Annotated in this window: 44 protein-coding genes and 1 riboswitch; of the genes, 34 read left to right on the plus strand and 10 right to left on the minus strand. The window is 59.1% G+C overall.

Annotated features, from left to right (window positions below):
* The first annotated feature begins 440 nt into the window (after window positions 1-440).
* The gene (locus AB5202_RS06690; protein WP_368144023.1) at window positions 441-812 is read left to right on the plus strand and encodes an exonuclease domain-containing protein; all 372 of its coding nucleotides are present in this window, start codon (window positions 441-443) and stop codon (window positions 810-812) included.
* Window positions 809-1174, plus strand: a complete 366-nt coding sequence (locus AB5202_RS06695; RefSeq protein ID WP_195232275.1) for a 3'-5' exonuclease family protein — start codon at window positions 809-811, stop codon at window positions 1172-1174. The genes AB5202_RS06690 and AB5202_RS06695 overlap by 4 nt, the downstream gene beginning before the upstream one ends.
* Window positions 1175-1399: 225 nt before the next feature.
* On the opposite strand, the gene AB5202_RS06700 is transcribed toward AB5202_RS06695, so the two are convergent.
* The 4 genes from AB5202_RS06700 to AB5202_RS06715 are packed head-to-tail and all read right to left on the minus strand — an operon-like array spanning window position 1400 to window position 8419.
* Window positions 1400-4312, minus strand: coding sequence for a type I restriction endonuclease subunit R (locus tag AB5202_RS06700; RefSeq protein WP_368135032.1), 2913 nt, complete (start codon window positions 4310-4312; stop codon window positions 1400-1402).
* Window positions 4305-5438, minus strand: coding sequence for a restriction endonuclease subunit S (locus AB5202_RS06705; protein WP_271748016.1), 1134 nt, complete (start codon window positions 5436-5438; stop codon window positions 4305-4307). The genes AB5202_RS06700 and AB5202_RS06705 overlap by 8 nt, the downstream gene beginning before the upstream one ends.
* 1 nt (window position 5439) lies before the next feature.
* Entirely contained in the window at window positions 5440-6930 is a 1491-nt protein-coding gene (locus tag AB5202_RS06710; protein ID WP_195232266.1) for a type I restriction-modification system subunit M, read from the minus strand.
* Window positions 6920-8419, minus strand: a complete 1500-nt coding sequence (locus tag AB5202_RS06715) for a type I restriction-modification system subunit M (RefSeq protein WP_195232264.1) — start codon at window positions 8417-8419, stop codon at window positions 6920-6922. Before AB5202_RS06715 ends, AB5202_RS06710 begins: the two co-directional genes overlap by 11 nt.
* Before the next feature lie 130 nt (window positions 8420-8549).
* On the opposite strand from AB5202_RS06715, the gene AB5202_RS06720 reads away from it, so the two are divergent.
* Window positions 8550-9110: a restriction endonuclease subunit S gene (locus AB5202_RS06720; protein WP_368144021.1), complete on the plus strand. Its 561-nt coding sequence runs from the start codon at window positions 8550-8552 to the stop codon at window positions 9108-9110.
* Here AB5202_RS06720 and xerA read toward each other — a convergent pair.
* A complete protein-coding gene (xerA, locus tag AB5202_RS06725) occupies window positions 9079-10062 on the minus strand; it encodes a site-specific tyrosine recombinase/integron integrase (protein WP_368144019.1) in 984 nt (327 codons plus the stop codon). The genes AB5202_RS06720 and xerA overlap by 32 nt on opposite strands.
* Before the next feature lie 526 nt (window positions 10063-10588).
* On the minus strand, window positions 10589-11017 hold the full coding sequence (locus AB5202_RS06730) for a hypothetical protein (protein WP_368135030.1): 429 nt from the start codon (window positions 11015-11017) through the stop codon (window positions 10589-10591).
* 8 nt (window positions 11018-11025) lie between these two features.
* Window positions 11026-11116, minus strand: a riboswitch (SAM riboswitch).
* Between the two features lie 269 nt (window positions 11117-11385).
* On the opposite strand from AB5202_RS06730, the gene AB5202_RS06735 reads away from it, so the two are divergent.
* Window positions 11386-12708 carry an ATP-binding protein gene (locus AB5202_RS06735; protein ID WP_195232246.1) on the plus strand — a complete coding sequence of 441 codons (1323 nt, stop codon included), beginning with the start codon at window positions 11386-11388 and terminating at the stop codon, window positions 12706-12708.
* Window positions 12709-12745: 37 nt separating this feature from the next.
* On the opposite strand, the gene AB5202_RS06740 is transcribed toward AB5202_RS06735, so the two are convergent.
* Both AB5202_RS06740 and AB5202_RS06745 read right to left on the minus strand, forming a co-directional pair.
* Complete coding sequence (locus AB5202_RS06740) at window positions 12746-13732, minus strand: hypothetical protein (protein ID WP_195232244.1); 987 nt, start codon at window positions 13730-13732, stop codon at window positions 12746-12748.
* 123 nt (window positions 13733-13855) lie between these two features.
* The gene (locus AB5202_RS06745; RefSeq protein ID WP_035137462.1) at window positions 13856-14509 is read right to left on the minus strand and encodes a helix-turn-helix transcriptional regulator; all 654 of its coding nucleotides are present in this window, start codon (window positions 14507-14509) and stop codon (window positions 13856-13858) included.
* A gap of 277 nt (window positions 14510-14786) precedes the next feature.
* On the opposite strand from AB5202_RS06745, the gene dpaL reads away from it, so the two are divergent.
* The 5 genes from dpaL to hydA all read left to right on the plus strand — a co-directional run bounded on the left by dpaL (window position 14787) and on the right by hydA (window position 21006).
* The gene (gene dpaL / locus AB5202_RS06750; RefSeq protein ID WP_215694723.1) at window positions 14787-16001 is read left to right on the plus strand and encodes a diaminopropionate ammonia-lyase; all 1215 of its coding nucleotides are present in this window, start codon (window positions 14787-14789) and stop codon (window positions 15999-16001) included.
* A gap of 74 nt (window positions 16002-16075) precedes the next feature.
* Window positions 16076-17461, plus strand: a complete 1386-nt coding sequence (locus AB5202_RS06755; protein ID WP_055252228.1) for a YgeY family selenium metabolism-linked hydrolase — start codon at window positions 16076-16078, stop codon at window positions 17459-17461.
* 201 nt (window positions 17462-17662) lie between these two features.
* Window positions 17663-18865 carry a knotted carbamoyltransferase YgeW gene (ygeW, locus tag AB5202_RS06760; protein WP_055287465.1) on the plus strand — a complete coding sequence of 401 codons (1203 nt, stop codon included), beginning with the start codon at window positions 17663-17665 and terminating at the stop codon, window positions 18863-18865.
* Window positions 18866-19014: 149 nt separating this feature from the next.
* Window positions 19015-19629 (plus strand): nucleotidyltransferase family protein, encoded by a 615-nt coding sequence (locus tag AB5202_RS06765; RefSeq protein ID WP_368144017.1) that lies wholly within the window; start codon window positions 19015-19017, stop codon window positions 19627-19629.
* 9 nt (window positions 19630-19638) lie between these two features.
* On the plus strand, window positions 19639-21006 hold the full coding sequence (hydA, locus tag AB5202_RS06770; protein ID WP_368144015.1) for a dihydropyrimidinase: 1368 nt from the start codon (window positions 19639-19641) through the stop codon (window positions 21004-21006).
* Between the two features lie 109 nt (window positions 21007-21115).
* On the opposite strand, the gene yqeC is transcribed toward hydA, so the two are convergent.
* Window positions 21116-21850 carry a selenium cofactor biosynthesis protein YqeC gene (yqeC, locus tag AB5202_RS06775; RefSeq protein ID WP_368144013.1) on the minus strand — a complete coding sequence of 245 codons (735 nt, stop codon included), beginning with the start codon at window positions 21848-21850 and terminating at the stop codon, window positions 21116-21118.
* A 102-nt stretch (window positions 21851-21952) separates the two neighbouring features.
* On the opposite strand from yqeC, the gene yqeB reads away from it, so the two are divergent.
* The 23 genes from yqeB to AB5202_RS06890 all read left to right on the plus strand — a co-directional run bounded on the left by yqeB (window position 21953) and on the right by AB5202_RS06890 (window position 36653).
* Window positions 21953-22747, plus strand: coding sequence for a selenium-dependent molybdenum cofactor biosynthesis protein YqeB (yqeB, locus tag AB5202_RS06780; protein ID WP_368144011.1), 795 nt, complete (start codon window positions 21953-21955; stop codon window positions 22745-22747).
* A 9-nt stretch (window positions 22748-22756) separates the two neighbouring features.
* Entirely contained in the window at window positions 22757-23800 is a 1044-nt protein-coding gene (locus AB5202_RS06785; RefSeq protein ID WP_368144009.1) for an XdhC family protein, read from the plus strand.
* Window positions 23801-24111: 311 nt separating this feature from the next.
* On the plus strand, window positions 24112-24669 hold the full coding sequence (gene rplE, locus AB5202_RS06790; RefSeq protein ID WP_006235260.1) for a 50S ribosomal protein L5: 558 nt from the start codon (window positions 24112-24114) through the stop codon (window positions 24667-24669).
* A 79-nt stretch (window positions 24670-24748) separates the two neighbouring features.
* The gene (locus AB5202_RS06795; RefSeq protein ID WP_022094280.1) at window positions 24749-24934 is read left to right on the plus strand and encodes a type Z 30S ribosomal protein S14; all 186 of its coding nucleotides are present in this window, start codon (window positions 24749-24751) and stop codon (window positions 24932-24934) included.
* Between the two features lie 119 nt (window positions 24935-25053).
* Window positions 25054-25452, plus strand: coding sequence for a 30S ribosomal protein S8 (gene rpsH / locus AB5202_RS06800; RefSeq protein WP_006235262.1), 399 nt, complete (start codon window positions 25054-25056; stop codon window positions 25450-25452).
* Window positions 25453-25485: 33 nt separating this feature from the next.
* Complete coding sequence (rplF, locus tag AB5202_RS06805; protein WP_006235263.1) at window positions 25486-26022, plus strand: 50S ribosomal protein L6; 537 nt, start codon at window positions 25486-25488, stop codon at window positions 26020-26022.
* Between the two features lie 75 nt (window positions 26023-26097).
* A complete protein-coding gene (gene rplR, locus AB5202_RS06810) occupies window positions 26098-26466 on the plus strand; it encodes a 50S ribosomal protein L18 (protein WP_006235264.1) in 369 nt (122 codons plus the stop codon).
* A gap of 14 nt (window positions 26467-26480) precedes the next feature.
* Window positions 26481-27005: a 30S ribosomal protein S5 gene (gene rpsE / locus AB5202_RS06815; protein ID WP_022094279.1), complete on the plus strand. Its 525-nt coding sequence runs from the start codon at window positions 26481-26483 to the stop codon at window positions 27003-27005.
* Between the two features lie 2 nt (window positions 27006-27007).
* Window positions 27008-27190 (plus strand): 50S ribosomal protein L30, encoded by a 183-nt coding sequence (gene rpmD, locus AB5202_RS06820; protein ID WP_006235266.1) that lies wholly within the window; start codon window positions 27008-27010, stop codon window positions 27188-27190.
* Window positions 27191-27193: 3 nt separating this feature from the next.
* Complete coding sequence (gene rplO / locus AB5202_RS06825; RefSeq protein ID WP_006235267.1) at window positions 27194-27643, plus strand: 50S ribosomal protein L15; 450 nt, start codon at window positions 27194-27196, stop codon at window positions 27641-27643.
* Complete coding sequence (secY, locus tag AB5202_RS06830; protein ID WP_035137447.1) at window positions 27637-28923, plus strand: preprotein translocase subunit SecY; 1287 nt, start codon at window positions 27637-27639, stop codon at window positions 28921-28923. The genes rplO and secY overlap by 7 nt, the downstream gene beginning before the upstream one ends.
* Before the next feature lie 18 nt (window positions 28924-28941).
* A complete protein-coding gene (locus tag AB5202_RS06835) occupies window positions 28942-29568 on the plus strand; it encodes an adenylate kinase (protein WP_055252238.1) in 627 nt (208 codons plus the stop codon).
* The gene (gene map, locus AB5202_RS06840; RefSeq protein ID WP_161156850.1) at window positions 29565-30353 is read left to right on the plus strand and encodes a type I methionyl aminopeptidase; all 789 of its coding nucleotides are present in this window, start codon (window positions 29565-29567) and stop codon (window positions 30351-30353) included. Before AB5202_RS06835 ends, map begins: the two co-directional genes overlap by 4 nt.
* A 232-nt stretch (window positions 30354-30585) precedes the next feature.
* Window positions 30586-30804 (plus strand): translation initiation factor IF-1, encoded by a 219-nt coding sequence (infA, locus tag AB5202_RS06845; protein WP_035137443.1) that lies wholly within the window; start codon window positions 30586-30588, stop codon window positions 30802-30804.
* A 150-nt stretch (window positions 30805-30954) separates the two neighbouring features.
* Window positions 30955-31068, plus strand: a complete 114-nt coding sequence (rpmJ, locus tag AB5202_RS06850; RefSeq protein WP_006363204.1) for a 50S ribosomal protein L36 — start codon at window positions 30955-30957, stop codon at window positions 31066-31068.
* 14 nt (window positions 31069-31082) lie between these two features.
* Window positions 31083-31457 carry a 30S ribosomal protein S13 gene (rpsM, locus tag AB5202_RS06855; RefSeq protein ID WP_022094275.1) on the plus strand — a complete coding sequence of 125 codons (375 nt, stop codon included), beginning with the start codon at window positions 31083-31085 and terminating at the stop codon, window positions 31455-31457.
* Between the two features lie 14 nt (window positions 31458-31471).
* Window positions 31472-31876 (plus strand): 30S ribosomal protein S11, encoded by a 405-nt coding sequence (rpsK, locus tag AB5202_RS06860; protein WP_006235274.1) that lies wholly within the window; start codon window positions 31472-31474, stop codon window positions 31874-31876.
* A gap of 19 nt (window positions 31877-31895) precedes the next feature.
* Window positions 31896-32492: a 30S ribosomal protein S4 gene (gene rpsD, locus AB5202_RS06865; RefSeq protein WP_006235275.1), complete on the plus strand. Its 597-nt coding sequence runs from the start codon at window positions 31896-31898 to the stop codon at window positions 32490-32492.
* A gap of 32 nt (window positions 32493-32524) precedes the next feature.
* Window positions 32525-33466: a DNA-directed RNA polymerase subunit alpha gene (locus AB5202_RS06870; RefSeq protein ID WP_368144007.1), complete on the plus strand. Its 942-nt coding sequence runs from the start codon at window positions 32525-32527 to the stop codon at window positions 33464-33466.
* Window positions 33467-33496: 30 nt separating this feature from the next.
* A complete protein-coding gene (gene rplQ / locus AB5202_RS06875) occupies window positions 33497-33964 on the plus strand; it encodes a 50S ribosomal protein L17 (protein WP_055287451.1) in 468 nt (155 codons plus the stop codon).
* 92 nt (window positions 33965-34056) lie between these two features.
* Window positions 34057-34881, plus strand: coding sequence for a tRNA pseudouridine(38-40) synthase TruA (gene truA, locus AB5202_RS06880; protein WP_055287449.1), 825 nt, complete (start codon window positions 34057-34059; stop codon window positions 34879-34881).
* Window positions 34882-35084: 203 nt separating this feature from the next.
* Window positions 35085-36083, plus strand: coding sequence for a glycosyltransferase family 2 protein (locus AB5202_RS06885; protein WP_368144006.1), 999 nt, complete (start codon window positions 35085-35087; stop codon window positions 36081-36083).
* Window positions 36084-36215: 132 nt separating this feature from the next.
* The gene (locus AB5202_RS06890) at window positions 36216-36653 is read left to right on the plus strand and encodes an arginine repressor (RefSeq protein WP_006235280.1); all 438 of its coding nucleotides are present in this window, start codon (window positions 36216-36218) and stop codon (window positions 36651-36653) included.
* A gap of 189 nt (window positions 36654-36842) precedes the next feature.
* Here the strand turns inward: AB5202_RS06890 and AB5202_RS06895 are convergent, their stop codons facing one another.
* Window positions 36843-39047: a transglycosylase domain-containing protein gene (locus tag AB5202_RS06895; RefSeq protein WP_368144004.1), complete on the minus strand. Its 2205-nt coding sequence runs from the start codon at window positions 39045-39047 to the stop codon at window positions 36843-36845.
* A gap of 162 nt (window positions 39048-39209) precedes the next feature.
* On the opposite strand from AB5202_RS06895, the gene AB5202_RS06900 reads away from it, so the two are divergent.
* Together AB5202_RS06900 and tyrS are read left to right on the plus strand one after the other, a co-directional pair.
* Window positions 39210-41168: a U32 family peptidase gene (locus tag AB5202_RS06900; RefSeq protein WP_368144003.1), complete on the plus strand. Its 1959-nt coding sequence runs from the start codon at window positions 39210-39212 to the stop codon at window positions 41166-41168.
* 96 nt (window positions 41169-41264) lie between these two features.
* Complete coding sequence (gene tyrS / locus AB5202_RS06905; RefSeq protein WP_195520862.1) at window positions 41265-42476, plus strand: tyrosine--tRNA ligase; 1212 nt, start codon at window positions 41265-41267, stop codon at window positions 42474-42476.
* Window positions 42477-42582: the final 106 nt, after the last annotated feature.

Raw genomic sequence — 42582 nt, forward strand, 5'->3', positions numbered from 1 at the left:
CATTGTGGCATCCCGAGCCCGCGGAAAGAAGCTGCGCCGCGGGGGAGGCGACCCAAATGGCTTTCTCATATCGTCTTTTTCTGCTTCGTACGCTGCTCGAGTGCCTCGGTAAGTCCGATAAGCGCCGTGAGGAGCGAGACCAAAGCGGTCAGGAGCTTCACGAAATCAGTCAGATCGGTCATGGGCATCACCTCCCATCAGATGGAGGGCGTTGCCCGGCACATGGAACTGCCGTCAACAACTGCAACTCTATCAAAGTACTGCTATAAATACGAATATATGTTCGATAATAACAGTGACGTGATTCTCTCAAAGTGTGGCTTTACGCAAGGATGCCGGAAAGCCATGCTGTGCGATTTCATGTCCGCACGGGCGCCTGTCCTTACGGCAATGTAGCCGCCTATGTAGTAAGCGGCATTTGACGGAGAAAGGCCATAACCGTGTCAGCTGAAAAGACGCCGCGTATCTCGGCTATCGATACGACGAACTTTGCGCGCCAGATTGTGCTGGACTTTGAGTTTGCGCCGGTGCCAAAGCAGCGCCAGCGCCGTGGACTGCGCAATGAGATTATCGAGGTCGACGCCGTCAAGCTCGATAACCGCGGCAACGTTATAGGCGAGTTCTCGCAGTTTGTGCAGACAGAATTTACCGAAGGCGTTGCGTTTCCCGTCCGCGAGCTCACGGGGATATCGGCCGTGGACACCGCGATGGCCGACCCGCTCTATGCGGTGATCAAAAGGCTCAGCGATTGGATCGGTCGCTACTCCGCCCAGGTGGTCGTTGGAGCGGGGCGGATCGTCGACAGCTTTTGACCGAGTGCCAGGCAAAACACATCGACCTTGCCGCATTTCCTACGGACTGGGCCGACCTGCAGGCGTTTTACACCTCGATCATGGACGTGGGCAGCCACGGGTGCGTCTCTTTGAGTGACGCGGCGACGTGGTTTGGTATCGAGTTCGACGAGTCGACGGGCCACGCCCACAGCGCCCTAGCCGATGCGCGCGTGACCGCCAAGCTGCTCAAGCAGATGATGGATGGGGACTACCGCGTGAGTCCGCACGCCCAGGAAGTCCGCCAGCGTTGGGGGATGGGCGAGCGACCCCAGACGCGCCTTTCCAGCAAGTGCCCCGAGCTGAGAGACCTGCTGCTGAGGCTGAAGGCGGAGGGGAGGTAGGCGGGGCAGACAATATTGTCGTTTCGCCTGTGAAGAAGGAACCAATTAACTACAAAGTGTGGATGGCTTCTAGTGAAGACTTAAACACCAGACTAAGAAAAGGTTATCGAGCCATTGGGACTGCAGCATTCGCCCATCGCAAGACGTTACTCGTTCAAATTGGGACGCTCCACATCCTATGAAATGGTTAATGCGGAGCGTCCCTAGAACTCTGTCTTCTGTTACCTAATAGTAGAGTTCGATATACGAATACGCCTTATCAAAAAGAGCCTGGTCTTTGAGCTTATAGCGCATCCACAGAATGGCACGGAGCTGTTTTTTAACCTCTTTCACGCCAGCCGTGGTAGCTTGCCAGCCGTCGAAGCGAGTTATCTTAACGATCTCGTCAATGTCATTGACGATGTTCTCGACGATGATAGGCGTGTCGCCGTTCTTGATGCCGTTAAAGAGCTCAGTGAGAGCAGCCTTTCCCTTGTCCTCCTCTTCCTCGGGCACGACTTCCTTTTCGGCGGCTCGTGCTTCTTTGGCGAGGTCGATGAGCATCTTGAGGAACTCGACGCTGTTGATGAGACCTTGCTCGTGACGTTCCCTCAGGTCCTCCAGGCGCTCGCCGAGCTTCTGGAACTTGCCATTCTTATCGTGCCTGCGGATTCGGGCGACGAGATCTATCTCCAGCTTACGCGTGATCTTCTCGGTATTGCTCTTGTCGTTGATGAAGTGCTCGATCATGTCCTCGTCGAGCTCAAGGATGTCGTCATCGTCTCGGACTCTCTCGACGGTGATGTTCTCGTGCACGAGCTCGATTGTCTTGGGCCCGAGCGCTGCCCAGATGAGCTTCCCGCGATTGTCTACCGGTCTCACGGAATCGTAGACCTGCGAGAGCCAGATGAAATCGGGCTTGTAGGGATTGAGACATGCGTCGGGCGAAAGGGCTTCCCACGCTCTGTTCAAGACCGAGAAGTCGGCCCCAAACTGGTCTTTCACCTTTGTCGTTGGCAGGCATTGTTGAGCTTCGAGAAGGGACTCCCAATCCGCGCTGCGGCGGTCTCTGACCGTTGAGAAGTACTCAAGACAGCAATGCATAAGCCCGGGTAGCTCGGCCTTTACCTCGTCGATGTTGGTTATAACCTTCTGCACCTCGGCCTCGTCGAAGTGCAGAGACTTGGCGACGTTGTCGAAGAGGCCGATATAGTCGACAATGAGACCGAATGTCTTCTTGTCGTTGTAGACGCGGTTGGTTCGACAGATTGCCTGCAACAGCGTGTGGTCGCGCAAGGGCTTGTCAAGGTACTGAGTTTGCAGGATGGGCGCATCGAACCCCGTGAGCAGCTTTGCAGTGACGATGAGAATCTTGAGTGGATCGTCCGGGTCGCGGAAACGGTCAAGGAGCTTTTCTTCGGCATCGCGATCGCGACGATATGCCTTGTACCGGTCCTCCTTGTCGTTGTTCGTGTCCATGACGATGGTGACTGCATCAGCGCCCAAGAGCTTGTCGAGCTCCTCCTTATACAGCAGGCAGCACTCTCGGTCGTAGCAGACTACCTGCGCCTTGAAGCCGTCGGGCTCAACCTTCGATTTGAAGTGTTTGGCAATGTGTTCACACACCTTGTGAATGCGGTCGGGGGCCTTCATGACGGCTTCGATCTTGACGCGCCTGGTGAGTTCCGCCTTGTCCTCTTTGCTGAGGTCTCGGGTCATTTCGTCAAAGGCGGCGTTCACGACCTCTTGGTTGACGTGGAGCTCGACGGGAACGGTTTCAAAATGGAGCGGCAATGTGGCGTGGTCGCGGATGGAGTCGGCGAAGGAATAGCGGCTCATGTAGCCGGACTTGTCCTCTTTGGCACCGAAGGTGTGGAACGTGTTCTTGTCGGTTCGGTTGATGGGCGTGCCGGTCAAGCCGAAGAAGAAGGCGTTTGGCAAGGCGAGTCGCATCTTCTCGCCGAGGTCGCCCTCTTGGGTGCGGTGCGCCTCGTCGACCATGAGGATGATGTTCTCGCGCTCGTTGAGCGTCCCCGCAACCTCGCCGAATTTGAAGATGGTGGTGATGAGGACCTTTCTCATGTCCTGCTTGAAGAAGGACTCAAGCTCCTCCTTGCTGCCGGCGCTTGCGAGGTTGGGGATATCGGATGCGTTGAAGGTCCCTGTGATCTGGGTCTCGAGGTCGATTCGGTCATCCACGATGACGACGGTCGGGTTCTTGAGTTCGGGGACCATGCGCAGCTTCTGGGCGGCGAATACCATGAGCAGTGACTTTCCTGAGCCCTGGAAATGCCAAATGAGGCCACACTTCGGGTATCCTGCGCGGACGCGGTCCACGATGAGGTTCGCGCCCTCGAACTGTTGGTAGCGACAGATCAGCTTGATGCGTCGATGCTTCTTGTCGGTGGCGAAGAGCGTGAAGAACTGGAAGATGTCCATGACGTTCGAGGGGGTGAGCATGGATGCCATGCTTCTCTTGACGTCGGCAAGTGTGCCCTCGCTCTTCTTGTCGCCCTCATGCCAGGGTCCCCACATCTCGGGAGGCATGTTCACCGACCCGTAGCGATAGCATTTTCCTTCGCTGGCGAAGTTGATGGCGCTACAGACGAACATCTGCGGGATGCTCTTCTCATATTTAGCGATGTCGCCAGCGCCGTCGAGCCAGGTTATCGAATCGCGCACCGGCGTCTTGAGCTCGCCGATGACGAGCGGAAATCCATTGACAAGAAGGACGAGGTCGAGGCGCTTGCCGCCCTGTTCCTGGGGGTAGACCCACTGGTTGGTGACGATGTACTCGTTTTTGTCAAGATCGCCGTCCGCCGCCGTGCCAAAGAAGCGGATGGGGACCATGCGGCCGTCTTTGCCGTAGGGGAATGAGTTCTCCTCGATGACGAGCTTTTTGAACCGCTCGTTGGTGGAGACCAGGTTCTGCGGACTTGTGGACTGAATGAGGGCCCTGAGTCGGTAGATGATCTCGTCGGCGCGATCGGGGTCTTCTGCAATCTCCGGGTTAAGCCTGATGAGGGCGTCCTTGACCATGGGCTCGACCATGACGTCGGCATGGCGGCGTGGGAGGTCTTCGGCAGCCACGTATCTCCAGCCAAGGCTGGCAAGCGCCTCGACGCTCATTTGCTCGATGGTGTTGTCCTCGTTAAACATTTCCGAGCCCTAACTCCTGGTTCAAGATTTTCTTCGTCGTGGCGTTTAGCTCATCGAGGGCCTTTTGTACGGCAAATTTCGATTTGTCGACCTGGGCGACGAAGTCGGCGAACTCCTGTTGGAGCTCGAGCGGAGGAACCGGAACCGGCAGCCTTGCCAGCTGAGTTTTAGGGATGTTGACCATGGATTTTGCCGATCCGTGGGCCATGCCTTGAATTAAATCGAGGCCACGGTCACTTCTCATGTACGCAAGTAAATACAGCGCGTTGACATCCTTCGGTTTCATACGAAAGACGAGATCGGGAAACATAAGGCCCCTCACTTCGTTTGGAACATAAACGGTTGTGCCAACTAGCTCAGGCGTATTTTTGCGTGCAAACAAGAGGTCACCCTTTTCGACCTCTTTTATAGACATGAAGTTGTCTTTAGAAATCACTTTGTTTTCGGAGGCGACAAAAGTACCTGAAGATAGCGCGCTCAGCTTAAGGACCCCAAAACCACCAACTCCTCGTGGGCCTTCTCCGCAATTCATACTTTTACCGGTATCAATGGAATCAACGCACTCCGATAGGGGCTTGAAACCCCATTTCTCATCCCCAAACATTTCGACAAATTGTGATTTGACGACGTCATCGCAGGCTGTGAGCAGCTGCCTGTAGTGAGACCTCGTTTCTTGTGCGGTCCAGAGTATGTCGGCAAGATCTTCTTGCTTAGCGATGCTGGGAAGCTCGAATTCAAATTGCGAAAGGCTCTGCCACTTGACTCTTGGCGAGAGGGAGCCTGCCGAATTGGTGACGGCGTGCTCGAATAGGGCGTCGTTCTGGATGATGAACGGGAGCAGCCTCGGAGAGAGGTTGTCCTTGGGGGCGATGACGGTGATGTCTCCAGAGCAGATTCCGTCGAATGGGGCGACGGCCGCTTTGCGCAGGTAGGCCCTGCGACGCCCGAACAGCACCTGCCCCTTTGAGAAAGCCTTAGTGAAGGTGGTCTCGACACCTTCGTCCCAATGGGCGAGTTCGACTTCGCCGGGGTCCAGATGCTCAAGGCCGACCGTCGGCAGTTCTTGGTCTACAGGGACCTTCTGTTTGATTTCGCGGGCCACATCGCCCAGGCAAACGTGGGTCATGTTACTCACCATCGTTTTCATGCAATTTCGCAGCAATAATATCGAGCAGGGACGCGGCCTCTGTGGAGGCGGCTCTCCAGCTTTCTACCGTCTCCTCGATGCTTCTGTCGTCAGCATTTTCATCATTGGAGGGCTTCACGTACAGAGGGATGGAGAGCGAGAAGGCGTTGCCCTCGAGCTCACTAAACGATGCGTGGGATGAGAACCCTTCGATGTCCTCGTCAGATCGGTAGGCATCGACGATTCTCTTGATGTGTTGAGGCTCAAGGTAGCTTTGCGCGTTCTTGCGGGTTACCTCGGCAGAGGCATCTACGAACAGTATTTTCTTGCTTCGATTCGGCGCTTTCTCGCTGCGGCAGATGAGGATGCAGGCCTCCATGGGCGAGTTGAAGAAGAGGTTTGCGCCGAGTCCGATGACCGCCTCAACGAGATCGCTTCTCACGAGCCTTTCGCGCATCTCCGATTCCTCGTTGCGGAAGAGTACGCCATGGGGGAGGAGAATGGAGCACCTGCCTGTGTGTGGGTCCATACTCTTGAGGATGTGCTGTATGAAGGCGTAGTCTGCTCGTCCCTGCGGCGGGGTGCCGAGGAAGTTGCGGCCGTAGGGGTCCGACGCGAACGCCTCGCGGTCCCATTGTTTGATCGAGTAGGGAGGGTTAGCGAGTACCATATCGAAGGTGCGCAGCTTTCCCGCCTCGAGGAAGGCTGGGTGCCGTAGCGTGTCGTCGTTTGCGATTTCGAAGTCCTCGACGCCGTGCAGGAATAGGTTCATGCGTCCGATGGCGGAGGATAGCTGGTTGATCTCCTGTCCGTAGGCGTGAACATTGCGCCATTCCTCTCCGTGCTGTTTGAGGTGGGCAATGGAGGAGATGAGCATGCCGGCGCTGCCGCAGGTGGGGTCGTAGATGGACTCGCCGGGCCTGGGCTGGAGGATTTCGGTCATTAGGTGGACGACCGTGCGATTGGTGTAGAACTCTTGAGCGGTGTGTCCAGAATCGTCCGCAAACTTCTTGATGAGGTACTCGTAGCCCTGGCCGAGCTCGTCCTCGGGGCAATTGGCGATGGAGAGCGTTATAGCGCTGAAGTGCTCGATGAGGTCCTTGAGCAGGCGGTCGGGAAGTCGTTTCTTGTTAGTCCAGGCGGCGTCGCCGAAGATACCACGCAGCTTGGAACCGTTGGCCGTCTCGATGGCGCGGAAGGCGCCCACGATGGCCTTACCGATGTTTTCCGTGGCCTCGCGGACATCGCACCAGTGGGCGCCGTCCGGGATTGCGAAGCTGTGATTCTCGGGAAGGGCGGCGAACTCCGCATCTCCGTCAGAGGCTTCCAATGCCTCGGCGGTCTCCTCGTCGTAAACATCTGAGAGGCGCTTGAAGAATAGCAGCGGGAATATGTACTGCTTGTACGAGCCGGCATCGATGTAGGTGCGCAGCAGAACCGCCGCGTTCCATAGATGGTTGTTCAGCTCTTCCTGGGGGATTCTACTCTCCATCGACATAGCCTCCCTTTGAGAGCAGCTCAAGGAGCTTCTCCTCGGACTTCCTCGTCTGGCGAAGGAGGTCGTAGAAACGTTTCCTGGTTTCCGCCGGCGGCTCGATCTCCTCGCGCCTTCTTTCGACGTAATTGTTCGCCGAGAGCACGTAACCCTCGCGCTCTATATCATCGAGCGTCGCGATGGCGCACTTCTCTACGACGGGTTCGTAGGATTGATAGAGGGAGAGCATCTCCTGAGCGTTCTCCTCCGTGATCATGTTCTGCGCGCGCTGGGCGGTGAAGATCTCGGTACCGTCGATGATGCAGACGCGGCCCCGATGCGCCGGAGGCTTGTCATTCCGGAGGAACAGCACGCAGGCGGAGACGCCGGTGCTGTAGAAGACGCCGCTCGCGAGCGAGATCACTGCCTCGACCTTGTCTGACTTGAGCAACTCCTTGCGGATGGCACCCTCCTTGCCGCCGTGGAACAGTGCGCCCTGGGGCAGCACTACGGCGCAGCGACCGCTCTTCTCGTCCATGGAGCAGACCATATGCTGCACCCATGCGAAGTCCGCCGACTTGTCGGTGGGGACACCCCAGATGTTGCGGCCCCATGGGTCTGAGGAGAACTCTGCGGATCCCCAGTTCTTAAGGGAGAAGGGTGGATTGGCGAGGACGCAGTCGAACGACCTGAGGGTGTTCCCGGCAAGGAAGGCGGGCTCGCGCAGGGTGTCGCCCTGGGCGATGCGGAAGTCCTTCGCGCCGTGGAGATACAGGTTCATTCGCGCTATGGCGGACGTGCTGAGGTTCTTCTCTTGGCCATAGAGCTTTCCGTAAGCTAGCTTGGAGTTGTCCATCTGCCGCACGGCTTCGATGAGCATACCGCCCGTGCCGCAGGCGGGGTCATAGACGGTCTCGCCAGGTTTCGGCTCAAGCAGGGAGACCATCATCTTGACGATTTCGCGCGGGGTGTAGAACTCGCCGGCGTTCTTCTTCTGCATGTCGGCGAACTTCTTGATCAGGTATTCGTAGGCGTCGCCCATCATGTCGGCGCTGTAGTTTCTGTTGCCGAACTTCTTTGCTGAGAAGTGCTCGACGAGGTCCTTCAGGCGCTCGTCGGAGAGCTTGCCTTTGTCTGTCCAGCTCGCATCGTCGAAGCTACTGAAGAGGCCGCTGAGGGTATCGGGGTTGGCTCGTTCGATTCCTACCATGGCGTCTACGATTGCCTTGCCGACGTTTGCGCCGGTGTTGCGCACGTCCTGCCAATGGCAGCCGTCCGGCACCGCGAAGCTGTGGTTTTCGGGCAGGGCGGCGTAGTCTTCGTCTCCGTCCGACATCTCTAGAGCTTCGGTGGTCTCCTCGTCGTAGACGTCGGAGATGCGCTTGAAGAAGAGCAACGGTGTGATGTAGCTCTTGTACTCGTCCTGGTTGATGGGGCCACGCAGGATATCGCAGGCTCCGAGTAAGTGGTTTCCCAGCTCGGATTTACTTATCGGTTCTTCAGTCATTCAGGTACCTATGAGCTCAAAAATACAAATTACAGCCCTTGTGATTATACCGTCATATTTGCCGAGATAAATGAGCTGAGCATCGCCGCCCATTCAGACATCCTGCGTCTGTAAATCACAATTTGTCGAGATGTTCGATAAGCCTGGCATTCCGATAAAACATCTTGAAGACATAGCTGATATTCAGGGCGGGATTACAAAGAACAAAAAACGAGAAGCCATGAAGTTGCAGCTTCCATACCTTCGTGTCGCCAATATTCTCCCCAATGAACTTGACCTAACGGAAGTGAAGACCATTGGACTGACGGAACAGGAGTATGAAGCCGTTAGGCTAATATCCGGCGACTTGTTAATTGTTGAGGGTAATGGCAGCGATACACAAATAGGAAGATCGGCAATTTGGAATGGTCAAATTGATCCTTGCGTCCATCAGAATCACCTAATCCGAGTTCGCCTAAGAGACGAGGCCCTCCCGCTTTATGTTCAAACTTTCTTGTCGTCCTCCGAAGGAAGGAGACAAATCATGGCTAAAGCGGTCAATACCTCAGGTTTACACACCTTAAGTACCAGGAAAATTCGATCAATTGAGATTCCTGTGCCTCCGTTTTCCCTCCAGAGAGAATTCGCTGACTTCGCCACTTCGATCGACAAATCGAAATTTAAGTTAGGTACCTGCGGTGGGATGCTTTGACATTGCGCTGGTCGACCATTGCGTACCTTAATGTGGTGTCTATTTTTTTATGGCCAAGGAGCACCTGGACTTGTTCGATGGGCATTCCTTTGTCGATTGCCTTTGTGGCAAGCGTTCTTCTGAACTTATGAGGGTGGACCCTTCCTAAATCAAGCTCGCGCCCCAGTTTTCTAAGCAGCGCCTCGACGCCGCCAATTTGTAGCCTCTCGTGTGGCGCCTTGCTCGACACGAAGAGTGCTTCCGAGCTGTCCATTCGGGTTGACAGGTAATTCTCGATATGGACTTTAGTCTTTGCGTCAAAATAGACGATGCGGTCCTTATTTCCCTTGCCGTGTACGATGCACTCACGATTGATGGTGTCGACAGAGCTCCTGTCCAACGAGACAAGTTCGCCCACACGCATGCCCGTGGAGCGCAACAGGTCGATCAGGGCAAGGTTTCGGGGCGACCCGCAGTTATCACAAAGAATCTCAACGACTTCATCGCTATACGTTTCCTTAATGGGTTGTGGGGCCTTGACCCTTTTAATGCGTCTAACCGGACTCTTGATGATATGGTCTTCATCTTCGAGCCATGAGTAGAAGCTTGAGATGATTCTTCGGACATTGTCGACGGTGACGCGACTGACGCCGGCTTTTTGCTGATAGTCGGAAAGATAGGACCTAATCTCTTCGGTTCCCAGGTCGCAGGCTGGCGTGTCGAACGATTCAAGCAGTTTATTAATGGTTGCTTCGTAGTAGGCGACAGTCCTATCCGAGCAACCTTCGAGGCGTTTCTCGGACAGAAAAAGATCGAGGAATGATTTGTTGTCACTGTCGCCGCTGTTCTCAGCTAACTGGTTTTCATCGAAAAGGCAGTGCGATAAAACCTTTTTGAGCTGGCGGTTCTGCTGCGTGGTCAGGTAGGGGAGCATGAGGCGGGTAATTTCTCTAGCCGTTTTCGTGAGATCCATGGTGGCGTCCTTCCTTGCGCGGTGGGTGGCGCTATTTCCCTTTGTTTACCCGTGCGTTATGGAAGGGATGCCGGGTGGCACTTCCGCTAGGCAGCGTCAAGGGGACCCGTGAAACCCTGCGCAGGCCTCTGCATCACTCCGGTGCGGCTTTGCCTGCAAAGCGAGATGTTCAGAAGCGTTTTCTTAGCGGGGGATGTCTTTCGGATTCTTTTGATGGGGATGTGGAAACACTGATGAAGTTTACGAATAGCGAGGTTGAGGGGTTCGCCTGTGCCCATCGCCTCTCGTGTGCGGATGGATGGTGCCGGTGGTTGTTTGAGACTGCAGTCGCGCCGACGGGATTGGTTGGGGTCGGTACAAGGCGAGCACGCCCCATGCCGTTATGGTAGATGCATCTTTGTCGATAGAGCGCTCGATTAATCTACGCGGGAGCGCTGAGAAGATCTTCCAGCATCGGGTCTACCCCGGCGGCGACCATGCCCTCGATCAGGTGCTGGGCGTGGAACCGACCAACTGTCCATGCGATTTATGAAAGCGTCTGACAAGCGCGCTCCTTGATATCAAATGCAGCTTTGCTTAGAACGATTGCCTCTGCGATGTCGGCAAATACGTCGTGATCTCCCCATGTCTTACAGGCTTGTATCATGCCCTGGTCGATAGCATCCATAACAAAGGTGCCGGATCCGTCCGCAACGCACACGCCGTCGGCGAAGAGTTTCCAGCTGGACGGCTCACGCGAGTCGTTTCTGGGCAGCTTAATCTGTAGTACGTGCGGGCCGCCAGCAGCACAGAGCTCTTCCTCGAGCACCTGCACCGTAAAGCGCATCTGGTGGGAGAGGCTGCTCTTGACCATGGCCGAGGCATAGCCGCTCGGCTCGTCCAGAAGATGCATTCGTTTTGGCTTGGTTGCCAGGTTGTGGAAGTTGCGCTCACTGCGCACGGAGAAATTGTCCATACGGACTCCTTTCATCGATGTTGGCAGGGCCACCGTGCCTCTTGGCCGGTTGGCGTCGGGATCGTGGAGCCAACTCTCTACCCCGACTCTGGATAAAACGCGCCCGCTCCTTGCGGGCAAGAGAAAGTCTATCAACGTGTACGGACAGAAATCAAGCGCCGCCTGCGAAATGACGTGCAAGCGGCGCTTGATTTCGCCGGCTGCTGTTAGGCTTAAATTCGAAAAAGTGTCGAAATATCCCGTGTAAAAGTACGGAAAAGTGTCGTAATGCACACTTTAGAACTTCGAAAAAGTGTCGAAATGAGCACCTAACAACCGCGGAAAAGTGTATCCTAGTGCTAAAACAGCACGTAATAAGGGATGCACTTATGCTGCAGAGAAAAGCGAAAGCACAGTTTGAATCTTGGCTTGCCTCGTCGCCTAACAAGGCTCTTTTGGTCAAGGGCGCCCGACAGGTAGGAAAGTCATATCTGGTCAACGTCTTTGCAAACGAATCGTTCGAAAATGTCGTGACGTTCGACCTTATCGCCGACGCGTCCGTGCGTGATTCGTTTTTGGCGGCGAAAAGTGCGGATGACCTGCTTATGCGCATGTCTATCGCTGCGACGCAGCCGATGGTTGCGAACAAGACCGTCGTGGTTATCGACGAGGTGCAGCGATGCCCCAACGTGGTGACGTTTATCAAATACCTGGTCCAGCGCGGCGACTTTCGATACATCCTTACCGGATCGCTCCTTGGCGTTGAGCTCGAGGGCATCGATTCCCTGCCGGTGGGGTATGTCGAGCAGGTCCAGATGTACCCGCTCGACTTTGAAGAGTTTTGCTGGGCAAATGGCGTTGGTGCCAGCGTGTTTGACATGCTCAGGGGCTGTCTAAAGGATGAGGAGGAGCTCCCCGGCTACCTGTATGACCGCTTGCTCGATCTGTTCCATCAGTATGTGGTGGTGGGAGGCATGCCCGACGCGGTCAATTCCTTCTTGGCGACGCGCAATGTCGACGAGGTTCGAAACATCCACCGCGATCTTCACGCCCTGTATCGCGATGACATCGCAAAGTACGCTCCGCCCGAGCTACGCTTGGTTATTCGCGATATCTATGATTTGATTCCCAGCGAGGCCGGTTCAAAAAACAAGCGATTCAAGCTGTCGTCGATTAGCGGTGTTAAGCGTTTTTCGCAGGTGACAGACCATTTTCTTTGGCTTTCGGAGGCGGGTGTTGCGCTTCCCGTGTATAACGTGACAGCTCCGGTAGCGCCTCTTTTAATGGGGGAGCAGCGAAATCTGTTTAAGCTGTTTTACTTGGACACCGGAATGCTCATGTCCTCATATTCCAAGAAGGTTGCCCAAGGAGTTTTTGATGGAGAGGCAGAAGGCCCCTTTGGCATGAATATGGGGGCGGCATTCGAGGGCTTTGTCGCGCAAGAGCTCAAGGCCCACGGATTCAGATTGCGCTACTTTACGTCTAAAAAGGTCGGCGAGCTCGATTTTGTTGAGGAGACGCTCGATGGGGAAGTGCTTGCTATCGAGGTCAAATCGGGCAAGAGCTTTAAGTCCCACGCGGCGCTCGATAACGCACTGGCAACGAAGGGCTACGGAATCGATCGCGCCCTGGTACTTGCGGAATGTAATCTTCACCGCGATGGTGACGTGCTGTATCTACCCATCTTTATGACAGGGCTTTTGGAGCCGTAATGTGCCGCCGGCTCTTCCGGCCCTCCCTTAACCCTCGCTACTCGTCGTCCTCGTCGTTGGGGTCGCCCTTGAGGGTGTTGATGTCCAGGTACTGGTTATCGTCCTCTTTTTGCTGGGTCTCCGACTCCGCTTGGGTGGGGCCGCGGAACAGCTGGAATCCCTCAAACGCAATGACGCCGAGCAGGGCAATGACAATGGCGATAAAGGCAACCTTGACTGCCTGCGGAAATTCCGAGAAACGCAGCGCCTTTTCCTTGGCGTAATAATCGGCGAAGCGCTCTTCGCCCGTGCTTTTGGTATACGCCGGTGCGGACGCGGCCTCCGGGTCATATTCCGGTGCAGGCGTGGCAGCGTACGGATCGTTGAGATAATCGCTCGATGCGGTGCCATAATCCTCTGTCTCGATGCGACCGTTGCCAGCATAGTCATCGGAATAATCGGAATATGCCGCACCGCCCTCATAGTCCGCGGCGCCCGTGTTGGCGGCAAAAAGCGGGTTAACTGGAACATCGAGCGCCGGCATGCCGGTAGAGGTCTCATCCAGATCGGCTGCAGCCCAGGAATCGTGGGCAACCTGATGGGCAACGGGCTCATCGAGCCTTGTGACCGGAAGCTTGCGTGCCGCAGGAACAGGTAACTGCTGGGCGTTGTACATAACGGTGCTGTCGGCCGATTTGCCCTGCGTCGCTGCAGCGAGAAATGCCGCCGTCTCGGACGGGTCGCTTGCGGGGCGGGGAGCGGGCGTGGGCGCCGAAGTGGGTGCGGGCGTAGGCGCGGGCGTCGAAACGGGCGACTGCGCAGGAGTCGGCGCAGATGCGGGCTTAGGCGCAAGTGCGGGATTGGGGTTTGACGGGCGAGCCCCGCCGCCCATGAGTTCGTCGGCGGTCCACGGGCGATCATCCATCACGTCGTCAAGGCTTAGCGAAAACAGGTCGTCTTCACCCTCATCGAACATGCGGTGCACATGTCCACCAATTGCCGGAATCAATCCGCGACCGGTGCATGATGCCTTGCTCAACGCCATTCTGTTCCATCCTTTCGAAATACTAATGACATCGATTATATGGAACTTCCCAAGCGGCCCGGTCTTGGATTCGTGCTTTCCAGAACTCGCACCCAAAAGGGGAGGGGCAATCCAGGCGAGTGCCTACTTGTCGCCGGCCGCCGCCTTGGCCTCATTGAGGTAGCTATAGAAGCTGTACTTGGAGATGCCAAAGAACTCGCAGGCGCGCTCGCTCGACTTGGAAATGAGGAAGGCGCCGCGACGGTCGAGGTAGCCAATGGCACGAATGCGCTCGTCTTTGGTCATGAGTGCCGCGGGCTTGCCCACAAACTGCTCGCACTCGTGCAGCAGGTCCTCGAGCAGGTCGCCGATGTTCTTGGTAATGGGCTCGGGCTCGGTATAGCCCGTGCCGCCGGTGCCGGTAAAGGCGTCGAGCGAACGCTCAAAAGCCTTCATAAGCGTAATGTCAAAGTTGATGCCCAAAATGCCGACGGGCTTGCCTTCGTCGTTGCGGATAAAGATGGTCGAGGACTTGAGCAGCTTGCCATCGGTGGTTTTAGTGAGGTACGGCTCGCGGTCGTGTACGTCGGTGCTGCCCTCGTGCATGGACTCAAACACAATATGGCTGGGGCCGTCACCCAGTTTGCGCCCGCTGACGTGGCCGTTTTCGATCACTACGATGGAGTGGTCCACGTCCTCGGTCTCCAGATCGTGGACGACGACTTCGCAGTTGGGGCCAAATTGGAGCGCCAGGCCGTGTGCGAGGCGCTTGTAAAACTCAATCTGTGCGGGGGTCATGGGTGCCTTCCTAAAAATTAGTTTGGGCACACTTTGCCATAAACCACATCTGTTCGCAAACAAATCCATCAACAAGGCAATTCATGACCGTTCGGCGGCGAAAAAGTACCGATTACGGCAACAAACAATTTGTTAGGTTTGCCAATCAAAAAGTGTGATAGAACAGTGCTAACAAACTTTTTGTTTGGCATCCACATAAAAGTTCAGTCGCATGAATGGGAATGGGCTGAAACGCGTATGCGGGAGCCGGCAAGAGAGGACTTAAGGAGTTCACCGTATGGCCGATAAGATCCAGTGGGCGGGCAACACGATGCCCAAGAGCGATGACAAGCACTTGGGAATCATGAGTCTCGACCACGTGAAGAAGGCCCGCGCCTTCCACCAGTCGTTCCCCCAGTACACCGTCACTCCGCTTGCCCGCCTGGACGGCCAGGCTGCGCGCCTGGGTCTGTCCAACCTGTGCGTTAAGGACGAGAGCTATCGCTTTGGCCTCAACGCCTTTAAGGTTCTGGGCGGTTCGTTTGCCATGGCCAACTACATTGCCGACGAGACCGGCAAGGACGTTGCCGAGTGCACCTTCGATTACCTGACTTCCGATCAGCTGGTCAAGGACTTTGGCCAGGCTACCTTCTTTACCGCCACCGACGGCAACCATGGCCGCGGTGTGGCATGGGCTGCCAACAAGCTGGGCCAGAAGGCCGTCGTGCACATGCCCAAGGGTTCCACCAAGCCCCGCTTTGATAACATCGCCGCCGAGGGCGCAACGGTGACCATCGAAGAGGTCAACTACGACGAGTGCGTGCGCATGGCCGCTGCCGAGGCCGACGCCTGCGAGCGCGGCGTCATCGTTCAGGACACCGCCTGGGAGGGCTACGAGAAGATCCCGTCCTGGATCATGGAGGGTTACGGCACCATGGCTTCCGAGGCTGCCGAGCAGCTGCGCGAGATGGCCATCAACCGCCCGACGCACGTGTTTGTCCAGGCTGGCGTGGGTTCGCTCGCCGGCGCCGTGGTGGGCTACTTCACCAACCTGTATCCCGATAACCCGCCCACCTTCGTCGTGGCTGAGTGCGCGCCTGCCGCCTGTCTGTACAAGGGCGCTGCCGCCGGCGACGGCGATCCGCGCATCGTGGACGGCGACATGCCCTCCATCATGGCCGGTCTGTGCTGCGGCGAGCCCAACATTCTGGGCTGGGATATCCTGCGCAACCACGTCACCGCCTTCGTGTCCTGCCCCGACTGGGTCACCGCTCGCGGCATGCGCACCCTGGGCGCTCCCGAGAAGGGCGACCCGCGCGTCATCTCCGGCGAGTCCGGCGCTGTGACCACCGGCCTGGTCGAGACCCTCATGCTCGATCCCGAGTACGCCGAGCTCAAGGAACTCATCGGCCTGGACAAGACGAGCTCCGTGCTCTGCTTCTCCACCGAGGGCGACACCGATCCCGACCAGTATCGCCGCATTGTTTGGGAAGGCGAATATCCCACTTGCTAATCGTTGGGGCGGAGTAAATAGGTATCGCTCCGCCATCTCACAGGTAGATTCCTTCGTTTGAAAGGTTATGAACAATGGCTAAAGAACTCGATTTCGACGCTATCAAGGCTGCTGCTGAGTCCCATCGTGCTGATATGACTCGCTTCCTGCGCGCTATGATCTCCCATCCCTCTGAGTCTTGCGAGGAGGGTGAGGTTGTTGCCTGCATCAAGGCCGAGATGGAGAGCCTTGGTTATGACGAGGTCAAGGTCGACGGCCTGGGCAACGTCATGGGCTTTATGGGCGAGGGCGACAAGATCATCGCCATCGACTCTCACATCGACACCGTCGGCATCGGCAACATCGAGAACTGGGACGCCGATCCCTATGAGGGCTACGAGACCGACGAGATCATCTACGGCCGCGGCGGCTCCGACCAGGAGGGTGGCATGGCTTCCGCTACCTACGCAGCCAAGATGATGAAGGACATGGGCCTCATCCCCGAGGGCTACAAGATCATGGTCGTCGGCACCGTCCAGGAAGAGGACTGCGACGGCATGTGCTGGCAGTACATCTACAACAAGGACGGCATTAAGCCCGAGTTCGTCATTTCCACCGAGCCCACCGACGGCGGCATCTATCGCGGTCACCGCGGCCGCATGGAGATCCGCGTCGACGTTCACGGTACCTCCTGCCACGGCTCCGCTCCCGACCGCGGCGACAACGCCATCTACAAGATGGCCGACATCATCGCCGACGTCCGCGCCCTCAACAACAACGGCTGCGACGAGTCGACCGACATCAAGGGTCTCGTCAAGATGCTCGACCCCAAGTACAATCCCGAGCACTTCGAGGACGCCCGCTTCCTGGGCCGCGGCACCTGCACCGTCAGCCAGATCTTCTACACCAGCCCCAGCCGCTGCGCCGTGGCCGATTCCTGCGCCATCTCCATCGACCGTCGCATGACCGCCGGCGAGACCTGGGAGTCCTGCCTGGACGAGATCCGCAACCTGCCGGCCGCCAAGAAGTACGGCGACGACGTGAAGGTCTCCATGTACATGTACGACCGTCCGTCCTGGACCGGCGAGGTCTACGAGACCGAGGCTTACTTCCCCACGTGGATCAACAAGGAGACCGCTCCGCACGTCAAGGCCCTCGTCGACGCCCACAAGGCCATGTTCGGTGACGAGCGCATCGGCTGCGAGCCCAGCATGGACAAGCGCACCGGTCGCCCGCTGTGCGACAAGTGGACCTTCTCCACGAACTGCGTTTCCATCCAGGGCCGCTACGGCATCCCCTGCGTGGGCTTTGGCCCGGGTGCCGAGTCTCAGGCTCATGCTCCCAACGAGGTCACCTACAAGGACGACTTGGTCACCGCTGCCGCCATGTATGTGGCTGCCCTGAACCTCTACGATCCGAGCCAGGCCGATGGCGACGCCACCGTGTTCCGCGCCGGTCTGACCAACAACAAGATCGACTAGTCCCATTCCTCGATTTTGTTGAGCCGGGGACAGTTTATGCCTCCGGCGCCTCCTGTTGACTTGGGGCCCGCGGTCGTTATCTCCCATGCTTCCTCAACGGTGGCGGGTCCTCGTCATGGTGCTCTGCATGTTCTAGCCACACGCGCATGCCGGAGCACATCTACTCACTGCGATCGTTTCATCTTTAGAAAGGACATTTCCATGGACGCTAAGTTTACCGAGCTCGTCGAGCAGCTGAACGGCCTCGATTTTAAGGGTATGTACGGCAGCGACTTCCTGCACACCTGGGACAAGACCACCGATGAACTCAAGGCTCTCTACATCGTCGCCGACGCACTGCGCGAGCTGCGTGAGAACAACGTTTCGTCCAAGATCTTCGACTCGGGCCTGGCCGTCTCCCTGTTCCGTGACAACTCCACCCGTACGCGCTTCTCCTTCTCTAAGGCCGCCAACCTGCTCGGCCTCGAGCTGCAGGACCTGGACGAGAAGAAGTCCCAGATTGCTCACGGCGAGACCGTCCGCGAGACCGCTACCATGATCTCCTTCATGGCCGATGTCATCGGCATCCGCGACGACATGTACATCGGCAAGGGCGACGCCTACATGGCCGAGGTCTCCGAGTCCGTGCAGCAGGCTTACGAGGACGGCGTTCTGGATCACCGTCCCACGCTCATCTCCCTGCAGTCCGATTCCGACCACCCCACGCAGTCCTCTGCCGACATGCTCTACCTCATCAACGAGTTTGGCGGCCTCGAGAACCTCAAGGGCAAGAAGGTTGCCGTCACCTGGGCCTATTCGCCCTCTTACGGCAAGCCGCTGTCCTGCCCGCAGTCGCTGATCAGCCTGCTGCCCCGCTTTGGCATGGACGTCACCCTGGCCCACCCCGAGGGCTACGACCTCATGCCCGAGGTCGTCGAGCGCGCCAAGGGCTATGCCGCCGAGTCCGGCACCACCTTTAAGCAGGTCAACACCATGGCCGAGGCCTTCGAGGGCGCCGACATCGTGATCCCCAAGAGCTGGGCTCCGTTTGCCGCCATGGAGAAGCGTACCAACCTGTACGCCGAGGGCGACGACGCCGGCATCGCAGCGCTCGAGAAGGAGCTGCTCGCCCAGAACGCCACCCATCAGGACTGGTGCTCCACGACCGAGCTCATGGAGAAGACTGCCAACGGCCAGGACACCATCTTTATGCACCCGCTGCCCGCCGACATCTCCGGTGTCTCCTGCGAGCACGGCGAGGTTAATGCCGACGTCTTCGACATGCACCGCGTGGGCATGTACAAGGAGGCCAGCTACAAGCCGTACGCCATCGCTGCCATGATGTTCCTGCAGAAGGTTGCCGATCCCGCCGCTACCCTCAAGGCCCTCGACGAGCGCAACACCGCCCGTTGGCTCCAGGCCTAAAGCCGGGTTGAGGTAAGCCATGTAAAGGGGGCGCTCTGCCAACCGGCGGGGTGCCCCTTTTTGCATCGCGGGCGTGCGGGATAAGCGCTCTCGATGTGGATGCCCGCGGCGCCAGTTATGGGTACGATGGTTTCAGGGGAGGTATCACCATGAAACTTGGATGCGTCATTATGGCTTCGGGCGAGGGCAAGCGGTTTGGCTCTAACAAGATGCTTGCCGATATCTATGGCGAGCCGCTGATTGCCCGGACCATCGATTCGGTTCCCCGGGGCTTTGACGTCGTGGTTTCGACGCGTTGGCCCGAGGTCGCCCAGATTTGCGAGGACAAGCATTGCCCGTGCGTGCTGCACGATGGCGAGCTGCGCAGCGATAGCGTCCGTGCGGGCCTTTCGTGGGGAGTCGAACGCAACTGGAAAGGTTGCCTCTTTTTGCCGGGCGACCAGCCTCTCGTGAGTTCGGATTCTTTTGAGGCTATGGTTCGTGCATTTGACGAGCGTGGCCGCAGGCATCCGGTGCGTCTTGCGTGCAACGGTGAGCCTTCGAGTCCGGTGCTCTTTCCGGCGGAATTGTTCGATGCGCTCATACGTCTTGAGGGCAAGGACGGCGGCGGTTCGATCCTCAAGGACCGTACCGATGTGGTGCTGGTCGAGGCGCGTGCCTACGAGCTGTGGGACGTCGATACCGCCAAGGGACAGCAACGCATAACGGAGCATATCGCCGCCTGCTCGTATTTTGATCGCGTGGCCAACTGCATCAATCAATAAGGAGCAATTATGATCATCATCAAAAACGGCGCCCTCGTGACGCCCCAGGGGCTTCGCCGCGCTGATCTTGCCATGGATGGCGATAAGATTGTGCGGATTGCCGCGGCGATTGAGCCTGTCGAGGGCGATACCGTCCAGGACGCCACCGACTGTTGGGTGTTCCCCGGCTTTATCGACGGCCACACGCACATGCAGTGCTGGACTGGCATGGATTGGACGGCCGATAGCTTTGAGACCGGTACGCGTGCGGCTGCCTGCGGCGGTACGACGACCATCGTGGACTACGCGACGGCCGATCGCGGCGTGACCATGCCCGATGCCTTGGCCGAGTGGCATCGCCGCGCCGACGGAACCTGCACGGCCAACTACGCCTTTCATATGGCACTCGCCGAGTGGAACGAGCGCAACCGCGCCGATCTTTCGGCCATGCGCGAGGCGGGCGTATCGTCGTTCAAGACCTACTTTGCCTACGATCATCTGCGCCTGGACGACGCCGAGACGCTCGAGGTGCTGGAGGAGCTCAAGCGCCTGGGCGGTATCCTGTGCGTGCATTGCGAGAACGGCACGTTGGTGAATGAACTGCAGAAGCGCGTGTACGAGCAGGGGATTCATGGGCCCGAGGGACATGCGCTCAGCCGCCCGGACGTGTGTGAGGCCGAAGCCGTGAGCCGCCTGCTGTATCTGGCGCACCTGGCCGGCGACGCCCCAGTCAACGTGGTGCACCTTTCGACCAAGTTGGGGCTCGAGGCCATTCGTGCGGCCAAGGCGCGCGGGCAGAAGAATATCTATGTCGAGACCTGCCCTCAGTATCTGATGCTCGACGACACCTGCTATCTGGAGCAGGGCGAGGACGGCTTTGCGGGCGCCAAGTACGTGATGAGCCCGCCGCTGCGCCATGCCGGCGACCGTGCCGCGCTGCGCGAGGCGCTTGTGGCCGGCGAGATCGATACGATTGCGACCGATCATTGCAGCTTTAACCTGCACGGGCAAAAGGACCGCGGGCGCGACGATTTCCGCGCGATTCCCAACGGCGGGCCCGGCGTGGAGCATCGTCCCGTCGCGATTGCCACGAGCTTTGAGGGACAGCTGGGACCCGAGGATCTGTGCCGCTTGATGAGCGAGAACCCGGCGCGCGTGTTTGGCATGTACCCGCGCAAGGGCTGTCTTGCCGAGGGCGCCGATGCCGATGTGTGCGTGTGGGATCCCAAAGCGCGCTGGACAATCAGCGCCGCGACACAGCATCAGGCCGTGGACTACACGCCGCTCGAGGGCTTTGAGGCACATGGCCGCGCCAAGGCCGTGTTTGTGAACGGCGTGCTGGTGGCGCGCGATGGCGAGCCCACCGGAGCCCAACCCGGCCGCTACGTGCCCCGCTAGCAGCAAAGATGCCGTGTCCCCTCCTCAGTTGCGGTGAAATACGGACTGTTTGCGGCCGTCGGGCGGCCAAACAGTCCGTATTTCACCGCAACTGAGGAGATGGGGCCGGCTACTTGAGGCTGCTGGCGACGACGGGGCGGTCGAGAGCTGCCTCGAAGCGGTCGGCCATCGTGGGGTCGCTGAGCGTGTCGACTTGGTTGAGCATGATGCGGGCATTGTTGAGGTTCAGCATCCGCAGCTCGGCATTGAGCACCTGGGCGACGCGCTCTGGGGTGGCAGTGTCGGTGAGCTCGCAGCCGCAACGCTCGCAAAAGAGCTCGGGGCGGTGGACAACCTCGGCGACGGGTTTGCCCAGTCCCGAGGCGCCGACGACCCAGACAACGTTTGCCGTGGCGGCGGGAATTACCGGCTCCCAGGCGGCATGCGCCTTGAGCGGGAGTCGCTTGCTACCGTCTGCCTCGGCCAACACATAGTCAAAGCGCTGTGCCAGCTCGCCGAGTGGCTCGGCGGGGGCGGAGAGCTTGCCTGTCTCCGGGTCCAAGATGCCTGCCTGGCAGATGCCTCCGCGTGCAAGCCCCGCGCAGGCCTCGCAGGTGCAGCCTGGGGCGTGTGGGGCACCTGGCTTCCAAGGCGCGGCGTCCAGGCGACGATTCGACCCGTCCCATGGCACGCCGGCAACGGGAAGCATATGCGTGGTGGTGCAGAGGAGCACGCGGCCGCCAGCGCGCATGAGCTCAAGACCCAGCGTTTTGAGCAACGTCGACTTGCCGCCGCTGCCGATAATCGCGGTAATGCCCGGCTCGATCTTGAGCGCCGAGGCAAGATTGCCGCTAACCGTTTCCATCTGTTCACCGCCGTATAATACTGTGATAATAAATAATCATCAGAGTAGCGGTCGAACCGCTTTTGCTCTGCTCAAACCGTAGCACAGGGAGGTGCCCCGGGAATGCTCGTTTATGTTCGCGGCGCCGGCGATATCGCCACGGGTGTCGCCGCTCGCTTGGTGCGCGCCGGCGTGTCGGTCGTTATGGCCGATATCGCGGTTCCCACGTGCATCCGCCGCACAATCAGTTTTTGCGAGGCTATTCGCCTGGGCGAGGTCCAGGTCGAGGGCATTCGCGCTCGCTTGGCGCAGACGCCGGCAGAGGCGCTCGAGATTACCCAAGCGGGGGATGTTGCCGTCGTGGTGGACCCTCAGGCCAAGATGCTCGATGAGCTTAAACCCGCGGCTGTGGTCGACGCGATTCTGGCCAAGCGCAACCTGGGCACCACGCGCGACATGGCGCCTACCGTCATCGCCGTGGGGCCGGGCTTTACCGCGCCGGTCGATTGCGACGCCGTGGTCGAGACCATGCGCGGGCATTTCCTGGGCCGTGTCATTACCCAAGGTTCACCCCAGCCCAACACGGGCGTGCCGGGCATTATCGCTGGCTATGGCAAAGAGCGTGTTATCCACAGCCCCGCCGCCGGCGTGTTTCGGTCCGACCGCGCAATCGGCGACATCGTGCGCGCCGGAGACGTGATTGGCTACGCGGGCGATACGCCCATACGCACGCAGATCGATGGCTGTCTGCGCGGGCTTTTGGCGAACGGCGTGCAGGTGACCGAGGGCTTTAAATGCGCCGATGTCGATCCGCGCGGCGATGCCAGCTATATCAACTACATTTCGGACAAGGCGACGTCGGTCGGCGGCGGCGTGCTCGAGGCACTCGCTATGCTCACCGATATCTTTAGAGGATAGAAGGCGGCAATGGAAAAGCTCGATGTTGTGAATGCGGCGCTTGCCGCCCTGCGTGCTGGCGAGACGTGCGAGCTCGTGGTCGTGGCCGGCACGGCGGGGTCGTCGCCGCGCGGCGTGGGCGCCTGGATGGCCGTCTTTGCCGACGGCAGCCAGGCGGGCACTATCGGCGGCGGCAAGATTGAGCTCTTTGCGCTGGATGAGGCGCGCGAACTCCTGAGCGCGGGACAGTCGCGTCTGGTCCGCTACACCATGGGCGGCGAGAACTCCGATACCGGCATGATCTGCGGCGGAGCCATTTGCCTGTGCTATCTGCATCTGGATGCGACCCAGGCACCGTTGTTCCAGGAAATTGCCGACGTCTTGGTCTATCGGCGCATCGGCGACTTCGTCATCGACTTTGAGCCGTTTATCGCGAGCGCGCTCGAGGGCGATGTGGCCGAGTACCATGGCGAGGCATCGCGCCATACCATTGCGGGCTGCCCCGGGCTTTCACTGGTGGAGGAGGGGAGTAACGTCACCTACACCAACGCTGCCTCTGAGATTCCCGCGGCGCACATCGAGACGCTCTGCCCCGAGGGCCTGACCTACATCTTTGGCTGCGGACACGTGGGCGCCGCGACGGCGCGCGTGCTCACGGCGGCGGGCTTTGCCGTCGTGGTCTGCGATGACCGCCCCGGCACGTTGACGCCCGAATGGGTGCCCGGTGTCTACGATCGTCGCCTGGTCGATTACAAGAACCTGAGCGAGCTGTGTCCCATCGGTCCGCGCGACTTGGTGGTCGTCGCCACGGCGGGTCACAAGTCCGATATCGACGTGGTGATTCAGGCCATGCGTGCCAAGCCTGCCTATCTGGGCTGTCTGGGTTCGCGCCGCAAGACGGCCTTTGTGCGTGCCCGCCTGGAGCAGGAAGGCTTTACACAGGACCAGATCGACGAGCTGCACCTGCCGATCGGCGTCGCCATCGAGGCAGAGGACCCCGAGGAGATCGCCGTCTCCATCGCAGCCGAGATGATCCACCTGCGCCGCACCAAACTCGTCCCCCGCAAGCGCTAATCGCATCCCCACCAATAAGTTGCGGTGAAATACGGACTGTTTAAGCCTGTTAGGCCGCCAAACAGTCCATATTTCACCGCAACTGCTTTTTGGGATCCATTTGTGCGGGGGAGTTGTGGAGTTGTGCAGGCAGACGAGGTTTTTCTGGAAATACGCACCCAATGCGCGTATAGTACCGATTGTTTTGTCGGCTCCTGCTGCGTCGAGTCCAAACCGCGAAATGCCATGAGCGGCGCGGATGCAGTCAGGAGGCACGAGGACAACCCATCGTGGCCACGCCCCGTGCTTAAAACCCCAAGAAGGAGTGAACAATGGCAGAAGAGAAGTATGTGCCGCGTCTGAAGACCAAGTACAACAACGAGGTCAAGCAGCAGCTTCAGGACAAGTTCCAGTACGAGAACGTCATGATGATCCCCAAGTTTGAGAAGATCGTCGTGAACATGGGTGTCGGCGAGGCCGCTACCGATTCCAAGGCCATCGACGGTGCCGTGCGCGACCTGCGCGCCATCACCGGCCAGCAGCCGATGATCACCCGTGCCCGCAAGTCCATCGCTACCTTCCGCCTGCGCGCTGGTATGCCGATCGGCTGCAAGGTTACCCTGCGTGGCGACCGTATGTGGGAGTTCTTCGATCGTCTGACCTCCGTCGCGATCCCCCGTATCCGCGACTTCCGCGGCATCTCCGCCAAGAGCTTCGACGGCCGTGGTAACTTCTCCATGGGCGTCACCGAGCAGCTCATCTTCCCCGAGATCGACTTCGACTCCGTCGATCACCAGCGCGGTATGGACATCACTTTCGTGACCACCGCCAATACCGATGAGGAGGCCAAGGCCCTTCTGGACGCCTTCGGTTTCCCGTTCAAGAAATAGGTTCACCTGCCCTATAAGCGCCGTTCCCACAAGGGGGCGGCGCTTGGGGCGAACAATACTCTATGTGAGGAGGATATAAGTGGCTAAGACATCGATGATCGTCAAGTGCAATCGCAAGCAGAAGTTCTCTACTCGTGAGTACACGCGCTGCCAGCGCTGCGGCCGTCCGCACTCTGTGTACCGCAAGTTCGGCCTGTGCCGTGTCTGCTTCCGCGAGCTTGCACTCAAGGGCGAGCTTCCCGGCGTTAAGAAGGCCAGCTGGTAAGTCACTACCAGCGTTTCAAGCATCAGTTTGGAACAGGGAAAACGCGCTAAAAAGGCTTTGCCGTTAAGGGCGGCGAAGAACCAAGAGCACGTGTTCATCAAGAACGAAGGAGAATCTGTATGAACCTTACAGACCCGATCGCAGATATGCTTACGCGCATCCGTAACGCTAACTCTGTGAACAAGGCCACGGTCTCCATGCCGAGCAGCAAGAAGCTCGTCGAGATCGCTCGTGTTCTGCACGAGGAGGGCTACATCGAGGGCTACGATGTCGAGGACACCGTTCCCCAGAAGACTCTGCACATCACGCTTAAGTATGGTCCCAAGAAGGCTAAGGTCATCAACGGCATCCGCCGCATTTCCAAGCCGGGCCTGCGTAAGTACACCGGCGTTGCCGACATGCCCCGCGTCCGCGGTGGCCTTGGTACCGCCATTATTTCCACCAGCCATGGCGTTATGACCGACCGCGATGCTCGCAAGCACAACGTCGGCGGCGAGATCATCGCTTACGTCTGGTAATTCGCTCGGTAGGTAGAAGGAAAGGAGATCACCGTGTCTCGTATCGGTAATAAGCCTGTCCAGATTCCCGCCGGAGTCGAAGTGGCAGTCAACGGCAACAACGTTGTCGTCAAGGGCCCCAAGGGCCAGCTCGAGCTCGATGTCTTTGAGAAGCTCGCTATCAACGTCGAGGACAACGTCCTCACCGTTTCCCGTCCCGACGACGAGCGTGAGACCCGTGCCCGCCACGGCCTCACCCGTGCCCTCATCCACAACATGGTTGTTGGCGTTTCCGAGGGCTTCGAGAAGAAGCTCGAGCTCGCCGGCGTCGGTTACCGCGTGCAGCAGAAGGGCAAGAACCTCGAGTTCTCCCTGGGCTTCTCGCACCCCGTGATCGTCGAGGCTCCCGAGGGCATCACCTTCGAGGTTCCCGACAACACCCACGTGAACGTCAAGGGTATCAACAAGCAGCAGGTCGGTCAGATCGCCGCTGAGATCCGCGGCCATCGTCCTCCCGAGCCTTACAAGGGCAAGGGTATCCACTACGTTGGCGAGCACATCCGCCGCAAGCTGGGTAAGGCCGCCAAGTAGTCGTAACCGACTCACTCGCATAAGACCAGCACCCCGTCAGGTGCTGGCAAGATCAACCTTTTTAGGAGTTTACGTATGAACAAGCATAAGGCGAAGCTGGAAGGCCTCAAGCGTCGTCAGCGTCGTGTTCGCGGCAAGGTCTCGGGTACCTCCGAGCGTCCGCGTCTTCGCGTGACCCGTACTAACGCCAACATCTATGCCCAGATCATCGACGACAGCAAGGGCTCCAGCCTGACGCTCGTCTCTGCCTCGACCCTCGAGGCCGAGTTCAAGGGCACCCACACCTCGAACAAGGAGGCTGCGGAGAAGGTCGGTCAGCTCGTTGGCAAGCGCGCCATCGAGGCCGGCATCACCAAGGTCGCCTTCGATCGCGGTGGCCGTATCTACCATGGCCGCGTCAAGGCCCTCGCCGACGGTGCTCGTGCCGCCGGTCTCGAGTTCTAGGAGGTATGTAGCACATGGCTCGTAATCAGAAGCAGCAGCGCGAGGCCTCCGAGTTCGAGGAGCGCGTCGTTTACATCAACCGCGTGTCGAAGACCGTCAAGGGCGGTCGTCGCATGAGCCTCGTCGCTCTCGTCGTCGTTGGCGACGGCAAGGGCAACGTCGGCGTTGGCATGGGCAAGTCCGCTGAGGTGCCCATGGCCATCTCCAAGGCGTCTCTCGATGCCAAGAAGAACATGTTCCACGTGCCGGTGACCGATCAGGGCACCATTCCGCACGAGGTTCTCGGTCACTTTGGTGCCGGCCGCATCATCATCAAGCCCGCTGTCGAGGGTACCGGCGTTATCGCCGGCGGCGCTGTGCGTCCCCTCTTCGAGCTTGCTGGCATCAAGAACGTCCTGTCCAAGTCCCTCGGTACCGACAACGGCCTCAACATCATCAAGGCTGCCGTCGAGGGCCTCAAGGAGCTCTCCAGCCCTGAGGACGTCGCGGCTCGCCGTGGCCTGACGGTCTCCGAGATGTTCGTCGGTAAGGAGAACTAAGCATGGCTGACACCATCAAGATCAAGCAGGTCCGCAGCACCAACGGTTGCAAGCAGGACCAGGTCCGTACTGTCCGTGCCCTCGGTCTCCACAGGATCCGCGAGGTTCGCGAGATTGCTGACAACGAGTCCGTCCGCGGCATGATCTTCAAGGTCAAGCACCTTGTCGAGATTGTAGAGGAGTAGCAAATGCAGCTTCACGATCTTACTCCCGCGCCCGGTTCCACCAAGAACCGCAAGCGCGTCGGCCGTGGCAATTCTTCGGGTCACGGCACCACTTCTGGCCGCGGTCAGAAGGGCCAGGGTTCCCGCTCTGGCGGCACCAAGGGTGCCGGCTTCGAGGGTGGCCAGACTCCGCTGGCTATGCGCCTGCCCAAGCTTCCGGGCTTCCGCAACCCCCGTCGTATCGAGTACACCGCTGTTAACGTTGAGCGTCTCGAGCGCAAGTTCGAGGACGGCGCTGTGATCGACGGTGCCGCTCTTAAGGCCGCTCGCATCACCAAGAGCGAGTTCGAGCCCGTCAAGGTGCTCGGCAATGGTGAGCTCACCAAGAAGTTCACGGTCAAGGTCGACAAGGTCAGCGCTTCTGCGCAGGCCAAGATCGAGGCCGCCGGCGGAAAGGTCGAGCTGCCGTGCTAAATGGTCTTAAGAATGCTTTCCGCATCAAAGAATTGCGCGAAAAGATTCTTTTTACCATAGCTATGCTCGTCGTGTACCGCATTGGTGCGCACGTTCCTGTGCCCGGCATTCCCTTCCAGGGGATGCTGGGCCTTTTCTCGACCGATAACAATTCGGTCGCCGCAGGTGCTATGGCCCTCCTGAATCTTTTCTCTGGCGGCGCTTTGAGCTATGTTTCGGTGTTTTCGCTGGGCATCATGCCTTACATCACCAGCTCGATCATCCTCCAGATGCTCCAGGCCGTCGTGCCTTCCCTGCATGAGCTTGCCCGCGAGGGCGAGGTCGGTCAGACCAAGATTACACAGTATTCGCGTTACCTCACCCTGGCTCTGGCAATCCTCAACTCCGTGGGTTACCTCTTCCTCTTTAAGAGCTTCGGCATCAGCTTTAATGGCGCCGGCGCTCCCGAGATCATCTTCGACCTCATGATCGTCGGTACGCTCACCGCGGGCGCCATGCTGATCATGTGGATTGGTGAGCTCATCACCCAGCGCGGTATCGGCAATGGCATGTCGCTGATCATCTTCGCGAACATCATGGCCGGCCTTCCGCAGGCTATCTTCTCCAGCACCGAGGGCAATGCCGGTGGCATCATCACCATGGTGATCATCTGTGCCATCATCCTGCTGGTTATCCCGCTGATTGTTTTCCTTGAGCGCGGCCAGCGCCGCATCCCGGTCTCCTACGCTAAGCGCGTCGTGGGCCGTCGCATGATGGGTGGCCAGACCACCTACCTGCCCATCAAGGTCAACACCGCGGGTGTCGTGCCGATCATCTTCGCTTCGGCGCTGCTGTACTTCCCGGCTCAGATTGCCGTGTTCTTCCCCGGCATCGGCTGGATTCAGGCAGTTGCCTCTGCGCTTTCGACCGGTTGGCTCAACTGGGTGCTTAATGTTGTCCTCATCGTGTTTTTCGCGTACTTCTACACCTCTATGGTGTTCAACCCCGATGACACGGCCGACAACCTTAAGAAACAGGGCGGCTTTATTCCGGGCGTGCGTCCGGGTAGGGCTACCGCGGCCTACATCAAGAACGCGCTCAACAAGATCACGCTTCCCAGCGCTGTCTTTTTGGCGCTCATCGCCATCGTGCCTTCGATCATCTTCTCCTTCACGGGTAACCATCTGATCCAGGCTTTTGGTGGCACGTCCATCCTCATCATGGTCGGCGTCGTGCTCGACACGGTCGATAAGCTCGAAGGCCAGATCAAGATGTATGATTACGATGGATTCTTTAAATAGGCTAGAGGAGGATTGCTCATGAACCTCGTATTGCTCGGAGCTCCGGGTGCCGGTAAGGGCACCGTCGCACAGGAGCTCGTCGCCGAGTTTGGCGTCGCCCACATTTCCACGGGCGACCTGCTGCGTGCTGCCGTCAAGGGTGGCACCGAGCTTGGTATTCAGGCTAAGAAGTACATGGATGCTGGCGAGCTCGTCCCCGACCAGCTCGTGATCGACCTTGTCAAGGAGCGCCTTGCCGCCGATGACGCCCAGCAGGGCTTCATCCTCGACGGCTTCCCGCGCAACACCGCCCAGGCTGTGACGCTCGATTCCGAGCTCTCCGCCATGGGTCGCGAGATCGACTGCGCCCTTCTGGTCGATGTGGCCCCCGAGGTCATCATCGATCGTCTGTCTTCGCGTCGCACCTGCCGCGCCTGCGGTTACACCGGCACCGCTGCCGATGCTACCTGCCCCAAGTGCGCAGGCGAGATGTATCAGCGCGACGACGACAAGCCCGAGACCATCAAGAACCGTCTCGACGTCTACGAGAAGTCCACGAGCCCGCTCGTCGACTACTATCGTGGCCAGGGTCTGCTCAAGTCGGTCAACGGTGACCAGGCTCGCGAGACCGTGTACGGGGATGTCAAAGAGGCTCTCGGTCTATGATCAAGATTAAGTCTGCAACGCAAATCGAGCAGATGAAGAAGGCAGGAGCGCTATCTAAGATGGCGCTCCGCCACGTTGGAGCCATGGTGCGCCCCGGCGTTTCGACTTTTGAGCTCGATCAGCTCGCGGAGCAGATTATCCGCATGCATGGCGGCACCCCGGCCTTTAAGGGTTACGGCGGGTTCCCGGGGACCATTTGCGCATCGATCAACGATGCCGTGGTCCACGGTATTCCCAACCCCGACATGATCCTGCGCGATGGCGATATCATCTCCATCGATACGGGAGCCGTTGTCGACGGTTGGGTCGGCGATAACGCTTGGACGTTTTTCGTCGGCACCCCCACGCCTGAAGCCAAGGCTTTGTGCGAGGTCACGCGCGATTGCCTTAAGGCTGCTATCGAGCAGGCCGTTCCCGGTAACCATATCGGGGACGTCGGTTATGCCGTTCAGTTTCTCGCCGAGTCTCACGGTTACGGCGTGCTTCGTGATTATGTGGGCCATGGCATTGGCCGCGTGATGCACGAGGACCCCAACGTTCCTAACTATGGAAAGAAGGGGAGGGGCGTTCGACTCCAGGCCGGCATGGTCATTGCCATCGAGCCGATGGTTACGATGGGTTCCAACCATGTGAGCACGGGCTCCGACGGTTGGATTGTTACGACCAACGACCACCTGCCCGCCGCGCACTACGAGAACACCGTCGCCATTACCAATGACGGTCCGGTGATTCTTACCACGGATGCGCAAGGTGCTTGGTGTTCGCTCCAAGGCGGAGAAATGTAAAAGTCGCCGCCCCCTGATGCCCAACCTCGCCTTTCAATTTCGAAGGCATGACCCCAAGGTCTATGCCTTCTCATTTCAAGGCGATCTTGGGCATCAGGGAACGGCTTTGTTTTACATTTCAAATGTAACAAGTTCCACTTAGTTGTGGAGCCATTACGAAGTTATTACGATGCGTGCATACGTGTTGTAGAATACTCAATCGCTGTCGTTTTCTAGAGAAAGATGATTGCTTGTGAAGAAGGAAGACGCAATTGAGCTCGAGGGTACGGTAAAGGAGCCGCTGCCCAACGCCATGTTTAAGGTTGAGCTCGAGAACGGTCATTCGGTTCTGTGCAACATTTCTGGCAAGATCCGAATGAATTACATCCGTATTCTCCCCGGTGACAGGGTTGTCGTGGAGCTTTCCCCGTACGACCTGACCCGCGGCCGCATCACCTATCGCTACAAATAGCGGCACGCATACACGCACTCCATTTCCGACTGCAGGCTTAGCTCAACCTACGGTCGGATTGTGTGTGAAGACCAGCCATAGTTTTAAACGCCTGCGGCTGGGCGAGTAGATAGTAGGGAAGTAGTTTGAGCGCTACCGAAAGGAAGAACGATGAAGGTACGTCCTTCGGTCAAGAAGATGTGCGATAAGTGCAAAATCATTAGGCGCCATGGCAAGGTCCTCGTCATTTGCGAGAACCCCCGTCATAAGCAGCGTCAGGGTTAAGAGAGGAGACTACGTTGGCCCGTATTAATGGTGTCGACCTCCCGCGTGAGAAGCGCGTTGAGATCGGTCTGACCTACATTTACGGCATCGGCCGCACCACTGCGACGAAGATTTGCGTCGAGTGCAACGTTAACGTGGATACGCGCGTTAAGGACCTCACCGAGGATGAGGTTAACGCCATCCGCGATTATATCGATAAGAACCAGATCATGGTTGAGGGCGACCTCCGCCGTGAGCGCAACCAGAACGTCAAGCGCCTTATGGACATCGGCTGCAACCGCGGCCTTCGTCACCGCAAGGGCCTCCCGGTCCGCGGCCAGCGCACCCACACTAACGCTCGTACCCGCAAGGGCCCGAAGCGTCAGATCGGTGCTAAGAAGAAGAAATAAGGAGCGCTAGATAGATGGCTACTGCTAAGAAGAACGTTCGCGCTGCCCGTCTGAAGCGCGCGGACCGTAAGAACATTTCCGTGGGCCAGGCTCACATTCGTTCTACGTTCAACAACACGATCGTTTCGATCACCGATCCCCAGGGCAACGTCATTTCCTGGAAGTCGGCTGGCCAGGTGGGCTTCAAGGGCTCCCGTAAGTCCACGCCGTTCGCTGCCCAGATGGCTGCCGAGGCTGCTGCCAAGCAGGCCATGGAGCACGGTATGAAGAAGGTTTCCGTCTTCGTCAAGGGCCCCGGCTCCGGTCGTGAGACCGCCATCCGCTCCCTCCAGGCTGCTGGCCTCGAGGTCTCGAGCATCCAGGACAAGACCCCCATTCCGCACAACGGCTGCCGCCCCAAGAAGCGTCGCCGCGTGTAACTGAAAGGATCGTATCAATATGGCAATCGACAGGACTCCTGTTCTTAAGCGCTGCCGTCAGCTCGGGATCGATCCCGCTGAGCTCGGTTACAGCAGCAAGAAGGAATCTATCCGTCAGCCCAAGCGCCGTCGCAAGGAATCTGAGTACGGCATGCAGCTGCGCGAGAAGCAGAAGGTCAAGTTCATCTATGGCGTTCTGGAGAAGCAGTTCCACGGCTACTTCAACAAGGCCCGTAAGATGAACGGCGTCACCGGTGAGAACCTCATGATCATTCTTGAGTCTCGCCTCGACAACGTCGTCTTCCGTCTTGGCTTCGCCCGCACCCGCAAAGAGGCTCGTCAGTCCGTCCGTCACGGTCACTTCACCGTGAACGGTAAGCGCGTGGACATCCCGTCCTACCGCGTCAAGGCCGGCGACGTCGTCGCTGTCGGCGAGAAGTTCCGTGACCTCCTCCCCATCAAGGAGGCCCTGATTTCCTCCGAGCGCTTTGAGGTCCCTGGCTGGCTCGAGGTCGATATCGAGAAGCTGTCTGGTAACGTGCTCGCTCTGCCGACGCGTGAGCAGATCAGCGGTGATATCAACGAGCAGCTCATCGTCGAGCTCTACTCTAAGTAGTCCATCCGGGCTGCTGAGGCTGGAGGTAATACATGTCAGAATTCATTAGGCCTCAGGTTCAGGTCGAAGAGATCAACGAGACGTCTGCTCGTGTCTCCGTCGAGCCGCTCGAGCGTGGTTACGGCGATACGCTGGGTAACTCCCTTCGTCGCGTTCTTCTGTCCTCGCTCGAGGGTGCCGCCGTCGAGGCTATTCAGATCGATGGTGCGCAGCACGAGTTCATGACCATCCCTAACATGGTCGAGGATGTCACCGACATCGTCCTGAATGTCAAGGGTCTTGTCTTCAGGGCTCTCGGCACGACCGACGAGGCGACCGCCACCATCTCGGTTGACGGCCCCTGCGAGGTCACCGGTGCGGACTTCTTTATTCCGTCCGAGTTTGAGCTGGTCAACCTCGAGCAGCACATTGCTACGCTCACCGAGGGTGGCCATCTCACCATGAGCATGCGCATCGGCTATGGCCGCGGCTATGTTTCTGGCGAGGCCAACAAGCGCGACAACGATCCCATCGGTGTGATCCACGTCGACTCGCTGTACTCGCCGGTTTCCCGTTGCGCCAAGCTCGTTGAGGCTTGCCGTGTCGGTCAGCACACCGACTACGACCGCCTTGTCCTCGAGATCGAGACCAACGGCTCCATCGCCCCGCGCGACGCCGTGGTCCAGGCTGCCAATATCATCAACCAGCATATGGCCGCCTTTATGAACCTTGCCGAGACCCCCGAGGTCGAGGAGGAGGCTTCGATCTTCGCTCCCGAGGTCACCAACGACAACGCCGAGCTGGACAAGCAGATCGAGGATCTGGACCTTTCCGTCCGTTCCTACAACTGCCTTAAGCGCGCCAGCATTCACTCGGTCCGTCAGCTCGTTGAGTTCTCGGAGAACGATCTGCTCAACATCCGTAACTTCGGTGTTAAGTCGATCGAGGAAGTGAAGGACAAGCTTGAGTCCATGGGCCTGAGCCTGAAGGCTTAATGCTTCGCATATTTGAGGAGAAACTAGACCATGCGTCACAACGTTAAGAAGGGCCTGAAGCTCGGCACCGATGCGAGCCACACCAAGGCCATGAAGAAGAGCCTTGCTAAGGCCCTCTTCGAGAACGACCGCATCAAGACCACCGAGACCCGCGCTAAGGCGCTGCGTTCGGTCGTCGATCCGATCATCACTTGGGCCAAGAAGGGCGACCTGCACTCTCGTCGTCTGGCTATCGCCAAGCTCGGCGATAAGCAGCTCGTTGCCGAGATCTTCGACAAGGCTGCCCAGGGTATGTGGCAGGATCGCAACGGCGGTTATACCCGCATCATGAAGCTCGGTAACCGCAAGGGCGACAACGCTCCCATCGTTATCATGGAGCTCGTCACCGAGCCTTGCACGCCTAAGGCCAAGAAGGCTGCTCCGGCCCCCAAGAAGGCCGCTGCTCCCAAGAAGGTCGAGGCTGCCGAGGAGGCTCCTGCTGAGGAGACCGCTGAGTAGACAATCCGTCTGCATAGGCTATATTCGAGGGGTACGTTCGCGTACCCCTCTTTTTTTGTCGAAATGCCATTGCCTGTTTGTTGGGAGCGCCCATGACCGCGCCGTCTGATTTCAATTCGATTCCAGAGCTCGATGCCACGCTCGTTTTCCGCGTGGCATACGATGGCTCGTCCTATAGCGGCTTTGCCGAGCAGCCGGGACAGACGACGGTTGCGGGTGAGCTGCGTCGAGCCATCGAGACGCTGCTTCGCCGTCCGATCGATCTGACGTGCGCGGGTCGCACCGATGCCGGCGTGCATGCCGTGGCTCAGTACATCAGCGTGCCCGTAACGGACGCTGAGCTCGCCCTAACGCGCCGTAGGTGGCTGCGGGCTATGGATGCCCTGCTGCCCAAAGATATCGCCATCAACGAGGTCTACAAGGCCCGTAAAGGCTTTTCTGCACGTTTTGACGCGCGTTCCCGTACGTATACGTACCGTATTGCCGATCGAGATGCGCGCCCCGTGCTGTCCCGCGGTGCGGTGTGGTGGCATCGCTATCCCTTGGATGTTGAGGCTATGTCTGCTGCCTGCCCCGCGCTGCTGGGCGAGCAGGACTTTAAAAGCTTTTGCAAGGTTGCTTCTGCCGTGGGCAAACCTACGCACCGCTGCGTAATGCGCGCCGAGTTTGGCCATGAGGTTGCGTTTGGCGAGGACATCCTGACGTTTACCATCGAGGGCAATGCGTTTCTGCATTCGATGGTCCGTACGATCGTTGGCACGCTTGTCGCGATTGGCATGCATCGCCGTGAACCCGAGTGGATGCGCGAGGTCATCGATGCTTGCGACCGTACCGCTGCGGGCCCCACGGCTCCTGCCTGCGGCCTTACGTTTATGGGCGTGGATTACGATCCCGCCGAGCTCGTCGTGCTCGACTAGGGGAGGGCTCGACGCGTCGTGCGTCGACACCCATTATCTGTGGGCTGCGCGTGTGCAACATCTGTTCTTGGCGTGCAATACAACCGGTGTCTCATTGCTTTTATTGCCGGGGTGTACCATGAACCACGATTTGATTCATTGCTGTCGAGAGGACGGATAACTTGGTTCGACGTGGCTCGCATCCGCGACTTTCGGTGATCCTTGTGGTAGAAGGTTCGCCCAGCTATGCGATGCGTGCGCTCGAGAGTATCCAGAACCAAGACCTCTACGATTTGCAGATTGTCGTTGTCTGCCGCGATGCTGCGCCCGGTGTGCGCCATTCGCTTCAAGTTGCTGCCGACAGGGACATCCATATTGATTTGATTGACGTCGAGGACGCGAAGCGCGGTGCTTGCCTTCGTGCCGGTTTTGCTGCCTCGCGTGGCTCTCAAATCATCGCTATGAACGCCGATGAGTGGTTTGCTCCGCAGTCCCTTTCCAAGATGGTCGATATCGCGTGCGATACCGCAGCAGACATAGTGTTCCCCACGGTGTCGCTCGACCGCTATGATGCACATCGAGAGCGCCATTCGCGCGTCTTGGATGCTGCTCATATTTCCATTGATGGCAAATCTTCGATGGTGGCCGGGCTGCCTCAGTTGATTTTAGGCGGCCTTGTCGTTCAGACCTCTGGCGTGATGTACAGCCGCTCGCTGTTTGAGGCATGCCTTTTGTGCGACAAGGTGTTTCGCACAGTTGGGTTTATGGCATGCGCGCTTTCGCAGGCACGATGCGTGTCCGGCTGCGGCGATGCTTGTTTCCACGCGGCGGCACCTAAGCTTACAGATGCCTTTGATCCCACCATGTATGCCAAGGTATCCGATGATGCCCGAGCGCTCGACGAGCTTGCGGACTCACTCTCGGAAGCAGATAGCGGTGGTCGGCTTAAGCTGGCAAGCCAGAAGTTCTACTTTGCCGGACTAGTCGCCTGCATCGAGAATTTGTGTCTGAGCCCGCATGGGGTGTCGTCAATCGAGCGTTCCGCCCGCATGCGTGATATGCTCGAGGCGCCTCGAACCCGTCAGATGGTCGCTGCGCTCAAGGATAACCATCGGGGAGTCGGTCTGTTGTTTGGGCCGATCGCCAGCGCCAAGCCCGCGCGCTGCGTGATGTGTACGCATCTGGCAGCTTTTCTTAACCGGACGGGCGCAAAAACCGCCTAAACGGCTCATTTCGAAACAAATTTGCATAGAATTGTTTCGAAATGCGTTCTTATACACAAAAGCCTTCAAATAGCGTTAAACTATTCAATCACTGATTGATTGTCTCCGCCATCTTTTGGAGAGAGGGTTTGTATGGCTAAAAAACGCAATGGGCGCCAGGATGCCATTAGAGATATTGTGCGCAATAAGGACGTCCGCACGCAGCGCGTGCTGGTCGATGAGCTCCGCGCTATGGGCTTTGATTGCACGCAGGCGACTGTCTCTCGCGATATTGCCGATATGGGGCTGCGTAAGCTCCCCGAGGGTATCTATGTTCTGGCAGAGGACCTGCACCTGCAGCGTATGGTTTCCGAGCTCGTAACGGGCGTTCTGCGCACCGATAATCTGGTTATGATCAAGGCTCAGCCTGGTACGGCTTCCGGCATCGCCGCCGCCGTTGATGCGGCAGAGTTGCCCGATGTGCTTGGCTCGCTTGCCGGCAACGATACGATTTTGGTTATTGCCCAGACGGCCGAGGACGGCGAGCGTCTCGAGGCGCTGATCAATAAGCTGAGCAATTCTCGCAAGTAGGCGTGCGGGTCGTGCGCTCGGCACTGTGTGCGTGACATGGTGGCTTGTAAGGGGGTATCGACGTTGGTCGGTACCCCCTATATTGTTTGCCGGTATAAAGGCCGTCCACCAGGTCGCTTTAAACTAAAAGGCCCCCGAGCACTTTAATAAGCTGCTCGGGGGCCTTGTTGCTAATGGCCGGATGAATTTCTAGCCAACCGTATCGTCAGGCGTGGGAGAGGGGTCGGGAGTGGGTGTAGGCGTAGGCGTAGGCGTAGGCGTGCCGCCATCGCCGCCGGTCGAACCACCAGTGGAGCCGCCCGTCGAGCCACCGGTCGTACCGGTGCCGCCGGTGGTGTCGCCGCCCGTGGTCTCGGTGGTCGTGGTCGTCGTGGTAGTCGTTGTGGTGGTTTCCTCTTCGTCCTCGTTCTCGTCCTTGTCGTCGTTCTCCGTCTTCTTGGTGTTGTTGGTGCCGTAGAACTTCCAGACGCTGTTGTTCTTGTAGGTGGGCGCCGTTCCGGTCGCAAACTCCTCGCGCTCGGTACCGGTCAGAACGGTGTTCATAAACCGCTTAAAGACAGGCAGGTTGGTGCTGTCGCCCAGCAGGTCTGTGCCGTATTTTTGGATGGGAATCTCGCCCGCGGAATAGCCGGTCCACAGGGCGCACGCCAGCTGCGGGGTATAGCCGCAGAACCACAGGTTGGTGGTGTTGTCGGTGGTGCCCGTCTTGCCGGCATAGGGCTGGTTGACGCTCAGGGCGCCGGCAGCACCCGTACCGCCGCCCTTCATGACGCCGGACAGAACATCGGTGACCGCGGCGGCCTCGCCCTCGGTAAGTACCTGTGAGGGATTGTCGGTGTGCTGGTACAGCACCGAACCGGTACGAGAGTCAATCTCGGTGATGGCGATCGGCTGGCGATAGTAGCCGCCGTTGGCAAACGTCGCGTAGGCGGCGGCCATCTCGAGCGGCGAGATCGAGCCGGTGCCGAGGGTCATGACGGGAACGTCCTCGATGTTGTCCTTGGCGGGATCGATGCCGAGCTTTTTGACGAGTGAGATGATCTTGCTGTTGCCGACGGCTTCCGCCACCTGGATGTAGCCGGTGTTGGAGGAGTATGCCGTTGCCTGCTTAAGCGTGATGTTGCCATAGCTATGGTTGGCGTAGTTTTGGACCTCGGTCGTGGTGCCCTTGGCCTTGAGTGGCGAGTTGCAGTTGAGGGTGACGTTGGGGTTCATGCCGTTTTGGATGGCAGTTGCCAGCGTAAAGGCCTTAAAGGTGGAGCCGACGGGACGCTTGGCCGTGGCATGGTTTACGTGGTTCTCGTCGGCGTTGTAGTCGTAGCCGCCCACCATGCACTTGATGTAGCCGGTCTTGGGGTCGACGACGACCATGCCCATGTCCAGGCCGTCGAGCGAGAGCGTGTCGAGCTGCTCTCGGACGGCATTCTCTGCCACCTGCTGCATCGTGGGGTCGATGGTGGTCTTGACGGTCAGGCCGCCCTTAAAGAGCACGTCGGTCGAGAACTCCTGCTCCAGCAGCTGCTTAACATAGGCGACAAAGTAGGGCTGCGAGTATACGTCGACGCCGCTGCCCGAAATCTCGGTCACGTTGAGGGTGATGGGCTCGGCCTGCGCGGCATCGTGCTCCTCCTGCGTGATGTGGCCCAGGCGCAACATGTTGTCAAGGACCTTGTTGCGACGGGACAGCGCCAGGTCGGGGTTGACCGTGGGGTCGTACTGCGAGGGCGAGTTGGGAAGGCCGATGAGCAGTGCGGCCTCGCTCAGGGTGAGGTCGGCGGCGCTCTTGGACAGATAGGTTTCGGCTGCGGCCTCGATGCCGTAGGCGCCGTGACCGTAGTAGATGGTGTTGAGGTACATCATGAGGATCTCGTCTTTGGAGTACATGTCCTCCATCTTGACGGCGATGTAGGCCTCGCGCACCTTACGCTCGATGGTCGAGTCGAACTGCTCCTCCTGCAGAATGGTGTTGCGCACCAGCTGCTGGGTGATAGTCGAGGCGCCTTCGTGCCCGCCGCCGAGGGTTGCCACCGCAGCACGCGCGATACCCCACAGGTCGATACCGCCGTGCTCGTAGAAGCGCTCGTCCTCGACGTCAACGGTGCCCTGCAGCACGTAGGGGGAGACCTCGTCCTTGGTGATGGACTTGCGGTTTTGCGTGTAGAAGCTCGCGATCTTGTTGCCGTTGCAGTCGACGATCTCGGTGGGCTCGCTCACCAGATACGCGTTGGCGTCGGTGTAGTCGGGCAGATCGGACAGCCAGCGGTTGACGTTGCCGACCATGCCGATGCCAAACGCCACGCCCGCGATAAGCAAAAAGCCCAAAAACGAGAGCAGGATTATGGGCAGAGCATGCGTCTTTGAACGGCTGCGTCCCTGTCGTTGGCGAGGACCCATATATTGACCTCCAGGTATGTCGTGCCGGACGGCGGATGTGCCGTCGGGGCAGGATGGACATAAGTTATTACACGATAAACCAAACAGGGCGCGCGAGGCCTCGTGTATGCTGGAAGACGGCATTTTTCAGAGTGAATGCATACCTTGGTAAGGAGTTTGTCGATGGCGATTCGGACGATGGGGCCGAGCGGACAATACGAGACTGGATTGGATGCTGTCGGTGCGGCGCTGCCCGAGCTGCTGGCGCCGGCGGGCGGACTCGACCAGATGCTTGCGGCCATCGCCGCGGGTGCCGATGCCATCTATGCGGGGTTGGGCGGCTTTAACGCCCGTGTGAGCGCCCATGGCTTTACGGATAACGAGTTTGCGCGCGGCTGCGCCGTGGCGCATGCCCATGGCGTGCGTGTGTACGTAACGCTCAACGTGTTCGTGTTTGACGATGAGTTGTCCGACGCGGTGGCGTTGGGAGCTCATGCACTGGAGCTGGGCGCCGATGCTCTGATTGTCGCCGATGCCGGGCTGGCTTGTGTACTGCGTACGGCGATTCCCGGGGTCGAGATTCACCTGTCCACGCAGGCGGGCGCTCATAGCGAAGGCGCCGTGCGGCTTGCCGCCGATGAGCTGGGGGTCGAGCGCGTGACGACGGCACGCGAGCTGACGGTCGACGAGATTGCGGCGCTATGTGCCACGGGCGTGCCTATCGAGGTATTTTGCCACGGCGCTATTTGCATTGGATACTCGGGTGCGTGCGGGTTCTCGGCCCTGCGGCGTGGCCGCTCGGCGATGCGCGGTGATTGCACACAGCCGTGCCGTCTGGCGTACGACCTGGTGGACGAGGCAGGACAGAGCGTTGTCGACGTCGAGGGAGATCGCCTGTTGTGCCCGCGCGACTATCTGGGTATTGCGCATCTGCCCGAGCTTGCAGATGTCGGCGTGGCGTCGCTCAAGATCGAGGGGCGCATGAAGAACCCAGATTACGTATTCAATGTGGTGCGGGTGTGGCGCCGGGCGCTCGATATGCTGTGCGACGGCGCGTGGGACCCCGGTGCCGTGGAAGAGCTTGAACGCGAGCTGGGAAGGTCGTTTAACCGTGGGCTTACCGATGCATACCTGCGAGGGCGTTCGGGTGCCGAACTGATGAGCTTTGAGCGCGCAATTAACCAGGGCGTGCGCGTGGGGCGCTTGGTCGCTGTAGGCCACGAGGAAGTGACCGTTGAGCTCGACGCCGCCGTGGCGGCGGGTGACACGCTCGAGATTCGGTTCTATCCGGGTGCCGACGCGCGTCCCGATGTGCCCAAGCGCTGGCCGCAGGTGCCCTGTCCGGTGGATGCCGCAGCGGGGGAGCGCGTCGTCGTGCATTGCAAGCGTAAGATTGACACGGGCTGCGAGGTGTACCTGATTCGCAGCGCCGGCGTGTTGGATCAGACGGCGGCGGTGTTGGAGCGCATGCGGGCCGAGGCGGATGCGATTGCGCCCGTTGCGCGTGCCGTTGAGGTGCTGCCCTTTGAGGACGTTGCGGTGGATGGCGGTGCGTCGACGGAGTTGGTGGAGTGCGCGGTTCCCGCTCGCATGGTTTTTGCTTGGCAGTTGATGGATGCCGACCCGCGCGGAGAACTCGATTTGTCCGACGCCGCTGTGGTGCTTGACGAGGTGTGCCGCACGGGTGACGCTGGCCGGACCCGCTCACTGATGCAGCGTGCCGGGCGCGTCGTCTGCCGCAACCTGGGACAGGTGGTGATCGCTCGCGAGCTGGGCGTGACGTTTGACGTGGCGGCGCCGGTGTTCTGCGCGAATCGGGCCACGCTTACCTGGCTGCGCGGGCTCGGTGCGGGGCGGGTGTACTTGCCGGCCGAGTTGCTCGGCAATGATGCGGAACGTATTGCCGAACTGGCTGCTGAACCCGGCGTCTTGGGTCCGGTCGACGCCGACCGTCCCGAGCTTATGGTGTGCGAGCACTGCCTGCTGACCGCCGAGGGCGTCTGCGCCACCGATGCGACGGGACAGGTCCGTTGCCGCGACTGCTTGCGTCGTCGGCAGGCACGCTATCTGGTCGAGCGTGACGGTACACGTCTGCCAGTTGCCATTGACGCATGCGGCAGGACGAGGATTTTCCTGTCGTAGGTGCCGCGTCGCGTTAGTTTGTTATCATAAGAGAGTTTATGGACTTCCAGCACCGCCGTTTTCGGCGAGGGTGCTATAGCAAAAGGAGGATACCCAATGCTGTCTGTTGACGAGCAAATGCGTATCATCACCTCGGGCGCCGCGCAGATCGTTCCCGAGGCCGACCTTCGCAAGAAGCTTGAGAAGGGCGAGCCCCTCAACATCAAGCTCGGCGTCGACCCCACCAGCCCCGACCTGCACCTGGGCCACGCCGTGCCGCTGCGCAAGATGCGTCAGTTCCAGGACCTGGGCCACAACGTTACCCTCATCATCGGCAACGGCACCGCGCTGATCGGCGACCCCTCGGGCAAGAACTCCACGCGTCCGCAGCTTTCGCAGGAGCAGATCGAGGCCAATGCCGAGACCTACGTGAGCCAGGCCATGAAGATCCTGGATCCCGAGAAGACCACCATCGTGCACAACGGCGACTGGATCCTTTCGATGGATCTGGCCGGTCTGCTGCAGGTGTGCTCCAAGTTCACCGTCGCCCGCATTCTTGAGCGCGATGACTTTACCAAGCGCTACCAGTCTCAGACGCCGATCGCCCTGCATGAGTTCCTGTATCCCGTGATGCAGGCTTTCGACTCCGTGCAGATCAAGGCCGACGTGGAGATGGGCGGCACCGATCAGCTCTTCAACCTGCTCGCCGGCCGTGAGCTCATGGAGAAGATGGGCATGGAGCCCCAGATCGCGCTCACCATGCCGCTGCTCGAGGGCACCGACGGCGTGCGCAAGATGTCCAAGTCCTATGGTAACTACATCGGCCTGACCGACGCTCCCAAGGACATGTTCGGCAAGACCATGTCCATCCCCGACGAGATGATCGGCAAGTACTATCGTCTGGCCAGCTCGCTCACCCCTGCCGAGGTCGACAAGATCGACGCCGCCCTGGCCGATGGCTCCGCCGACCCCTACGAGCTCAAGCGCGCTCTGGGCCGCGACCTGTGCGACACCTACCACGGTGCCGGCGCCGGCGACGAGGCTCAGGCCGAGTTCGACCGCGTGTTCAAGGAGGGCCAGCTCGCCGACTTCCCCGAGAAGCATGCCGAGCTGACTGTCAATGACGAGGGCCAGATTTACCTCGCCGGCCTGCTCAAGGACCTGGGTCTTTCGGCCAGCGCCGGCCAGGCCCGCCGCGATATCGACGGCGGCGGCGTCAAAATCAACGGCAAGGCCGTGGCTCCCAAGAGCTATAACATCGATCCCAGCGCCCTCAAACTGGGTGACACCCTCTCCGTGGGCAAGCGCAAGGGCTTTAAGTTGGTTTAGTTACGCGGTTTTACCAAACCGCGTAACGACTCGACGCTGCGCGGGCCGCATTTGGACAATCTGACGTTCAACTTCAAGGGCGCGACCAGAAGGTCAGCGCCCTTTC

The organism is Collinsella aerofaciens, from assembly GCF_040915545.1.
Lineage (GTDB): Bacteria > Actinomycetota > Coriobacteriia > Coriobacteriales > Coriobacteriaceae > Collinsella > Collinsella aerofaciens_BE.

Excerpts from the sequence above, each read along its gene's own strand:
- AB5202_RS06700 (WP_368135032.1), bottom strand. The coding sequence starts at position 4,312 with ATGTTTAACGAGGACAACACCATCGAGCAAATGAGCGTCGAGGCGCTT.
- AB5202_RS06705 (WP_271748016.1), bottom strand. The coding sequence starts at position 5,438 with ATGACCCACGTTTGCCTGGGCGATGTGGCCCGCGAAATCAAACAGAAG.
- AB5202_RS06710 (WP_195232266.1), bottom strand. The coding sequence starts at position 6,930 with ATGGAGAGTAGAATCCCCCAGGAAGAGCTGAACAACCATCTATGGAAC.
- AB5202_RS06715 (WP_195232264.1), bottom strand. The coding sequence starts at position 8,419 with ATGACTGAAGAACCGATAAGTAAATCCGAGCTGGGAAACCACTTACTC.
- AB5202_RS06720 (WP_368144021.1), top strand. The coding sequence starts at position 8,550 with ATGTTCGATAAGCCTGGCATTCCGATAAAACATCTTGAAGACATAGCT.
- xerA (WP_368144019.1), bottom strand. The coding sequence starts at position 10,062 with ATGGATCTCACGAAAACGGCTAGAGAAATTACCCGCCTCATGCTCCCC.
- AB5202_RS06730 (WP_368135030.1), bottom strand. The coding sequence starts at position 11,017 with ATGGACAATTTCTCCGTGCGCAGTGAGCGCAACTTCCACAACCTGGCA.
- AB5202_RS06735 (WP_195232246.1), top strand. The coding sequence starts at position 11,386 with ATGCTGCAGAGAAAAGCGAAAGCACAGTTTGAATCTTGGCTTGCCTCG.
- AB5202_RS06740 (WP_195232244.1), bottom strand. The coding sequence starts at position 13,732 with ATGGCGTTGAGCAAGGCATCATGCACCGGTCGCGGATTGATTCCGGCA.
- AB5202_RS06745 (WP_035137462.1), bottom strand. The coding sequence starts at position 14,509 with ATGACCCCCGCACAGATTGAGTTTTACAAGCGCCTCGCACACGGCCTG.
- dpaL (WP_215694723.1), top strand. The coding sequence starts at position 14,787 with ATGGCCGATAAGATCCAGTGGGCGGGCAACACGATGCCCAAGAGCGAT.
- AB5202_RS06755 (WP_055252228.1), top strand. The coding sequence starts at position 16,076 with ATGGCTAAAGAACTCGATTTCGACGCTATCAAGGCTGCTGCTGAGTCC.
- ygeW (WP_055287465.1), top strand. The coding sequence starts at position 17,663 with ATGGACGCTAAGTTTACCGAGCTCGTCGAGCAGCTGAACGGCCTCGAT.
- AB5202_RS06765 (WP_368144017.1), top strand. The coding sequence starts at position 19,015 with ATGAAACTTGGATGCGTCATTATGGCTTCGGGCGAGGGCAAGCGGTTT.
- hydA (WP_368144015.1), top strand. The coding sequence starts at position 19,639 with ATGATCATCATCAAAAACGGCGCCCTCGTGACGCCCCAGGGGCTTCGC.
- yqeC (WP_368144013.1), bottom strand. The coding sequence starts at position 21,850 with ATGGAAACGGTTAGCGGCAATCTTGCCTCGGCGCTCAAGATCGAGCCG.
- yqeB (WP_368144011.1), top strand. The coding sequence starts at position 21,953 with ATGCTCGTTTATGTTCGCGGCGCCGGCGATATCGCCACGGGTGTCGCC.
- AB5202_RS06785 (WP_368144009.1), top strand. The coding sequence starts at position 22,757 with ATGGAAAAGCTCGATGTTGTGAATGCGGCGCTTGCCGCCCTGCGTGCT.
- rplE (WP_006235260.1), top strand. The coding sequence starts at position 24,112 with ATGGCAGAAGAGAAGTATGTGCCGCGTCTGAAGACCAAGTACAACAAC.
- rpsH (WP_006235262.1), top strand. The coding sequence starts at position 25,054 with ATGAACCTTACAGACCCGATCGCAGATATGCTTACGCGCATCCGTAAC.
- rplR (WP_006235264.1), top strand. The coding sequence starts at position 26,098 with ATGAACAAGCATAAGGCGAAGCTGGAAGGCCTCAAGCGTCGTCAGCGT.
- rpsE (WP_022094279.1), top strand. The coding sequence starts at position 26,481 with ATGGCTCGTAATCAGAAGCAGCAGCGCGAGGCCTCCGAGTTCGAGGAG.
- rpmD (WP_006235266.1), top strand. The coding sequence starts at position 27,008 with ATGGCTGACACCATCAAGATCAAGCAGGTCCGCAGCACCAACGGTTGC.
- rplO (WP_006235267.1), top strand. The coding sequence starts at position 27,194 with ATGCAGCTTCACGATCTTACTCCCGCGCCCGGTTCCACCAAGAACCGC.
- AB5202_RS06835 (WP_055252238.1), top strand. The coding sequence starts at position 28,942 with ATGAACCTCGTATTGCTCGGAGCTCCGGGTGCCGGTAAGGGCACCGTC.
- map (WP_161156850.1), top strand. The coding sequence starts at position 29,565 with ATGATCAAGATTAAGTCTGCAACGCAAATCGAGCAGATGAAGAAGGCA.
- rpmJ (WP_006363204.1), top strand. The coding sequence starts at position 30,955 with ATGAAGGTACGTCCTTCGGTCAAGAAGATGTGCGATAAGTGCAAAATC.
- rpsK (WP_006235274.1), top strand. The coding sequence starts at position 31,472 with ATGGCTACTGCTAAGAAGAACGTTCGCGCTGCCCGTCTGAAGCGCGCG.
- rpsD (WP_006235275.1), top strand. The coding sequence starts at position 31,896 with ATGGCAATCGACAGGACTCCTGTTCTTAAGCGCTGCCGTCAGCTCGGG.
- AB5202_RS06870 (WP_368144007.1), top strand. The coding sequence starts at position 32,525 with ATGTCAGAATTCATTAGGCCTCAGGTTCAGGTCGAAGAGATCAACGAG.
- rplQ (WP_055287451.1), top strand. The coding sequence starts at position 33,497 with ATGCGTCACAACGTTAAGAAGGGCCTGAAGCTCGGCACCGATGCGAGC.
- truA (WP_055287449.1), top strand. The coding sequence starts at position 34,057 with ATGACCGCGCCGTCTGATTTCAATTCGATTCCAGAGCTCGATGCCACG.
- AB5202_RS06890 (WP_006235280.1), top strand. The coding sequence starts at position 36,216 with ATGGCTAAAAAACGCAATGGGCGCCAGGATGCCATTAGAGATATTGTG.
- AB5202_RS06895 (WP_368144004.1), bottom strand. The coding sequence starts at position 39,047 with ATGGGTCCTCGCCAACGACAGGGACGCAGCCGTTCAAAGACGCATGCT.
- AB5202_RS06900 (WP_368144003.1), top strand. The coding sequence starts at position 39,210 with ATGGCGATTCGGACGATGGGGCCGAGCGGACAATACGAGACTGGATTG.
- tyrS (WP_195520862.1), top strand. The coding sequence starts at position 41,265 with ATGCTGTCTGTTGACGAGCAAATGCGTATCATCACCTCGGGCGCCGCG.